Below are 45039 nucleotides of genomic sequence, written 5' to 3'. Positions count from 1 at the left end.
GCATAGCGAGCAGCCTCATACCGCCGAGAGCAATTAGGCCTTCACCGCGGTCGCTGAAGCTTGATTCGTGTGTGAACTTGTTGGTCACCCGGCAGCACCACTGCTGCCGGTCATAAATTCTGGGCCAGGGCCGCCGTTTTTTGTCCCTTCATGGGCCGTCTGAAAGAGACAGATTCGCCAGCCCAGCGACTGTGTTGGAAGTCAAGTCCGGGCTCGCTGAAGGCGAGCGATTCGCCAGCCCAGGGTCAGCCGCGGCGAGCGCCAGCGAGACGGCGGCGCCACCCTGGGTTTCGGAAGGCAAAGGTGCAAACGCTGAAAGCGTGGGATAACGCCACAGGGTGGCTCAAAACTTCTGACGCGCTGCACTGGTCCAAGCTAGCCAATCGCCGCTACTAGGATGCGCCTCCCGCGCAGCCGGCCAGCTAGGGTCCCGATCTGAGTTCCACGTCGACCAGAATGGGGTCGTGGTCTGAGAGGGGCTCTTTGCGGGAGTGGACTTCGGAGACCACGCGGGGGCGATGGCCGTGATTGGCGGGCTGCAAGCCGCGTCCTGCGAACCAGTCCAGTTTGAGCGAACAATTGCCGCCCACCCGCTGCACGGCCCACTCGATGAACCAGAAGCACCATCCCGGAACCCAGTCGGCCATGTTGGTGTTGACGGCGATATCGTCGATGTCGTAGTGGAGGGTGCATCCGCCCGGCTCGTTGAGGTCTTTGTAGCGGTAGCCGCGCTCTTCCAGTTCGCCGAAGAGGCGGCGTTCGAACCAGCGGTCGGGGTGGGGATAATGGTTTTCCACCACGTTGCGCACCCCCATGAGGACGCGCCGGGCGTAGCCCATGATGGAGTAGGCGGCGCGGGCGGCGTTGAAGGTGGTGGTGTTCCAGTCGCCGCCGATCAGCACCGGCAGGGGCTCCAGCCGGTCCAGGTGGTCGAGCACCAGCTTCATCTGGCGGTGGCGGTGGCGCTGGGAGGAATGGGCGTCCAGGTGCAGCGAGACGGCGTGAAAGTCCCCCTGGGGATGCTCCACTGTAGCCACCGCCGCCTGCTGGTACCCCAGGCGTTTTTCCTTGCCCCGCATCTTGTCCTTGCCGTTGGGAAGGGAAATGGAATGGGCGTTGCGGATGGGATAGCGCGAGAAAAGGGCGTTGCCGTGCAGAGACAGGGTGTTCTCGCCCTCCACGTGGTATTCCAGACCGCTGCCTTTCACAAGACTGATGTAGCAGGGCACAAAGACATAGTTGAGGCCCAGATGGCGGGCCAGCTCTCCCGCTACTTCGCGGTTCTCCGAGCGGGCCATTCCGTGGTCGAGTTCGGTGAGGAAAAAGAGGTCGCTGGCGGAGATCTGAGGATGCTGGCTGAGGACTTCCAGGATGCCCTCGAAGCAGTTGCCGCGCTCGATGTTCCAGGCCGTGGCGCGCACCCGGTCGGTCCGCTCGCAGGCGTCTCCGTCCGAGAAGTCTTCCTGCACTACCGTGTCCATCACCCGGCGCACTTCGTCTTCGATTTCCTTCCACAAGGAAGAGCGCTCCAGGGCCCGGCTGGAGTTGAAACGGCTCAAGCTCTCGAAGTGACGAGTCAGGTCGTGACGCAGCCCCGAGGGCGGCGCCGGCTGGGACAGCTTATCCATGCTCTTACTGTTTAACATACCCGCCAAGGAATAAGCGGGCTGTCTCATGCCGCCAGGCGGGCGCTCAGTTGAAAACGTCGAAAAGCCGGCTGAACTTGATCAGCAGGCTGCGGTCGGGGGATTGACCCCTGAAAGAATCGAAACCCCGTACGTCGTTGTAGACGATGAACAGGCCGGTGTTGGCCGCCTGCAGCCAGGAAAAGCGCAGGTTGGTCGACCACACGTCGGCGACGTTATTGTACTGGATCAGCGACTGCAGATGCAGGCGCGGCGTGAAAGAATAAGAAACGCGCAGGCGTGCCAGGTTGGTGACGAAGTCGCCCTGGGGCAGTTCGATGTCGTTGCGGCTCCAGCTCAGGTCGGTGATGAAGCGCTCTCCCAGACGCATCCGCATTCCCGGCTCGAGGTTGACCCGGTCGCCGCTGAAGAATCCCCCGATCACGGCCCTCATGTCGAAGCTCAACCAGGCTCCCCGGTTGGAATTGGCCACCAGTTGCACTTCGCTGTTGTCGTAAGTCCCCGGCGGGACGATCACGCCATCGCTGATCTCGAAGGGCTCTTTGACTCCTTCGCGGGTGACGTTGACCCCGGTGTGGAATTCGGCCCCGTTCTTCCACTCGAGGTGGTTGTCGATGTGGAGGAATCCGGTCTCCTGAAAGCCTTCGAAATCCCAGAACCCTTCCCAGGAAACATGCGGACGCACTTCGTGCAGTCCCCATTTGTTTCCCTTGACCCGGTGGGTGTGAAAGACCAGGAAGGAAGGGCTGCGGAATCCTCCCCGGCGCAGGAATCCCACCTCGGGATTGAAATTTTCGGCCACCTCGTTGTAGTCGAAGCTCAAACGCCAGGCCTGAGACTCGTAGCTGGTGCCCAGGTGGAAGGCGTGGTCGTCTCCCGTCAGGTCGGGATCGAAGGTCTTGGCGAAGAAACCCGACACCGAGCCGTACTCGCCGATGCCCCATCTCCCGTCGAATCCCAGCGTGCGGTTGTAGTCGTCGGCGGGCGCCAGATCGCCCGTCCCCTGTCGGTTGACGAAGATGGCGCCGAGCGAGGAGCGGTTGGGCAGTTCGCGGCTGATGCGGGCCACCGTGAAGTTGTTGGCCTGGGTCAGCCCGCCCACCTCTTCGGTCTGCATGTTGAGGAAGCCGATATTGGTGCCGCGCACCTTTCCGGTCAGGCGCGCGCCGCCCACGATGGGTACTTCCCGGCCCTGGGCCAAGCCGATGCGGCGGCTGAAGAAAAGCTCGGTGTTGCCGGGATCGCCCACCGCGAAGAGTCCGGCGTTTTCCAGGAAAAAGGGACGCTTTTCAGGAAAGAAAAGGCTGAAGCGGTTGAGATTGATCTGCTGCTCGTCGACCTCCACCTGGGCGAAGTCGGTGTTGTAGGTGAGGTCGAGGGTCAGGGCGGGAGTGATGGAGTACTTGGCGTCGGCTCCGGCGTCGCCCAGCCGCAGCGTTTCCTGATCTCCCGTCTTGCGCATCTCTCCCAGCACGTAGGGGATGACCTTCAGGTTGCGCTGGCTGGGAATGCGCAGATCGGTCAACGCTCCCGCGTCGGAAAGCCGGAAGAGATCGTGCTGGCGGGAAAGCGGCGACCAATAGGCGGTTTCGTTGCGGCGCCGGATGTTGCGCTGAAAATTGAGTCCCCAGCTCTGGTCCTGCAGAGAGGGATAGCGCAGGGTGGTGAAGGGGATGGCGAATTCGGCGCTCCAGCCCTCGGGTCCCATCTTGGTGCGCACCACCCAGGCTCCGTCCCAGTTGAGGTTGAAGCCGCCCCCCGAGGCGCTGCCTCCGCTGCCTTCCCGGCTGACCTGGCCGTCGTATTCGATGCCGGCAGGATTGGTCCCGAAGACGAATCCATTCTGCCCGTCCCGGTAGGTATCGAAGATGATCTGAAAGCTGTCGGTCTCCCTCAGCGAGGCGTCACGCCGGCTGTCGGAGACCACGATGGTGGCGGGGTCGTCGTCGAAGCACATAACGCCCACGAAGAGGGTCTGGTCGGTGTAAGCCACCTTGACCATGGTCCGCTGCGAGGAGGGCGCGCCCTCCTCGGGCGTGGTCTGGAAGAACTCGCTGGCGGCCGGCTCGATGGCTTGCCAGAATTCCTCCGCCAATACCTCGCCGTCCAATTGAGGTCGGTCGTCCACCCGCACGGCTTCCAGCGCCGGCCGGGGACGCAACATGGGATCCTCGCCGGCCATCAAGCCCGCAGAGAGGGACACAATTACCGATAAAAAAGCCGATGCGAAACAGAAGCCGCTCATCCCCACACTTGTCTTCCTTACGTCCTGAACGAGTCCAGCCGAACCCCTATTCTGGTCCAAAAGCGCCTCCGCGTCCAGCCTTAGAAGCAATGCATTATGTCTATGGCATGGAAAAGATTGATCTCTCTCCGTCCTGTGAAATCAGACGCCCTTCATTGGGGTTTCTTTGTGAAACGGCCAGCCGGCTTTCCCCGGTTTTGCCTTCACCGGTGATCCTTGGCCTGGTGGGAGGCGCATCCTTGCGGCGATCCCCACCAGAGCGACCGGAAGCCTGCTGAGAAGACTCCGTTATGGAACGGTCAGCCGGCTTCTCCGGCCAGCCCTCTTGCGGCATCGCCTCCATCGCCGCAGGGATGCGCCTCCCACCAGGCGTGTCTCCTATCGGTTCCTTGGGGCAAGCTCTCTGGGAGGAGGGTGGCCCTTTCCCGGGGTCCGGGACTTGCTTCGGCCTTTTGCCTGCCGGGGCCAATCGGCTATTATCGGCCTCATGCGATTGGGACTGACTTTCGGATACCAGCACCGCGATCCCGGTCAACTCATCGAGATGGCCAAAGGAGCCGAGATGCTCGGCTATGACTCCATCTGGACCAGCGAAGCCTACGGCTATGACGCCGTCACGCCGCTGACCTGGATGGCGGCCCACACCAAGCGCATCAAGGTGGGGACGGCCATCATGCAGATGCCGGCCCGCACCCCGGCCAACACGGCCATGACGGCCATGACGCTGGACTTTCTCAGCGGCGGACGCTTTCTGCTGGGACTGGGAGTGTCGGGTCCTCAGGTGGTGGAGGGGTGGCACGGCGTCCCCTTCGGCAAGCCGCTGGGCCGCAGCCGCGAGTACGTCTCCATCGTGCGCAAGATGCTGGCCCGCGAGGAGCCGGTCACCCACCAGGGCGAGCACTATCAGATCCCTGTCCAGAAGGGCACCGGACTGGGCAAGCCGCTGCGCCTGATCAACGAGCCGCTGCGCCCTCGCATCCCCATCTACCTGGCCGCCCTGGGACCCAAGAACACGGCCCTGACGGCCGAGATCGCCGACGGCTGGCTGCCCATCTTCTTTTCCCCCAAGCGCATGGATTACTTCGGCCCCCTGCTGGAGGAGGGCCTGTCGCGAGCCGAGGGCAAGAGCCTGGACGACTTGGACGTCGCGCCCACCGTCCACGTGGTGGCGGGAGACGACGTCGACGCCTGCCGGCTGCAAGTGAAAAAGAACCTGGCCCTCTACGCGGGAGGCATGGGCGCCAAGGGCAAAAACTTCTACAACGACCTGATCAGCCGCTACGGCTACGAGGAGGAGGCAGCCGCCATCCAGGATCTCTATCTGGACGGCAAGAAGAGCGAGGCCGCCATGGCCGTCCCCGACGAGCTGGTGGATGAAGTGGCCCTGTGCGGTCCCGCCGAGCGCCTGGCCGATCTGCTGGCGATGTGGAAGGACTCTCCCGTCGGAACCCTCATCGTAGCCCCCAACGACATCCAATCAGCCCAGGTCATGGCTTCCCTGGCTCGTTCCTGACGGGACGGATTTGCTCGGTGGCGGGCAGGTAGGTTTGGGCGGTTTCGATGAAGCGCCGGCATTCGCGTTCGGCCCAGGACTCGTCCTCTTCCAGCTCGCGGGCCATCATGCGCGCCACCTGAGGTGCGCAGGCGATGGCGGCGTTGGCGTCGAGCAGCAGGGACCGCGTGCGCCGCGAGAGCACGTCCTCTACCCGGCAGGCCATCTCTTCACGCACGGCCCACAGCACCTCGGCGCGGCAATAAGGAAGGTTCTCGTGCAGAGAACGCCCCAACGACTCGTCGGCCGCGATGAGTTCCTCCAGGTATTGGGCGTCCGATCCGTAGCTGGCAAAACGTCCGCCGCTGCCGGGATCCTCCCGGTGTCCGTGCAGGCGCAGATGCTTGGTGGCCGAAGGGACGGCCGGCAATCCTCCCGCTTGGGCGGCGCGGTCGATGGTGTCTTGAGCCATCTTGCGGTAGGTGGTCCACTTGCCTCCCGTGACGGTGACCAGTCCCGAGTCTGATACCAGCAGCGTGTGGTCGCGGGAAAGCGACTTGGTGGCCTCCTGGCTGTCGCCCTTGACCAGCGGACGCAGGCCCGTGAACATGCTCAGGATGTCTTCGCGCTGAGGGTCCCTGGTCAGGTACTGGGCGGCGTGGGCCAGCATATACTCGACCTCTTCCTGCAAGGGCCAGGGATCGAGGGGTTTCTCCTGGGTGGAAATGTCGGTCGTCCCCACCAGGGTGCGCCCCCTCCAGGGAATGACGAAGAGTACTCGTCCGTCCCGAGTCTTGGGAATCAGCAGGGCGGCCTCGGAAGGAAGAAAAGAGCGGTCCAGCACCAGGTGAGAGCCGCGGCTGGCCGCCACGATCTCTTCAGCCTGGGGATTGTCGGACCGGCGGATGGCGTCGCAGAAGACCCCAGTGGCGTTGACCACCACCTTGCCACTCAGTTCCATGCTCCCGCCGCCCAGCCGGTCTTCAGCCGCCACTCCGCTGATTTTGCTGCCGCTCTTGAGCAGGCCGGTCACGGGGGCGTAGTTGAGCAGCGTGGCTCCCTGGTCGGCGGCGGTGCGGGCCAATGCCACGGCCACACGGGCATCGTCGAACTGTCCGTCGTAGTAGAGCACCCCTCCCCTCAGTCCTTTAGGCTCGAGAGTGGGCAGCAGGCGCAGCGTTTCGCTCTTTCCCAGCAACCGTGACGAACCCAGGTTGCGGCGGGCCGCCAGCCAGTCATAGATCTTCAGTCCCAGGCCGTAGTAGAAGCCTTCGTAAAAGCGATAGCGCGGGATGACCAGAGCCAGGCGGCGCACCAGATGGGAAGCGTTAGCCATCAGCCGTCCGCGCTCGCGCAGGGCGTCCCGGACCAGCGACACGTCGCCTTGCGCCAGATAGCGCACGCCCCCGTGAATGAGCTTGGTGCTGCGGCTCGAGGTGCCCTTGCAGAAATCGTCCTGCTCCAGCAGCAGCGTCCTGTAGCCGCGCGAGGCCGACTCCACCGCCGCCCCCAACCCGGTTGCGCCCCCGCCGACGATGATCACGTCCCAGGGTTCGGAGGCCGACCCGATCCGCCTCAGCATGTTGCTTCGTTTCATCGATTTACAACCTTACCATTGTCCTCCTTCGCTGACCCTGCGGAAGCACCAGGCGAATCCTCGAAGGGCCGGGCGGCATCCATTAAAGTCGACGGTCAACAATTGACCGGTCAACCAATGAATCCAAAACATGGAGAGATACGAAAATGGACCTGAAGGAAAAAGTGGAAGACCTCAACAGCATGATTCTGCAGGGGCAGATCCTGGAAGCCTTTGAAAAGCACTACCATCCCGAGGTGGTGATGATCGACAACCAGGGCTCCTATTCAGGCAAAGAAACCAACCGCAAACGCGAGCAGGAGTGGCTGAGCGGAGTAACGGCCTTCAACAACGCCGAGGTCAAGGCGGTGGCGGTGGGCGACGGAGTCACCATGGTGGAGTGGCATTTCGACTACCAGCACAAGGAGTTGGGCCACGCCAAGTATGATCAGGTGGCCGTCCAGCGCTGGAAGGACGGACAGATCATTCACGAGCGCTTCTTCGTCTTTTAAAAGACAGAAGTTAGACAAGACTTCTCAACTTTTGTATCTTTTCTGCTCAGAGCCGCGTCCTTGCTGGCTGAGAGAGGAGAGAGCAATTGTGAGAATCGCGGTGATCGGCGGTGGCGTTTCGGGCTTGACTGCCGCTTACATCCTGTCGCGCCGGCACGAAGTTACCCTCTTCGAGGCCGGCGACTACATCGGCGGCCACACCCACACCCACCGCATCGAGGACCCCGACGGGCAGCCCCTTCATATCGACAGCGGATTCATCGTCTTCAACGACCGCGCCTACCCCAACTTCAGGCGGCTGCTCGACCGCCTGGAGGTGGAATGCCAGCCCAGCGACATGAGCTTCAGCATGCGCTGCGAAGAGAGCGGATTGGAGTACCAGGGCTCCTCGCTCAACGGACTCTTCGCCCAGCGGCGCAACCTGCTGCGTCCCGACTTCCTGCGCATGGTGGCTGACATCGTGCGCTTCTACCGCCAGGGGAAGCGCATGCTCTCGGGCAACGGCAACGGCGGCCTTCACGCCAACGGCAACGGCTCCGTCCAGCGCAAGGGAGCGTCCGCGGCGGATATGACCACGGTAGGCGAGTTCCTGCGCAACCACCGCTATTCCAGCAGCTTCGTGCGCCATCACCTGCTTCCCGTCTCGGCCGCCATCTGGTCGGCCGATCCGCGCAGGGTGCGCGACATGCCTATCGAGTTCATGCTGCGCTTCTTCCACAACCACGGAATGCTCGACCTGTCCGGGCGTCCGCAATGGCGGGTGATCAAGGGGGGCTCGCAGCGTTATGTCGAAAAGATGATCAGGCCCTTCAGCCGAGGCATACGACTCAACTCTCCGGTGGTGGGGGTCCGCCGCCTTGCCCGCGGAGTGGAGGTGAAGACGCCCGATCAGGAGTGGGAGTATTTCGATCAGGTGGTGATCGGAGCCCACAGCGATCAGGCCTTGGCCATGCTGCGGGACGCCGACCGCGCCGAGCGTGAGATCCTGGGCTCGATCGCCTACCAGCCCAATCAGGCCGTCCTTCACACCGATCGAGCTCTGCTGCCCCGCCGCCGCCGGGCCTGGGCCAGTTGGAACTACCACCTGATGCCCCGTCAGGAGCAATCCGTGGCCCTCACCTACCACATGAACCGCTTGCAGACTCTGGCAGCCAAGCGTCAGTATTGTGTCACGCTCAACCGAGGAGATATCGACTCTGCCCGCATCCTTCGGCGCCTGGTCTACCAACATCCTGTCTACACGCCGCAGGCCCTGCGGGCCCAAAGCCGCCACGCCGACATCAGCGGACGCCGCCGCACTCATTACTGCGGGGCTTATTGGGGTTACGGCTTTCACGAAGACGGAGTCAACAGTGCGCTGCGGGTGTGCCGGGCCTTCGGGATGGAGCTGTGAAGATGAAGAGCTGCCTTTATTGGGGACGCGTCCGCCATCGGCGCTTTGCGCCGGTCGGTCACCGCTTCGCCTACCCGCTCTTCATGGTCTACCTCGATCTGGAAGAGTTGCCCTCGGTCTTTCGGGGACGCTGGCTGTGGACGGCCGACCCGCGCCGCCGTCTTCCGGCAGCGGCCCGTTTCCGCCGCCGCGACCACTTGCAGGGCAAGTCTCAGGACCTTTCCCTGGCCGTGCGCCGATTGGTGGAGGAGAAGACGGGCCGCAGGCCTCAAGGTCCGGTGCGGCTGCTCACCCACTTGCGCTACTTCGGATACTGCTTCAATCCGGTCAGCTTCTTCTTCTGCTTCAACCGCGACGAGAGCCTCCACAGCATCGTGGCCGAGATCGACAACACTCCCTGGGGAGAGCGTCACCATTACGTGCTCTGCGACGGTCTCAACTGCCTCGATCAAGGGCGGGATTGGAGGCTCTACGGCCTATCCAAGGAGTTCCATGTCTCGCCCTTCATGGACATGGATCTGGACTATCGCTGGCGATTCTCCCTACCCGGCCAGGACCTGCTGGTGCACATGGAGAACTACCGTCGGGGAAGCCGATTTTTCGACGCTACTCTGCGTCTGCGGCGGCGTCCCATCACCACCCTCGGCCTGGCGCTCTCTCTCCTGCGCTTCCCCCTGATGACGGGACGCGTGATGGGTGCCATCTACTGGCAGGCCCTGCGCCTGTGGCTGAAGAGAGCGCCCTTTTTCACTCACCCCGAAAAACGGAACCCTATCGAGTCATGAGTCAGATTGCAGCCGATTGGAAAACCGCCTCGCGTCCAGCCAGCCGGCCTTCGGGTCTGCAGCGCCTGGCCCGCCGCATCCTGATCTCGCGCCTGAGCCAGTTGCGCCACGGCCGTGTGGTGCTGAGCGACGCCCAGGGCCAATGGACCTTCGGAGCCGAAAAGGCCCGGCTTTGCGCCCGGGTTGAGGTCGTCGACCCGGCCTTCTATCCCTCTTTGCTGGGAGGCTCGGTGGGGGCGGGAGAGTCTTACATGAGAGGAGAGTGGAAGGCCGACGACCTGACCCGGCTGATGCGCATCATGCTTCTCAACCGGGGCTTTCAGGCCTCGCTGGAAAGCGGCTGGGCTGGCGTGCTCGCGCCCCTGCGTGCGCCCTTCCATTGGCTGCACAAGAACACCCGGAGGGGAAGCCGCCGCAATATCGCCGCCCACTACGACCTGGGCAACGAGTTCTTCAAACTCTTCCTGAGTTCGGACATGATGTACTCCTGCGCCCTCTACCAGGGGGCTGAGGAGGACTCGCTGGAGGAGGCCTCGCGGCGCAAGCTGGAGACCATCTGCCGCAAGCTTGAGCTCCAGCGCGGCGATCACCTCCTCGAGATCGGGACGGGCTGGGGCGGCATGGCCGTTTACGCCGCCTCCCGCTACGGGTGCAGGGTCACCACTACCACCATCTCGCGCCGCCAGTACCAGGCCGCCCTGGAGCGGGTGAAAGAGGCCGGGCTGCAAGACCGCGTCCGTGTCTTGCTGGAGGACTACCGCAATCTTGGCGGACGTTTCGACAAGCTGGTCTCCATCGAAATGATCGAGGCCGTGGGTCATCACTACTTCGACACCTACTTCCGCAAGTGCTCCCAGCTTCTCAAACCGCAGGGAATGATGCTGCTGCAGGCCATCACCATCTCCGACGCATTCTTCGAGCAGGCCCGGCGCAACGTCGACTTCATCAAGCGCTACATCTTTCCCGGATCATGCCTTCCATCGGTCGCTTCCATCTGCCGGTCTCTGGCCAGGATGACCGATCTGAAGCTGTTTCATCTCGACGACATCACCCCCCATTACGCCCGCACCCTGCGCGACTGGAGGGAGCGCTTTTCCGACAACCTGGAGGCGGTGCGGAAGCTGGGATTCTCGGAGGATTTCATCCGCATGTGGGAGTTCTATCTTTGCTACTGCGAGGGAGGGTTCGCCGAGCGCTATATCGGAGACGTGCAGATGCTGCTGGCCAAGCCCCATTGCCGCCGCAGGCCTCTCCTCGACAACGCTCTCCCGGGAACGTAAGTAGGGTGAATCGGCATGGGCACAATCGCCAATTTCATCGGTTTCCAGGCGGGCTGGTTCGCCTGCGTGCTGGGAGCGGCCTACGGCTACCTGTGGCTGGGGCCGCTGGCGGTGGCGGGACTGGCTGTCTTCAACCTGAAGGGCCTGCCACCCGCTTGCCGAAAGCGGGAACTACGCTTGCTGGCGTCGGTCTCGCTGCTGGGACTGGTTCTGGACAGCCTGCTGGCATTGTCCGGTGTCTTCACCTTTCTCGACCGGCAGTTTCCGCCCTGGCTGTCGCGGCCCTGGATGGTGGCATTGTGGGCCAATTTCGCACTGACCCTGCGCGCCTCCATGCAGTGGCTGCAGGAACGTTATGTGTTGGGAGGACTGTTGGGTATGGTGTCAGGACCGCTGGCTTACTGGGCGGGAGCCCGCTTGGGGGCAGTCGAACTGCATGGGGTCTACAGCCTGCTCATGTTGGCCGCGGCCTGGTCTGCCACTGTACCCTTCTTGCTCTGGTTGAGCGCCGTGCCGCAGTCGAGGCCGGGGGAGGAGAAGTGAGATGTTGAGTTGGACGCTGATGCTTCAGGGCTGGGGCGTAATCGCTCTGGCGATGCTGGCTCTGTGGATCTGGCAGCGCCGCAGCGGTGACGCCGGAATCGTCGACGTGGGATGGACCTTTGCCTTGGGCTTCCTGGCCGTTTTCTATGCCAGCTTGGGCTCGGGAGATCCCCAGCGCCGCCTCTTGCTGGGGCTGCTGGTGGGAGCGTGGTCGCTGCGCCTGGGACTCTACCTGCTTTTCGACCGCGTTCTTTCAGGCCAGGAAGACGGCCGCTACCAGCAGATCCGCGAGAATTGGGGCGACAAAGTTCAGCCCTTCTTCCTGGTCTTCTTTCAGGCTCAGGGAGCGCTGGCCGTCTTGTTGGCGCTTCCCTTCGCCGTGGTTGCCGTAAACCCCGATCCGCTCTCCCTGTGGGACGGTTTGGCGGTTGTGGTGATGGCGGCTTCCATCGGCGGCGAGACGCTGGCGGACCGCCAGTTGGCCCGCTGGAGACGCGATCCCTCCACGCGCGGACGCACCTGCCGCCAAGGGCTGTGGCGCTACTCCCGCCATCCCAACTACTTCTTCGAATGGCTGCACTGGTGGGCCTACCCGCTGATGGCGGCCGGTCAAGCCTACTTTTGGGTGACCTTGCTTTCTCCCTTGCTGATGCTCTTCTTCATCCTCAAGGTAACCGGCATTCCGCCCACCGAAGAGCGCGCCCTCAAGAGCCGGGGAGAGGATTACCGCCGCTACCAGCGCACCACCAGCGCCTTTGTCCCCTGGTTCCCCAAGGAAGAGGCGGCGCAAGACACCGGAAAGGAACCGTCGTGAGTCTTCTTGCCACCGCCATCGACTGGGCCGAACGGGGACGCATCCCCGACCCCCTCATCCGAGCCGGCATCCGCAGGCTGCTCAAAGCCCGCACTTCTCAGATTCCGCGCGACTGCGCCCGGCGACGACAGGCGCTGGAAGAATTCATTGAGGCCAACGAAGAGAGGCAAATCGCCCTCCACACCGACAAGGCCAATGAGCAGCACTACGAGGTGCCGGCCCACTTCTATCGCCTGGTGCTGGGAGAGCACCTCAAGTACAGCGGATGCTATTGGCCCGCCCCGGACTCGAGCCTGAACGAAGCCGAGGCCGCCATGCTGGAGATGACCTGCCGCAGGGCCGGGCTGGCCGACGGACAGGACATCCTGGAGCTGGGTTGCGGCTGGGGTTCGCTGTCGCTGTGGATGGCCGCCCGCTTCCCCGGCTCCTCGGTGACGGCGGTCTCCAACAGCGCCACTCAGAAAAGCTATATCGAAGAACAGGCTGGGCAAAGGGCGATATCCAACCTCGAGGTCGTCACCGCCGACGTCAACGACTTTTCGCCTTCAGGACGCTTCGACCGCGTGGTCTCGGTGGAGATGTTCGAGCACCTGCACAACCACCGGCGCCTCATGAGGCGCATCGCCGGCTGGCTGAAGCCGCAAGGACAGCTCTTCGTCCACATCTTCTGCCATCGCAACTTCGCCTATCCTTACCTGACCGAGGGCGAAGGCAACTGGATGGGACGTCACTTCTTCACCGGTGGAATCATGCCTTCAGACGACCTGCTGCTCTACTACCAGGACGATCTGCATCTGCTGCGCCACTGGAGAGTGGCGGGGACCCACTACGGACGCACGGCTCGGGCCTGGCTGCGTAACCTCGACCGCTCCCGCGGGCAGGTGCTGCAACTCTTTGAACAGACCTACGGAGAAGAAGAAGCCTGGCGGCGCCTGCAGCGGTGGAGGATCTTTTTTATGTCCTGCGAAGAGCTTTTCAACTATCGAAAGGGTCAGGAATGGTGGGTATCCCACTATCTTTTCGCCAGAAAACCTTCAAACGGCGCCCCCGGACTGTAAAATTTACAGTCTGATCGGATCTCGATCCAGTAGCTTCTTCAGCCTCTAAACACTAGGCTCGGCCACCAGTTTTGTATCAGATGGCTTACATCTCCTTGTATTTCGTGGCTTTTTGACAATTGGGAGGCTTCCTGCCCGACTTCTGGCATGGGCTTTGCTGAACAGCAGGGTGCGAAGGAAGGTAGGGACGGATGGTAGTTCTGAACAGGGCGTTAAAGGGGCATCTCTCATTTGGGCCTGGGGCGGCCGGCTCTTGCTGGAATGAGCGGGTCAGCCGTCACCTGCCCCAGGTGCGCTTGATCGCCCGCTCCGTGGCCGTCCGCTACCGTCCCGACCTTGAACCGGACGAACTCGTCAGCGCCGGCTTCCTGGGCCTGGTCGACGCCCTGGAAAAGTTCGACCAGAGCAAGGGGATCCAGTTCAAGACCTACGCCGAGTTCCGCATACGGGGCGCCATTCTCGACCGATTGCGCAAGTTGGATCCGCTTCCCAAGTGGCTGCGCCAGAAGGGCAAGGAGATCGAACGAACCCGCCGTCGCCTGGAGCAGCTCCGGGGCCGGACCGTGAGGCAGGAGGAAGTTGCGGGCGAGATGGGGATGGATGTGTCCGAGTTGCAGGGCCTGGTGCAAAGGCTGGCGGCGCGCAACGTGTCCCTTTGTGATGAGGACTCCCAGTCCGACGACGACAGCGTCAGCGAGAGTCAACTGGTCAGCAGCCGGCCCACGCCTTTTCACGAGTGCTATGCAGGTCAGGTGAGGGAGATCCTCGAGCGCGAGATCTCAAAGCTTCCGGAGCGGGAGCAATTGGTTCTTTCTTTGCGCTATCACGACGAGTTGTCGATGAGAGAGATCGGCGATATTTTGGGGCTCCACCAGTCGCGCATCTCGCAGCTTCACAACAAGGCTCTGCGCAAGATGCGTGAACTTTTGCCCAAATCCTTGAGTTCGGCGACTTTTCCCGCGGCGACGGCCTAGAATGATTTTTCTGGAAAGGGGTATCCCGCACGACGGGAGGGTAGGGGTAGAGAGACTTGCCGGGGCACTGCTCGGATGCCCCGGCGGGTCTTTCCTCAAGCCAGCGCCGCCACGGCCTTAGGGGCGCTATCCTTAGGACTGATTCTGTAGCGCGCCTCCACGACGGTTCCTTCTTCGTCGATGACGAACTGGCTGCGCAGGATTCCCATGAACTTGCGCCCGTACATCGACTTCTCGGCCCACACTCCATAGGCTTGGGCAATGGAATGGTCGTCATCGACCAGCAGCCTGAAGGGAAGGTCGTACTTGTCCCTGAATTTGGCGTGAGAGGATTGCGAGTCGGGACTGACCCCCAGCACCACTGCGTTTTTCTCTTCGATTTCAGGGTAGGCATCGCGCAGTGCGCAGGCCTGTTTGGTGCATCCCGAGGTGTTGTCGCGCGGATAGAAGTAAAGCACCACGCGTTTTCCCCGCAGGTCGGACAGGCTCAGTTCCCGGCCCTCATCGGTGGTGGCCTTGAAGTCAGGGGCCTTGTCGCCTTCTTTGAGTCTCTTCTCGCTCATATTTCTCCTAGTCGCGGCTCTGGGTTTCCTCCGAGAAGACGCGGCGGGGGGCGTTCTTCACGTAGTGGTCGAACCAGTCGATCATCTCGGCTACGGCATGCAGCACCGATTCGCGGGCCCGGTAGCCATGCGATTCGTTGGGCAGCATGACCAGCCGTGCCGTGCCTCCCAGTCCGTTGAGGGCGTGGTAGAGACGCTCGGACTGGATGGGGAAGGTGCCCGAGTTGTTGTCGGCCTGGCCGTGGATGAGCAGGATGGGCTCGTCCAGCTTGTGGGCGTGCATGAAGGGAGACATCGAGAAGTAGACCTCGGGAGCTTCCCAGAAGGTGCGCCGCTCGTTCTGGAATCCGAAAGGCGTCAAGGTGCGGTTGTAGGCGCCCGAGCGGGCGATTCCGGCCCGGAAGAGGTCGGAATGAGCCAGCAGGTTGGCGGTCATGAAGGCGCCGTAGCTGTGTCCGCCGATTCCGATGCGGTCAGGATCGGCCACGCCCATCTCGACCAGCTTGTCGATGGCCGCTTCGGCATTCATCACCAACTGCTCGACGAAGGTGTCGTTGCCCTCTTCGCCCACCACGGGCATGGCCGGGCCGTCCAGCACGGCATAGCCCTGGGTCAGGAAAAAGAGGTGGCTGGGCCCGCGGAAGTTGGTGAAACGGTTGGTCGATCCCCGCACTTGACCGGCGATGTCGGGGTCGTTGTATTCACGCGGGTAGGCCCACATCACGACCGGCAGGCGGGTGCCTTGCTGGTATCCGGCGGGCAGGTAGAGGGTGCCCGAGAGTTCGATTCCGTCGGCCCGGGCGTAGGTGACGAGCTGTTTCTTGACCTGGCGCAATTGGGGGGCGGGATCGGTGAAGGCGGTGATGGCGTGGCTGCGTCCGCTCTCGAGGTTGCGCAGCAGGTAGTTGGGCGGATCGGTAGGCGTTTCCAGCCGGGTGATGATGCGCGTCCCCTGCGGGTCGAGCACTTCTGAAACCGTCTCGTAGGTTCCCGGCCCCGACTGAAAGAGGCGCTGCTTTTCCTGGCTGCGGACGTTGTAGCGGTCGAGGAAGGGACGGTCGCCCTGAGGCGAAGCGCCTCGCCCCGACAGCAGTATCCAGTCGCCCTGCTGAATGATGAGCGAGTGGCCGCTTTCGGTGGGTGCCGATACTGGATCTCCGGGATCGGCGTAGGCGTCGTAGAGTCCCCTTTCGTCCAGCTTGGTCAGGTTCCACCGGCCGTCCTGGCCGGGTTCCGCCAGCCAGGAACGGATGAACTGCTTGCGCCGGTTCATCTCGGTCACCAGCGCCGCTCCCGTTTGCGTCCAGTCCCAGCCGCGGGTGCGTTCCTCAGTCCGCAGCATCTCGCGGGGCTGATCCTGGAAGGGCGCGTCCAGCAGCATGAGCTTGTCGCGGTGCTCGGCTTCGCTGCGGGGGTTGCCTCCGTCCAGCGCCTCCCTCCAGGAGAGGGTGGCGGGCTGCGCTTCCGCCCAGCTTATGTTGCGGGGCCCGGTGGGGACGCCTCCGATGGGGACTTGATCGTGAAGGGGGAGGCGGGCCACTTCATGAACCAGTCGGCCGTCCCGGTCCCACACCTCGAAGGAGCGGGGAAAATAGTAGTGGGGCACGGAACGCGAGAAGGGAGGGGTGATGCGCTCCACCAGCAGAAAACGTCCGTCGGGAGAGATGCGAACTGAGTCGTAGAGAGCGGCTTCCCCCAGCGGCCGGCGCCTCCCGTCGGAGACGTCCACCCAGTAGAGTCGCGAGCTCACGTAGTGGGCGAAGAGTTCTTCGTCGTGGCGGTCTTCCAGCAAGTCCTGATAGGTGCGCACCTGGCTCTTGCCCTCGTCCGATTCCAGCACAACCGGGCCGGAAGGAACCTGGGGCGGCAGCGGCGGCGCACCCCTGTCCTCGGGCACGAAGCGGCACAGCAAGGAGGCCGAATCGGTGGCCCAGGTGCAGGGAAACCCCATGATGGCGTTGAGATGGGCATGGCCCAGGCGGCGGGCTTGCACCGGCGGTATGGTGGGATCTTCTTCATCCTCTTCCTGCGCCTCATCCTCGTCTCCATCGCCTTGCTCGTCTCCCCTTCTCTGACGGGCCTCGTCGCTGGGCACTTCCTGGGGGACCTCGGCGGCCCACAGTTCAATGCCTTGGCTGGTGGTGCGGGTGAAGGCGATGCGGCTGCCGTCGGGAGACCAGGAGGCGAATCCCAGGCGTCCCTGCTTGCTGTCCAGCAGAATGGGGACGCGCCCGCCCTGGGAGATGTGCTTGAAGGTCAAGCGGGTGATGAGGGGACTGCGGGCGATGATCGATCCGTTGGTGGAGGGATCGAAGCGCATTCCCGCCAGGCGCAGGATAGGACGCGACACCTCTTCGATGGAGGGCATGCTGGCGCGGTGCAGCAGCAACACCCAGCGGTGGTCAGGCGAGACGCTGACATAAGGCGTGGGCGGATGATCCAGAATGTCGACCACTTCGGCTGGCGGCATCCGGTAGTTTTCGGGGTCCTGAGCCAGTGCGGTCCCCACCGTCACACAAGCCAAAAGAACGATCAATAGCCAACTGCGCTTAGGCATCTTTTCCTCCAGGAATATCCCGCCATGGGTTTTCTCTATCGGTCCCTCAGTATACGCAAGCCGTTTTCCCCGCGCCAAGCGCCGGCCAGGCACCGGGAGCCTGCCCCCGGCAGGACCCGTTGTCCTGGTATCGAGGCCGCAGCCAGGGGCCGCTTCTGGTACAAAGAAGGCATGCTCAATCGAATGTTTTGGTTGTTGCTGGCGGCAGCGTGGATGAGTTCTCAACTCGACGCACAGACCTGGACCATCTCCCGGGTCAATGAGGGGTTTGTGCAGATGGACGGGCGCCTCGACGAATGGCAGGGCGTTGAACCGCTGCTCCTGACGCCGGGGGCTTCCGGCGTCCGAAGCGAGGGAAGTTTCGCGGAAAACGATCTCAGGGTCGAGGTGCGCGCCGTGTGGGACAAGCAGGGGCTCTACATGGCGGTGCAGTGGCAGGACGATCAATGGGACGTGCTCGACATACCCCGCCAGGAGGCGGTTTGGATCTCTCCCCAGGGACGCCGCCGCATCCGCATGGTCTTTTACGACAACCTCAACCTTGAGCTGAGCCGCAAGAATTACAATTACTACGCCTGGATTTCGCCTCGGGCCGAGGGCCGCGGACCCTTCTCATGGGCTCGCCGCATCGGCAAGGAACGGCTGGAAATGGCATCCAGCCCTCCCTTGATCTCGGTGGTGGCCGAAGAGGAAAAGGTCACGATGGAGTGGCTCTTCCGCTGGAAGGAACTGGGGCTCAAAGGCAAGAGCTACAAAGATCTGAGTTTTCGCATTCAGGTGGCTGACGGCGATCTTCCCGGAGCTCTGCCCGAGGCCAAGCTGGACGCCGTTAAGACGCTGACCCGGGCCGGACGCCTCGATTTCGTCAAGTAGGCGTCCCCGAGGAGAATCGCATGGCCCAATCCCTCTACGTGGTGGCCACCCCCCTGGGCAACCTCGAAGACTTGTCGCCGCGGGCCCGGCGCGTCCTGCAAGAGACGGATTGGATCGCCTGCGAAGACACCCGCCGCAGCGGCCGCCTCCTCGAGCATCTGGGAGTGGACCGTCAGGGGCGTCCGCTCATCAGCTACCACGAACACAACGAGGAGGAGCGCACGCCTCAACTGCTGCGGCGCTTGCAGGACGGGCAGAGCGGCGCCCTGGTTTCGGACGCCGGCACGCCTCTGCTTTCCGATCCGGGCTACCGCCTGGTGAGGGCTTGCCGTCAGGCCGGGATCGAAGTGGTTCCCATTCCCGGCCCCTCGGCGGCGGTGGCCGCCCTCTCGGTCAGCGGACTCCCCTGCGACCGTTTTCTTTTCGCCGGATTCCCTCCCCCCAAGGCTACCGCACAGCGACGCTTCTTCGAGGAACTGGCGGCTCAAGAGGTGCTGCTCATCTTCTATCTCTCTCCTCACAAGCTGGCCTCCACCTTGAAACGCATGAGAGAGGTACTGGGCGAGCGCCGAGCTTTCCTGGCGCGGGAACTGACCAAGCTGCACGAGACCCACTACCTGGGGACCCTCGGCGACATCATCGGATCGTTGCAGGCCGAGACTCCACGGGGCGAATACACGCTGCTGGTGGAAGGGGCTAGCGGCGCTGGGGAGTCGGAGCCGCATCTGGACGCCGAAGCTTACGTGGAAGGACTGCAGCGGTTGCGGGGGCTTTCCCGCGCCGACGCCGTTCGCCAGGCGGCTCAGGAATTGGGAATCCCGAGGGGCCGCCTCTATCGCAAGGTTCACCGCCGAAAAAAAAACGTCCCAAGTGATGTCTAGGCCGAACCGCCCGCTTGCTGCCGCGGAGATCCCTCGCTTTCGGGGCACCCTAAGACGTCCCGATTTCATGATCTCCCGGTCGAAAGCGCTGCATCGACTTGGCTTCGGGGGCTCCCGAAGGAACCGTCCGAAGTTCAGGCCGACCGCCGCTTCCGTATCAGCGGGGGTTCTCCTGACTCTCTGGAGCGAACTCCAGAAGCTGTTAGCGGAATCGGTCCCGCTGATAGAGGCGTCGCCTGCGGGCACTTCGTCCCTGGCGAGGCCTTAATTCCGAGCCGCAGGATAATAACTCGGTTGTAGCTTCGCTAGGTCGCGGAGATCAAAAGCGGCGAACCGCTTTTATGCGATCTTCCACTTCTCGCTTCGGGCTTCTGCCTTGGAACCAACCAATGCAATCCCAACCCGCTGCGAGTCGATGCCCGAGGCTGGCGGCTAACCCGTCCACCTCTTGGGACGGCCCACAATTTAATCTTGAAGAGGTCGTGAAGCAAGAATGAATTTTCAGGCCTTCGGCTTGCACAGGGAATGTGCAGATCGGGCGGGCTGGGTTTCGTTTCGCGGCGATGCGGCTTTACATTTCTACGGTCACAGCTTATTCACAGGATGTCGAGAGGGCTTGTGGAAATCTTTTTCACCACCCTTCCCATCAGTGTCGATGCAAAAAACAGTTTGGGCGTTTTGGTCGGTCTTAAGGCTCGGTTTGAGGCCTCCTGGCCCACTCGTAGTATGATGAGTGGCGCCATGTTCATCCTGCGGGAAGAGACCTTGGGATCGGCCTTCGGATGGCTTTTCGTCAGCCTGGCGGTCTTTCTCTGTTTGATCTGCCCGCCCTTTAGCTGGCTGATGGCTCCGCAATACCTGGGAGGCCCCCGCCGCGAGCACATCACCCGCGTAGAGTACGACCACGAGTACTTTGGAGCGATCTAGTCCCCAGGCCGCACAGGGGCTGAACCAGCGGGGATCGGGCCAGGCGCCCTCCTCGACAATGGAGTTGACATGACGATGCCTTGGGCCTTGCCTTCTACTCTACGACCCTCTTCCTTCCGCCTTCGGCTCTTGGGCCGCCTGGGGGCGGTTTTGCTGATCCTGACGGTCCTGGCGCCGCCTCTGGCCGCCCAGTTGCAGCCGCTTCCCGAGGATGAGGGTGTCAACGGCCTGGGCCTGGCCTTGCGCAAGTTGAGCGTGACCGGGTCGGTGCTTTACGTGACGGCTCATCCCGACGACGAGAACAATGCCGTCCTGGTGCGGTTGGGACGCGGGGAGGGCCTGCGGACCGGGCTCTTGACCCTGACGCGGGGGGACGGCGGCCAAAACGAGATCGGCGACGAGTTGTTTCAGGCCATCGGCGTCCTGCGCAGCGAAGAGCTGTTGGCGGTGCATCGTTTCGACGGGGCCCGCCAGTTCTTCAGCCGGGCCATCGACTTCGGCTACTCCTTCAGCGTGGAAGAGACGTTCGAGAAATGGGGCAAGGAAGAAATCCTGAGCGACATCGTACGCACCATCCGCACCTTCCGCCCCACCGTCATTCTGACCCTCAATCCGGGAGGCGAAGGCGGCGGCCAGCACCACCAGGCGTCGGCCCGGCTGGCCCTGGAGGCCTTTCAGGCGGCTGGCGATCCCGCCCGTTTTCCAGAGCAGATCTCGCAGGAAGGGCTGCGCCCCTGGCAGCCGCTGCGCTTGTTTCAGTCCAGTTTCAGGCGCCGCCTTGAGGACTTCAAAAACGGTCCGCCGCCTGTCTACACCATCGAAACCGGCCGCTATGACCGTCTGTTGGGCGAGACCTGGGTGGAGTTCGGCATCCGTGCGCGCACCCGCCACCGCTGCCAGGGTATGAACATGCTGACGCGTCCCGGCCCCTTTGCCTCTCATTACCTGCTGGCAGCTACGGCCGAGGGTCACCAGGCCGAGCCCGAGGGCGAGGATTTCTTTGAGGGAATCGAGACGGGGCTGGATGTCGTTACCGCTTATCAGCCCTCTTTAGTTGAGGCCGTGGACGGCTTGCAGGAGGCCATCGACGAGGCCGGGCAGGCCTACGCCGCTTCCGACTTCGAAAAGGTGTCGGCGGCTTTGATGAAGGCTCTTGATCGAGTCCGTCAGGCCAGCCGGGCCGCCGATCAGGAGGAGGCCCGCTTTCTCTTGCGTGAAGAGGAGCAAGATCTGCTGGAGGCGGCGGCCAAGAGCCACTTCCTCCACTTCGACGCCCTTGCCGACGTCACCCGTGACGGGACCGTGGTGCCAGGCGAGACGCTGGAAGTCGACGTTCAGTTCTATGACCGCTCGGGGTTGTTGGAGGATTTTCAGCTCAGCCTCTCGGCTCCCGCGGGGTGGCGGGTGGAGCGCATCGATGATCGCGAGGGAGCGGTCGCCTACCAGGTGACGGCGGCCGAAGACGCCGAGTTGTCCCAGCCCTACTGGTACGAGTTGGAGAGCGGCGTCGAGCGCTATGGCCTCAAGCGGGGATTCAAGGGCATGGCGCCTTTTGCTCCGCCGCCATTGCTGGCCCGCCTGCAATACCGCTCCCACGGCGTAGAGGCCTGGCTGGAGCGGCCGGTCCACTACCGCTGGTACGGCGCCGAGGCGGGGCAGGAACGCCGCATGGAGGTGAAGGTGGTTCCCGCCCTCTCCCTCTCCTTGGGCCCCAGCATCAGCATCACTCCGCTGGGATCGGGGCAGGTGCAGGAAATCGAGGCCACGCTGCAGAACAACAAGACCGGCTCCAACCAGGCCACCCTGCGTCTGAGGGCGCCCCAGGGCTGGACGGTGGAGCCTGGTTCGCATTCCTTGAGCTTCACCTTCGAGAACGAACGGCGCACGGCTTCCTTCAGCGTCCGCCCGCCCGCTTCGGCCCCCCAGGGGCGTTACCTTGTGAGCGCGCAGGCCGAGAGCGGAGGCAAGACTTTCAGCCAGGGATATCAGGTGATTGCCTATCCTCATGTGCAGACCCGCCATCTCTATCATCCTGCTCAGGCCGAGGTGCAGGTGCTGGACGTCAGCCTTCCCCAGGAGCTCGAGGTGGGATACGTGATGGGCGTGGGCGACGAGGTGGCCGAGGCCACCCGTCAACTGGGGGCCCGCGTGACCTTCCTCGAGGCCCAGGACCTGGCCGCCGGCGATTTGGACCGCTTCGACGTCATCGTCACCGGCGTGCGCGCCTATCTCAACCGCGACGACCTGGTGGCCAACAACCACCGCTTGCTGGAATACGTCCGCCGGGGGGGACACCTGGTGGTGCAGTGGAACAAGTACGAGTTCATGCGGGCCCAGTTCACGCCCTATCCCGTCAAGATCGACCGTCCCACCGACCGCATTTCGGTCGAGGAAGCGCCGGTCAGGGTGCTGCTTCCTCAACATCCGCTGCTCAATCGTCCCAACGTGATCACTGCGGCCGATTGGGAAGGGTGGGTGCAGGAGCGCGCCACCTACATGCTGGGCCAGTGGGAGGAGCCCTTTACCCCGCTCATCGAGATGGAAGATCCGGTGCCCTACAATGCCGGGGTGAAGCGGGGCGGATTATTGCTGGCTCCTTACGGCGACGGCACCTACCTGCACGTGGGCCTGGCCTTCTTTCGCCAGTTGCCGGCCGGCGTCCCTGGAGCCTACCGGCTGTGGGCCAACATCCTCTCGCTGGGTCGAGCCGCACGGCCCCAGGCTGGGGACTAGAGGGCCTGCCGCCCAACTCCCGAGGGCTAACGCCCAACTCACAAGCGGGGTCCGCGAAAAGCGTCCGCCGGCTTGAGCCGAAATCCACAAAAGTCTATATTTGCCCTATGAGCCGAGAGTTGCGATCCCACGAAGGTTGGTTTGTCCTCCATCTTTTCTACAGCATCGACCGCATGATGTGGAGCGAGTTGCTGGAGGAGTCCGAGAAAGAGGCGGCCGTAAGCCGATTTGAAGAGGTGCTGGAGGAGTTCCGCCGCTCCTCCGACTGCCAGGCCCACGCCTATTCGGTTTGGGGACACAAGGCCGATGTGGGCGTGATGCTGGTCGATCCCGACCTGCAGCACCTCAACCGGGTCGAGAATCAGCTCCTGTCGGCTCTGCCGCCGGGCATGCTGCTTCCCGTCTATTCCTTCACCTCCATGAGCGAAATCTCCGAGTACGTGTCCAGCGACAAGGACTACGGCAAGCACCTGCGCGAGAAGGAGGGGCTGGAGCCGGATTCGCCCGAGTACAAGGAGAAGATGGAGGCTTATAAGGCCCGCATGAAGGCCTACACCGACGAGCGTCTTTATCCCCGGCTTCCTCCTCACCGGGTGATGAGCTTCTATCCCATGAACAAGCGCCGCGAGCCTGAGCAGAACTGGTACTCGCTGGACTTCGACCGCCGCAAGCAACTGATGGGCGGCCACATGGTGACGGGACGCAAGTATGCCGGCAAGGTCAAGCAGTTGGTGACCGGCTCGGTGGGCCTGGACGAGTGGGAATGGGGCGTCACGCTCTTTGCCGACGATCCCGTCTATTTCAAGCAGATCGTCTACGAGATGCGCTACGACGAAGTCAGCGCCGTCTACGCCGAATTCGGCGACTTCATCGTGGGGCTGGAAATGAGCGTCCCCGAGCTCTTCAGCCATCTGGGGCTGATCAAAGCCGCCGAAGCCGTCTCGACGCCTTAGCTTAGCCGAAGCTTAGCCGGGCTGCCGGCTAAGCTAACCCTCCGTAGCTTCAGCGAGGGTCACGCCTCTTCCCCATTCCCTGGGTGCTGATTCAGCACCCGAAAATCAGCCCCCGTGGGCTCCTGAAACACCCTCAGCCCGAACTCGGGAATCACGGCCAGAATGTGATCGAAGATGTCGGCCTGGATGTTCTCGTAGTTGGCCCAGGCTTGGTCGTTGCTGAAGCAGTAGATCTCGACGGGCAGTCCCTGGGCGGTGGGCGCCAGGTGGCGCACCAGCATGGTCATGCCTTCATGCACGTAGGGATTGCGCTTGAGGAATTCGCCCAGATAGGCGCGGAAAGTGCCCAGGTTGGTCATGCGGCGTCCGTTGACCTTGATCGAGGTGTCGATGCCGTATTTCTCGTTGTGCTTCTTCAGTTCTTCGCTCTTGCTTGCCAGGTATTCTCTCAAGGCGTCGATTTTCTTCAGCCGTTCCACCATTTCGTCATCGCAAAAGGTCACCGAGTTCATGTCGATGTTGATGGAGCGCTTGATGCGCCGGCCTCCTGATTCCTGCATTCCCCGCCAGTTGGTGAAGGCGTCCGAGATGAGGGCGTAGGTGGGAATGGTGGTGTAGGTCTTGTCCCAGTTCTGCACCTTGACGGTGTGAATGGTGATGTCGACCACGTCTCCGTCGGCGTCGTACTTGGGCATGGAGATCCAGTCGCCCTTGCGCACCATGTCGTTGTTGGTGAGCCAGATGCTGGCCACGAATCCCAGGATGGTGTCGCGGAAGACCAGCAGGAGCACCGCGGTGAGTCCGCCGAGGAGGCTGAAGAGCCCCAGAACGGGCTGGTTGAAGAGGGTGGCCATCACCAGGATGGCCGCCACCAGGAAGAGGCCGATCTTGATGGCCTGGAGGTAGCCCTTGATGGGACGTTTGCGGGCCATGTCCTGGCGGCTGTAGACGTCGTTGACGGCATCCAGAAAGCGCGCCGCCACGAAGAAGCCGACCAGCATCATGTAGGCCAGGACTACTCTCTCGACCACTCTGAGCAGCCCTTCCGACTCGGGAAACAGGCTATGGAAGCCCCAGTAGAGGACCGCGGCCGGCGCCAGGTGGGAGAGGACGACGAAAACCTTGCGGTCCACCAGCACGTCATCCCAGTCGGTACTGGTGCGCAGGATAAGCCGATGAACGGCCACCAGGATGATGCCCTTGGCTATGCGGTCGGCGATGAAGGCCACCAGCAGAATGGCTGCCGTGGCCGTGCCGATTGCGATGTATTCAGCCGACCGAGCATCGACTCCTTGCTCCATGATCCACTGCACTAAGCTCTCAACCATGCCGCGCAGTGTATCGAAGCGTCCCTTCTTCGCCAAGGCTACGGAGGGCAGGCCCTCCTTCGCCAAGGTGTTTCGGGGGCTGGTGCTACGCGTCAAGGGTGTTGAGCCAGGGCGTTTTTTTGTCCCACCCATAGAAGCGTGGATAGGCGGGTTTCGACGAGCAGGCAGCGTGTCGAAAGTCAAGTGTTTTTCTTTGGAAACCTCCGAGCTGGCGACGGAAGACGTCTGAAGAGCGAATGGCGAAGATCAAGATCCCCGAAGGGGAGGAATTCGCCTAGCCCAGGGTAAAGCCCGCTGCGAGCGGAGCGCGGCAAGGGCGTCACCCTGGGTCTGCTTGGCAAGAGGCCCGAACGCTGAAAGCGTGGAATAACGCGACAGGATGGCTAAAACTTTTGACGCACTATGCTACCAGGATGCAATGGAAGGCCGGCACAGTTCGATGATGTCGGATAGGGTGCCGTTGGCGGTGGCCTGGAGGCCGTTGCCGCGGCCTTGCAGCAAGAGGGGAGAGTCGGGGTAGTGGCGGGTGTGGAACTCGATCAGGTTGTCGTTTCCCCGCAGTCGCGCCAGAGGACTGTCGAGCGGCACCGCGCTGAGTCCGGCGCGGACTTCGCCGGGGGTTACGGAGAGCATGTAGCGAAGCGTGTGGCCGTTTTTTAGCGCCTCCTGGGAGCGGCGGGCGTAGTCGCTGTCCAGAGGCTGCAGAGCGTCGAGGAACTCGTCTATCGAGAGGGTGTCGAGGTGGGCCGGGTAGAGGCTTTCCACCTGGACGTCTTCCAGGTCGAGGGCGAGTCCCATGCCGCGGGCCAGGATGAGGGCTTTGCGGGCCACGTCGCGTCCGCCCAGGTCGTCGCGCGGATCGGGCTCGGTGGCGCCCTGGCGATGAGCTTCCTGAACCAGGCGGCTGAAAGGACGGCCTTGTTGCAGGCCCGTCATCAGGCGTCCCAGGGTACCGCTGGTGGCGCCTTGGATGCGCTCGATGCGGTCGTTGCCGGCTCTCAGCCGGTTGAGGGTGGCGATGACGGGGACGCCTGATGCCACCGTCGATTCCCAGCGGCTGCGTCCGCCGGGGGGAGTGAGGCGGCGGTAGAGATCGAGCGGACCGGTGAGGGGCTTTTTGTTGGCCAGAACCACGCCGGCGCCTCTTTCCAAAGCTTCAGCCAGCGCCGGACCGGTGTCCTCGCCGGCGGTGCAGTCGACGGCGATCAGGTCGGGGGCGGCCAGCCCCCGCAGCAGCTCCAGCGGATCATCCTTTCTGCCGCCCTTCAAGTCGGCCAGAGACCGGCCCTGCCGCTTTGATTCGATGGCCTTCTCGAGCGCCGCGTCCGAGGGTGCGGCGAGCGTGCCGCTGGAATCGCAGATCGCCGCCATTTCGAGGCGCAAGCCGAGGTGCTGCAGGTGAAAGGAGCGGCTCTCCAGGACCTGCTCCATGAGGGTCCGTCCCACTCCGCCGAGTCCCAGCAACTGCAGACGCATGGTCTTCATGGCAAACCTGCGCCGCTCACTGGTTCCCGCTGCTGCCGATGGGGCTGCCGGGGGGCGGGGAGAGGGCGTCGGGCTGGGAGGCGGCCGGCGCCGGACGGTCCAGGAAGCGCTGGATGCGCTGGGAGGCATAGTCGAAGTGGGCTGCCCGGCGTCCGGAGGCGCTCAGGGCCAACTCCTCCAGCCCCGACTTCCACTCCTTCAGCTTGGCCGTGGCGGCCGCCGTCACCGAGGGCGCCGCCCGGCTGTGGGAGGCCAGTTGGATGGCGTGGTCGACGGCGGCCTGCTCGACCTCCTGCTTGATCAGCGCCTGCCAGGGATCGGAAGGCGTCTGGGCTTGCCAGGTGGCGGCGAAGACGGCGTCCAGGACTTCCCCCAGGTCGGGATGTTGGGGGTCGATGGCGTGTGAGGACTCGAGACGCGCGGCGCGCTGATGCTGCAGCAGTCCTGAGAGGGTCATGTCGGCGGCGATGCGTGCGGCGCCCACGGGGTCGAAGAGCCGTCCGCTGCGGCCGTCGAATCGTTCGCGGGCGTCGAAGTACCCCAGCGGAAGCGGCGGCAGATGCTGCAGCAGCGAGGGATCGATGGCCAGATGCGAGGGTTGCAGCGTTTCCAGCAGGGCCTGCAGGGCCTTTCTCTGCCTGTCGGGCGGCACCCAACTGAGTCCCGGCTGCCCGTCTCCCTTGAGAGCGTAGGTGTAGTAGGCGCCTCCCAGCACCTTGGCGGTGGCCTCGACCTGATAGCGGTGGTAGAGGTAAACCGGCACCAGGGTGTCCTGAAGCAGGGCCAGCGGTTCTCCCTCGGCCAGGTTGCCGGGTCCGAAGGCGTCGAGGGCGATGCGGCGGACGCGCATTATGTGATCGAGCTCCTCCACCGGGTCGCTGCCGTTGTCCCAGAGGTTGGCCAGCGGGTGGGCGGCTGAAGGCGGACGGGCGTCGGCGTCGCTGATGAAGAGATAACGGTTTCCTACGGCTTCTTGAATGATGGCCTCCAGCTCGGCCTCTTCATCGGCCTCCTCGGGGAAGTGGCTGTAGGCATAACGGACGGCCACCTTGTCCCACTCGCCGATGCCTACTGCGTAGGCCTGGGAAAAGTCGAGCGAGCCGTCGTCGCGCACATTGATCAAAGGGGCGGGATAGTCCATCACCGAGGCCCGTCCGGCATAGGTGCTGGCGGCGAAGTTGTGGGCGAATCCGAGGGTGTGACCCACCTCGTGGGCCGAAAGCTGGCGGATGCGGGCCAGGGCCACGTCCACCGGCTCTGCATCTTCGTCCAGTTGGGCCAAAAACTCGAGGGAGGGGAAGAGGCCCGCCCGGCAGTGCGGATCGAGCGTGCTGGCCGAGGCCGTCTCGGGACGCAGGCCCTCCATGATGAGGCGGTCCTGCCGTACCCGCAGCGAACCCAGCGTCACGTGGCCCTTGAGAATCTCGCCCGTGCGCGGATCGCTGACCGAACTCCCGTAGGACCATCCGCGGGTGGAGCGGTGGACCCATTGGATGACGTTGTAGCGGACGTCCATGGGATCGGCGTCCTCGGGCAGGATCTTCACCTGGAAGGCGTTACGGTAGCCGGCCGCCTGGAAGGCCTGGTTCCACCAACTGGCGCCCTCCACCAGGGCCTGACGGATGGCCGGAGGAGCACCGGGATCGACGTAGTAGACGATCGGCTCGACAGGTTCTGAACTCACGGACCCCGGGTTCTTCTTGTGCAGGCGGTGACGCAAGGCCCAGCGCTTTTCCAGCGGTGCGTCCAGGGGTGCCGCGTAGTCGGCCAGGGTGGTGGAAATGGTTGCCGCCCGCGGATCGTGGCGGCGGGGCCGGTAGCCGTCGTCGGGCAGGCGGATGAAAGAGTAGTGCTGGTGCAGCGAAACCGCCTCGGGAGTGGGCGTGACTTCAGACACCAGGCGTCCCGGGTCGCCGTCGGTCGAGAAGGTCAGCAAGACGTCGAACTCGCTGTTGTCGGGAAAGTTCTTGGTGCGGGCCCGGTTGAGGGCGCTGCGCGACTCGTCGAGGCGGTAGTTGCCCTGGCGCGATTGGCGCAGGCGTCCTGTCACGTCGTGGGCGTCGCGCAGCAGGAAGGGCGTCAGGTCGACCAGCAGGCGGCCGTCGCTTTCCGCCGCCGCCGTGGCGCCCCACAGCACCGAGGTGGCGAAGGATTGCTCCACGGCCCTCTGCTCGGCCTGGTTCTGGGTCACGGCCCGGTAGCGCAAGTTAGGCTGGATCAGCAGTATCTTGGGTCCCATGCGCTGAAAGCGAACGACTTTTTCGCCTCCCAGTTGACCGCGGTCCAATCCCACCGGATTCGACCCCAGCCCGGAACTCAGCGACTCGACATAGAGGAACTCGCTCCCCATCTGCTGGGGACCGATTTCCATCCACGCCTTGCCCTGGTCTTCGTCCCAGTAGACGGTGAAGAATCCCTCCATCTTCTCCATCCCCTCGGTCTTAGAGGCGATGGAGGGCTTGGAGGCCGAGTCTTGAGCCTGCAGCGCGGGCGCCTGAACTGCCCACGCCATCAACCACAAGCTGCTCAACCATGCTGAATAGACGATCCGGTAGGCCATCGTTTCTTTCCTCCTGTCTTTCGGAGGTTGAGTATAGACGCTGAGTCCTGCCGACGAAAATGCAGCGCTGCCGATTCGCTTTCCGGGAGCAGTGAACTTTTCTTTGCAGCCTCACGTAATGCTTGCTGACAGAGACCGGCGCGGCGGCGAAGTAGGGGCGAGGGCGGTTGCAGAAAGCCGATGGCCCCCACCAACCGTTTGCCCTCATGAGCCGTCTAACGTCTCCGGAACCCTGTCTATGAGGAGGAGAAATCCATTATGAGCGAGCGACCCCTATTGTTTCTGAGCAGCGTCACCAAGGTGTTTTACACCGACGAAGTTGAAACCCACGCCCTCTCGGGCATCCACCTTGAAATCAAGCAAGGCGAGTTCGTGGCCGTGACCGGCCCTTCGGGATGTGGGAAGTCCACCTTGCTGTCCATTCTGGGACTTCTGGATTCGCCCACCGAAGGAGAGTACTGGCTCAACCAGACCGAAGTTCAAGACCTGAGCCTCTCCGACCGGGCCCGCATCCGCAACCGCGAAGTCGGGTTTATTTTTCAGAACTTCAACCTGATCGGGGACCTGACGGTTTATGAAAACGTCGAACTCCCCCTGACCTACAGGCGCATGCCTTCATCAGAGCGCAAGGTCGCGGTGGAGACGGCTCTGCAGCGGGTGGGAATGGCTCATCGCCAAAAGCACTATCCCTCCCAGCTCTCGGGCGGACAGCAGCAGCGCGTGGCCGTGGCTCGCGCTCTCGTGGGACGGCCCTCCATCCTGCTGGCTGACGAGCCCACTGGAAACCTCGATTCCAGAAACGGCGCCGCCGTGATGGAACTGCTGGGCGAGCTGCACGAAGAGGGCGCCACCATCTGCATGGTGACCCACGATCCCCGTTACGCCGACTACGCACAGCGGAACATTCACCTCTTCGACGGCAAAGTGGCCGAAGAGGCCGAGCAGGTCGCTTAGCGGCCGCCTTTCAAGAAGCAGGTTGTCGGCCGGCGGGTGGGAGGCCGTTCGGAGAAAGAGAAGGGGAGAGATGGAAAAGTTGCTGCAAGACGTTCGTTTCGCTTTTAGGGTGCTGGCCAAGCGTCCCGGATTCACAGCCGTCGCCGTGTTGTGTTTGGCTTTGGGCATCGGCGCCAACAGCGCCATCTTCAGCCTCATCAACACCTTCTTTTTCAGGCCCCTGCCGGTTGAAGAGCCGCACCGCCTGGTGAAGATGTACACCAGCCTCTCCAAGGACTTCCCCTACGCTTCCTATTCCTATCCCGACTACCGCGACTACAATGCCGAAAGCGAGATCTTCAAGGGCGTGGCGGCTCATCGCACGCTTCCTCTCAGCGTAACGCTGCAAGGTGAGCCCGAGTTGCGTGTGGGCGAGCTGGTCTCGGGCAATTACTTTCAGGTCTTGGGAGTGCGTCCTCACAAAGGACGCTTTTACCTGCCTGAGGAGACCGTCACCCCCGGCACCCATCCGGTGGCGGTGATGGGCTACAGCATCTGGATGCAGAGGTTCGCCGGCGATGAGTCGGTGCTGGGGCAAAGCCTCATCATCAACGGCTCGCCCTACACGGTTGTGGGGATAGCGCCCAAGGGTTTCAAAGGGCTGTTCCTGGGCCTCGACCCCGATTTCTACATTCCGCTGATGATGATCGAGCAGGCTATGCCCGGAGGCAGCGGCTTGGAGGCGCGCGGATCGCGCTTCTTGCAGGTCACCGCCCGTCTCCAGGACGGGATCAGCTTTTCCCAAGCCCAGGCGGCCGCCGCCGTAGTAGGACAGCGGCTGGCTCAGGAGTATCCCAACTCAAACCAAAACGCCACCCCCCTGCTGCTCCCTCAGAGCGAAGCCAACCTGCCTCCTCAGTTTCGCGGAGCCGCCAAGGCCTTCTCGGCCCTCTTGCTGGGAGTGGTGGCAGTGGTGCTGCTGATCGCCTGCGCCAACGTGGCCAATCTGCTCATGGCCCGGGCCGCTGCCCGCCGCCGCGAGATCAGCGTGCGTCTGGCCATGGGTGCGGGACGCATGCGGCTGGTCCGCCAATTGCTCACCGAGAGCATGCTGTTGGCCGTGGGCGGCGGAGCAGCGGGCATCGGCTTGGCCTGGATCTCGGGACGGTTGCTCTCTTCGGTGCAGCCGCCCTTGCAGATTCCCGTGTCCTTCCAGTTTCCCCTCGACTGGAGGGTGGTGGCCTTCACCGTGGCCGCGGCCGCTGTGACCGGATTCGTCTTCGGACTCTTCCCGGCCCTGCAGGCCTCCCGTCCCGACATGGTGCCCGCCCTCAAGGGCGAGGAACTTGGGGCCCGCGGACGGCGCTGGAGCCTGGGCAAGGTGCTGGTGGCCGGCCAGGTGGCCTTGTCTCTGGTGCTGATGGTTTCGGCCGGGCTCTTTTTACGCTCCTTGAGCCATGCCGAGCAAATGTCGCCGGGATTCCGCACGCAAGGCATCCTGCTGGGTTCGCTCGATCCCAGCATGAACGGCTACAGTCAAGACGAGACGCGCAATTTCTACTCCACCCTCCTGCCCCGTCTTCGCGCCTTGCCCGAGGTCGCTCAGGCGGCGCTGGTCAACCGTCCTTCTTTCTCGGGCTTCGGAGGACAGCAATGGGGCGTTTCCGTGCCCGGTTATGAGCCTTCGCCGGACGAAAGCATGTCCATCGACTACAACGTCGTCACACCGGGCTACTTCGAGACTCTGGACATCGCACTGGTGCAGGGGCGCGATTTCGATTCCCGTGATCAAGCCGACTCCACACCCGTCATCATCATCGACGAAGCCTTCGCCGAGCGCTACCTGGGGGGACGCGATCCCATCGGGGCCGTGGTCAACACGGTGGGCGCCGAGCGCCGCATCATCGGCGTGGCCCGCAACGTCAAGCTGTCGAGTCTGGGCGAAGCCCCCAAGCCCCTTATGTACTTGGCCCAAAGCCAGTTCATGCAGAACGACATGACCGCCGTGCTGCGGGCCCGAGCCGGATCGGGGGCCGACCTGGCTCCCCGCCTGCGCGACCAGGTGCGCCGGATCGACCCCAACCTGCCTGTTTTTCAAGTGCGGGTGATGGAGGAACAGGTGGCCGTAGCCCTCTTCCCGGCCCGAGCAGGTGCCTGGCTGCTGGGGCTCTTCGCCGCTCTGGCCCTGAGCCTTTCCGCCATGGGACTCTACGGCGTGATGGCCTTCTGGGTCAGCCGCCGCCGCAAGGAATTCGGCATCCGCCTGGCCCTGGGCGCGGACCGCGGCGACTTGATTCGGTTGGTGCTGGGGCAGGGACTGCTGTTGGCCTTGGCCGGACTGGCGCTGGGGGCGCTGGCTTCGCTGGGCGCGGGCAGCCTCCTCTCGGGATTCCTCTTCGGGGTGGACTCTTTCGACTTCCCCACCTTTGCCGCGGTCAGCCTCATCCTGACCCTCACCGCAGCCTTGGCCTGCGCCTTTCCGGCCCTGAGAGCCATGCGGGTGAATCCCCTTCAAGCCCTTAAGTAAAGCTCCCGTCCGGCGCTTCATTTGAACATTTGCCCGACCCATGTCGTAAGCATTGGATGTGGGAGCGGTTTTCGAAGCGGGGTGCGGGACGAGCGCGTCTCTTGAAGAGGCGGGAGCATAAAAACTTGTACGAACCGTTAATCTTTCCCCTGCGGCTTCCGTTTTAAAGAGTGGAGAGCAGAGCAACGGAACTTCCGTTGTTTCGGATAGATCTAAAGGGCTGGAGAATACTTATGAGCACCCGGAAAAAAGTTTATGGACTTCTGCTGCTGGTAGTGGCCGTCGTCGCCTTGGGCGCGGGCGCAATGTACTTTTTGGCAGAAGTCGATGCCTCGGCGGCCGACCAGCAGCAAGCCGAGGCCGAGAAAGCCAAGGCTGAACAAGTCACTCCCGTGCAACTGGCTACGGTGAAGACCGATGCTATTTCTTCCTTTCTCAGCGCCACCGCCAACCTGAGGCCTTTGCGCGAGGTGGAAGTCGTCAACCGCGGTGACGGGTTGGTGAAGAGAGTATTGGTGCAGGAAGGCGCTTATGTGCGCGAGGGCGACCTGCTGGTCAAGCTCGACGACACCCAGCATCAAATCCGGCTTGAGACGGCCCAGAAGCAATTGGCCCAGGCCCGCCTTCAGATGGAAAAAGCGGCCATCCGCGAGGCCAAGGCCAAGACTCAGATCGAGAATTCTCAGGAAGAGTACGAGCGCTACAAGGCCCTCTACGACGAGCAACTGGTGAGCGAGCGCGAGGTCGCTCAGTTGCAATACAGAATCGAAGAGCTGGAGCATGATATCCGCATCTCGACCACCGACATCAGGGAATTCGAGAGTCGGGTGGCGGAGCTGCAATCCGAGATCAATCAAGCCAAGCTCGAGATCGAGCGCACCGAAGTCAGGGCCCCTTTCAGCGGACGGGTCATCGAGCGCATGGTCGAGCCCGGACAGACGAAGAGCGCCTTGCAGCCGCTCTTCAGGCTGGCTGACCTGACGCCGCTCTACGCCGACGTCTTCTTGTCGGAGCGGGAGGCCATGCAGGTCGAGCCCAGCCAGCCCGCTAGCGTGGTGCTGGGCGCCCGCGAGGAGGTCAAGGTGCAGGGGCGCGTCAACCGCATCGCGCCCATCGTCGACCAGTCCACTGGCACGGTCAAGGTGACTGTGGAGGTGCCGGCCGCTTCTGATCTCTTCAAGCCCGGAGCCTTCGTCCGCATCGACATCAAGACCGACACCCGCCAGCAGGCTCTGCTGATTCCCAAACGCGCCGTTTTGGAAGAGGACGGGCAAGAGTACATCTTCCTGGTGGAAGGCGACCTGGCACGCCGTCAAAACGTCGAAACCGGTTACAGCTCAAATGGCTGGGTGCAGATCGTGAGCGGCGTGAGCGAGGGACAGAAGGTGGTTACGGCTGGCCAGGGCGCCCTTAAGGAAGGCTCCAAGGTCAAGGTGATCGAGGGCTGACTTCGCCGCCTTTCTCTCCCCTTAAAAGCATCAATCGTGCGGATCAGGCGTCCTCAGGCGCTTTCCGCCCCCTTCTGTTCGAGCCGAGAACATGAAAGCAATCCAGAATTCCATAAAGCGCCCGGTCACCGTTTCTATGTTCGTGGTGGCGGTGATCCTTTTCGGGATGGTTTCCCTGGACCGGTTGGCGCTGAACCTGTTGCCCGACATTTCCTACCCTTCCCTGACCATCCAGACCGATTATCCTGATGCTGCTCCGGAAGAGGTGGAATCGCTGATCACCCGGCCCGTCGAAGAGGCGGTAGGCGTTGTGCCGGGGCTGACCCGAATCAGCTCCACCTCGCGTTCGGGACAGTCCGAAGTCATCCTCGAGTTCACGTGGGATACGCGCATGGACCTGGCGGCCCTGGACGTACGCGAGAAGCTCGACTTCGTAACGTTGCCCCGAGACGCCGAGAAATCCGTTATCCTCCGCTTCGACCCCTCTTTCGATCCCATTCAGCGCGTCCGCCTTTACGGCGACCTCAGCCTCAGCCGTCTGCGCTACGCCGCCGAGAAGGAGCTGCAGAAAGACCTCGAGTCCACCGAGGGAGTGGCGGCGGTCAAGGTGATCGGCGGACTGGAAGAGCAGATCCGCATCGAGATCGACGAAGGCCGGCTGGCCGAACTGGGAATTCCCATCACCGAGGTCACCGCCGTCCTGGCTCAGGAGAACCTCAATCAGGCCACCGGCAGCCTCTACGACCGCGACGCCAATTACCTGGTGCGCATGCTCAACCAGTTCCGCTCGGTGGAGGAGATCCGCAACATCATCGTGCGCAGCACCAGCGGCCGCCGCGTCTTGCTGAGCGACGTGGCCCGGGTTTGGAGAGGTACCAAGGAGCGCGACGTCATCGCCCGCCTCAACGGCAAGGAAAGCGTGGAACTGGCCATCTACAAGGAGGGAGACGCCAATACCGTCACCGTGGCGCGGGCGGTGGAACGCAAGCTCAAAGCCCTCCAAGAAGGCGGACTCTTCCCCAAGGGCGTTGACTACGAGGTGGTCTTCAACCAGGCCGACTTCATCGAAAGCGCCGTCGACAATGTTCTTTCGGCGGCCATCCTGGGCGGGCTGCTGGCTACTCTGGTGCTCTTTCTCTTCTTGCGCGACCTGCGCAGCACCATCACCATCGGCTTCTCCATTCCCATTTCCATCATGGCCACCTTCGCCTTGATGTATCAGACCGACATCACTCTCAACATCATGTCCCTGGGAGGGGTCGCCCTGGGCGTGGGGATGCTGGTCGACAACTCCATCGTGGTGCTGGAAGCCGTCGACCGCTACCGCAAGTCGGGCATGCGCCTTGCCGAAGCCGTCTACCGCGGAACCAGCGAGGTGGGCAAGGCGGTGATCGCCTCCACCCTGACCACAGTGGCGGTGTTTCTCCCCCTGGTGTTCGTGGAGGGAATCGCCGGACAGCTCTTCAGAGATCAGGCCCTGACCATCACCTATTCGCTGCTGGCCTCTCTGCTGGTGGCCTTGACGGTGATTCCCATGTTTCTAGCCTTGCGCCTCAAGAGCCCCCAGGATCTGGAATCGCGGCCTTCCGAAGCCGGATCAGAGCCGGCCAAGCGTCCCGGATGGCTGCGCCGAGTGCTGTATTTCCTCATCGTCACGGTCAGCGGAGTCCTGCTGGCCGACGCGCGCCGCGTCATCAGGGCTGTGGGGCGTTTGCTGCGGCGCCTTCTGGACCCCCTTCTCAACCTCTTCCACCGCGGATTCGAGGGGCTGTCTCAGCGCTACCCGAGGCTGCTCACCTTTTCGCTCAACAACAAGGGACTGGTCTTGACCTGCACCCTGGCCTTGCTCCTGGTGGCCGCCGTCCTCTCGCTGCAACTGGGAGCCGAGTTGATTCCTCCCCTGACCCAGGGCGAGTTCTCTTTTCAGGTGGAGTTGCCCAAGGGGAGTCCCTTGCATCAGACCGACCGGGTGCTGAAGGGCCTGGAGGAGAAGGTCGCCGAGTATCCCGAAGTGGAGGTGGTCTACTCCAGCGTGGGCGGCAGCAACGAGAATCAGTTCGCCCAGCAGACCGAGGAAGAGAACATGGGTCAGCTTTACGTGGCCCTCAAAGACCGTCGCGACAAGCAGGTGGAGCGTTCGGTGATCGAGCGCATCCGCCAGGAACTGGGAGGCTACGCCGAAGTGGCCTACACTTTTCGCAGGCCCACGCTCTTCAGCTTCAAGACCCCCATCGAGGTCGAGGTCTACGGATACGATCTGGATTCGTTGCGCCGGTCGGCCAACCTGATCGCCGGCGAGATGCAAAACATCTCGGGACTGTCTGACATCGCCACCAGCACCGAACTGGGCAATCCCGAGGTGCACATCCGCTTCGACCGCGAGAAGCTGGCCCGTCTGGGGCTGGATGAAGGCCAGGTGGTCAGCATCTTGCGCAACAAGATCCGAGGGGACGTGGCCACCCGCTACCGGGAAGAAGACAAGCAGATCGACATTCTGGTGCAGGTCGAGGAGGGCTCCCGCCAAACAGTGGCCGATTTGCGCGATCTGACGGTCAACGTCTCGGCGCGTCCTGCCAACGTTGCGGGAGGCATGAGCTCGACGGCCACGCCTGATCGTGGAGAGACGGGAATGATCCCCATCCGGCTGGGTTCGGTGGCCGAGATCGATATCAGCCGCGGACCCTCCGAGATCCGCCGCATCCGCAATCAGCGGGCCGCCGTCATCGCCGCCAACCTGACCGGACGCGACCTGAGCAGCGTCTCCAACGAGATCACCGAACGCATCGATCAGGTGCGCGGCCAACTCCCTACCAACGTCACGGTGGCGCTGGGCGGACAGAACGAAGAATTGCAGGCCTCTTACAACAGCCTCCTCTTCGCGCTCGGACTGGCCATATTCCTGGTCTACCTGGTGATGGCTTCCCAGTTCGAGTCGCTGGTGCACCCCTTCATCATCATGTTCTCGGTGCCGCTGGGCCTGATCGGAGTGGTGCTGGCCTTGTGGGCCACGGGCATCAACCTGTCGGTGATGGTCTTTCTGGGCGTCATCATACTGGCCGGAATCGTGGTCAACAACGCCATCGTCCTCATCGACTACACCAACCAGCTTCGGGCCGAGGGGCTCAACAAACGGGAAGCTCTGCTGCAGGCTGGACAAGTGCGCCTGCGCCCCATCGTGATGACCACCATGACGACCGTGCTGGGTCTGTTTCCCATGGCGCTGGGATGGGGCGAGGGAGCGGAAGTGAGAGGGCCGATGGCCATCACCGTGATGGGCGGCCTGCTCTTTTCCACGCTGCTTACGCTGATTTTCATTCCCGTCATCTATGAACTTATAGACCGCAAGGTCTATCAGGCGGACGCGGCGGCGGCTCCTTCCGACGACGCCGGCGAGGCCGGTCTGAGCCCCGACGGTCTGCAGCCCGCCCGTTGAAGCGGGCCGGCTCTGAAGGCTATGGAAGAGAAATGAGCATGTCGAAGTTCTCCAGCAAAGACGAAAACAAGGAAGGCCGGACGGGCACCTGGATCTCCAGTTTCTCGATCCGCTTTCCGGTTACGGTGTGCATGCTGCTCATCTCCTTTTTGGTGCTGGGCGCGGTCTCGGTGAGCAAGATCCCGCTGGTTCTGCTGCCTTCCATCAACGCGCCCTTCATCGTGGTGGTGGCGCCTTATCCCAACGCCACGCCCGAACAGGTGCAGGAAGAGATCACGCGTCCTCTGGAAGAGGTTCTCGCGACCATCCCCAACGTCCGGCGCATCACCTCGCGTTCCAGCGCCGACAACGCGCAAATCGCCTTGGAGTTCACCCTGGGGCAGGACATCGACGTGATGCGGGCCGAGGTTCGGGAAAAGGTCGATCAGATCAGGGGCGAGCTGCCTGAAGACCTGCGCGACGTATTCGTTCAGAACTTCAACACCGACGACATTCCCATCATCGAGGGACGCATCGCTTCGGGCCGTGATCTGCGCGGTCAGTACGAACTGCTGGACGTCAAGATCAAGCGGCCCCTGGAACGCATTCCAGGAGTCGGCGACGTCAGCATCGACGGGGTGGCGCGCCAGCGTATCGACATCGACTTGCGCCTGGACGACGTCAAGAAGTACGGCGTCGACATCGGAGCGCTCTTCGACAAGCTCGACGGCACCAATTTCAACGTTTCTCTGGGGCGCATCGAAGATGCCGGCGTCCGCTACGGGGTCATCACCGACGGCAGCGTCGGTTCTCTGGAGGAATTGCGCCGCTTTCCCGTCAACGAGCGCGGACTGCTGCTGGAAGACATCGCCGAAATCGACTTGATCAACCCCGAGTCGGCCTACGGGCGTCACCTCAACGGCGAATTCGCCATCGGTCTGGCCATCCGCAAGGCCTCCGACGCCAATACGGTGGAAACGGTGGCCCGCATCCAGGAAGCCATCAAAGAGATCAACGAAGATCCGGCCCTGCAGGGTATCGAGGTGCTGGTGTGGCATGACGCCGGGGCCGAGATCACCGAATCCCTGCACGGACTGCTCAACGCCGGGACGGTGGGAGCGGTGCTGGCCATTATCGTGCTCTTTCTCTTTCTGCGCAAGCTGGGCGCCACCCTGGCCATCGGCCTCAGCATCCCCTTCTCGATCCTCTCCGCCGTGGGCTTCCTCTATCTCTTGGGCAACAGCCTCAACGTGCTCTCCATGATGGGTTTGATGCTCTCGACCGGGATGCTGGTCGACAACGCCGTGGTGGTGCTGGAATCCATCTACAGCAACCTGGAAAAGGGCATGCACCGCGTCCAGGCCTCGATTACGGGTACTCAGGGGGTGGTGCGTGCGGTGGTGGCCTCGACCCTGACGTCCATCATCATCTTCGTGCCTCTGGTCTTCGGACGCGAGACCATTTTCACCCTTTTCCTGAGCCATGCCGGCATCGCCATCATGATCACCCTCTTGTGCTCGCTCTTCGTCTCGCTGACCTTGATCCCCATGGGACTGGCGCGCTTCTTCCGCCTGCGCCTCAGCTCAGAGGCGGAATCGGCGCGCAAGGGTGCTGGAAAGACCTGGGTCGACAAGATCCGCGACCGCTACGCCAAGCTGCTGGATTGGACGCTGCGTCATCCGGTCTGGACCGTGAGCGCCATCATTGTCATTCTGCTGGCCACCTTCTATCCCGCCTCCCAGCTCAGGGACACCAGCATCGACGCCCAGGACATGCGGGACTTGATGGTGGAGTACGAGTTCAGCGAGAACTACCACTACCAGAAGATCGAGAGCGATTACGTGGAGCCGGTGGAACGCTTCCTGCTGGGCAACCGCGACAAGTTCGGCATCGAGAACGTTTACAGCTTCTACACCAACAATGCCGCCAACACCCGGATCTACTTCGACGAAGACAAGGTGGCTCAGGACGAGGTGGCCGACATCCGCAAGTCCATCTCGGAGGGCTTGCCGGTGATTCCGGGTGCCGACATCAGGCTGGGACAGCAAGAGGGAGCCGAGAACCGCCAGTTCTTGAGCGTCAGCGTCTACGGCGAGAATCCGCGGCGGCTGCGCGAGTTGGTGATGGAGGCCAAGCGCGGGCTGTCGCAAAAGGACGAATTCGCCGAGATCTACACCGGCGTCGACGAGGCCGAGCAGGAAGTGCAATTGGTGCTGGACCGGGTCAAGGCCCGCGAGTTCGGGATCTTTCCCGAGTCGGTGGCCGGCATCCTCAGCATTGTGATCCGGGGGCAGCAGCTTCGCAGCTTCCGCTCGGAACAGGGCGAGGTCGAGGTTTGGGTGAGTCTGCAGCCCACCGACCGCGAAGACCTTGACGATCTGCTCTCGATCGTGGTGGGCGGCGGGCCTGATGGTGAAGAGATCCGCCTGGCTCAGATCGCCGATCTCCAGATCGTCAAGACACCGGGTTCGATCCGCCGCGAAAACCGCCGCACCTTCACCAGCATGTTCATCAACTACACGGGAGGCGACACCGAGGAGGGCAAGTCGTCTATCCGCGAGACGTTTGAGTCCATCAGCTTCCCCGAGGGCTACTCCTGGAGCTTCGGATTCCAGACCATCGAGCAGGAGAATCAGGAAGCTGAGTTCTTCTTCAACCTTTTATTGGCCGTCTTTATGGTCTACCTGGTGATGGCTTCCCTCTTCGAGTCCTTCACTCACCCCCTCGCCATCATGATCTCGCTGTTGCTGGCATGGCCTGGAGTGGTGTGGTTCTTCTACCTGACGGGCACACCTTTCAACCTGATGGCCTTCCTTGGGTCATTGATCCTGATCGGCATCGTGGTCAACAACGGCATTGTTCTCATCGACCACGTCAACAACCGCCGCCGGGAGGGGCTGGCCCGCCGCGAGGCTATCATCGAGGGATGCTGCGAGCGCTTCCGCCCCATCCTCATGACCGCCGCCACCACCATCGTGGGAATGATTCCCCTGGCCCTGGGCACCACGGGCGTCTTCGGCCTCCGCTACTTCCCCATGGCCCGCACCGTGATCGGCGGCCTGGCCGCCTCAACCGTCCTGACCCTGATAGCCCTGCCCACGGTCTACCGCCTGCTCGACATATTGGCCCTGTGGCTTCGCGAGGCCTGGTTCAAGAGCCGAACCAAGCCCGCCCCCACCTCAACCACCGACCCTGCCCCAGCCACATAACACCCCATATCCAAGCCTGCAAGCCACAAGGAACTCAACCTCCAAGCGTCCGCGGGATTTTGCGGGTCCTGCTTTGGGATCAGGTGGCGCCGTGCCTGTAAGTTGTTTTTTTACAGTGGTTTATGGGCACAGACTGATCAGCGAGTGTAGATAGGTTCCCGCGCAGAATTTGCAGATTTCCCACCCGTTGACCGGACGCAAACCCGCTATTTCCGGACTTTCTGCCTCGGTGTTTTCTGATCTAAAAGCAGAAAACACCTGTCAGATAGGGTTCCGAGTGGGCGGGCGGGCGTACATATTGGTTACACTCGTCACGCCTTAGTTGCGATGCGGCAACCTGATCATTAGCGACTGATCCCCTTCGTCGACGTGTAGTGTCTTTATTGCCTCGGTTCCGAGGGAGGTGCCGACTGTGATCGAGAACTCTCCGCTGCCGACGCCCCGGAAGACAAACGAGCCATCCGCTGCAGAAACCGTTTCCCGGTCCAGGGCCCGGGCGAATGCGCGCGACTTTGGCAGCGGAATTGTCCTCGATTTTGAACTCAGGATGACCCGCAGTCCGGCGAGAGCGCGCTCCTGGGAATCCAACACTCGGCCCGACACGACCGCCCCTTCCGCTAGCGTGATCTCGATTGGCGCGGGAGCAATCGCCCGCGGTGCTTGCGCCCAACGCTTGACGAGTGTGATGACTGGCAGGAACCGTTCATGGAAGACCTCGACGGCAAAAGGATAGTCGGCGGAGGCAAGCGTGGAAAAAGAACCGTCTTCGTTGGTCAGCACTCCGCCGTAGGGAAGGCCGAAGGTCGCCCAGTTCAGTTGCTGGTCGTCGTAGACGATCCCCACTTCGGCGCTGTTTACAGGCACGCCATCCTGTGTACGGACGACGCCTTCAACAACGATGGGCGGCTTGAGTCTCATTGTCATCGTCGCTGGTTTGGCAGAGCGAACGATCCTGCGCGCTGCGAACGCATAACCCTCACTCTGAGCTAGCACCAGCATTCCCTTCGTGCGCACGGCCACCTCTATCTTCTCGGCTTCGAAAAAGCACCAGGGAACTCGGGTGCCACAGGTGCGCACGAGCGGTAGGAAAGCGGTCTGCGACGGGTCAGGCATTGGTGCCGCGGGGCCGCGAATCTCGATGAGCGACACTTTCGCATACCTCACCGGCACCTGAGTCTCAGCATCCACGACCTGAACGCTGATCGAGCCTGACACCTGAGCGAAAGCCGAGATCCCGAAGGCAAGTTGGACTAGGATTATGGTGACCCTAAAGCCCCAAGAACGGCTCGTGGTTTTCATTGGATCGACTCCGCATCATGCCTAGCAAAATGTCAGTCAGTTGCATAGACCGTAAAGATCCAGAAATCTTCCATTTCGGACATATATGGCCGCTTGTGCCGAGATGCCGCTGGAATTATCAGTGGCGCTCTTCCAGGGCGAAATCGAACTCTCGCAGCATTCTTCCGTAGCACACATCGCAGGGGCGCTCTGCGTTCCGAATTCCAATCGTCCAACCTGCGTATCTGGAGACGCCGGGTCGAGCTCGAACAGATCCATGAAATGATTCTCCACAGCAACCGCGCACAACTCCATTGACTTGCACCCGCCGTCGATTCCATTCGGGCAAGGTACGTCGAAGTCCAGGATGGCGACATTCGGGGACACACCCGCATGGATGTCCCAGCCACTAGGAGTACCTTCGTCCGAGAACTGCTGCGTGCAAGCCGCCGAATTGTAAAAGGGTCCTTTCGGTGCGTCGCAGCCTGTCGGAAACTTGGTAGTGTCTGAAGTGCAGCTATTCCACTGAAAAAAACCGCCGGAGAGTTTCCAGCCGTCAAACTGACGAGAATTGCGTTTCTCGCCGAGCGTCGACTCAACTCCCCAATTGCCGAACGGGGCACTGTGAATGCCGCCACACTCGGCGCTGAGATGATGGCCAGTGATGCGCCGGTCTTGATTGACCAACTGGACTTCGAAACGGCACACACCGCGCATACGGCTTTGCCCAAGTAACTGGTCCGACGCCATGAGAAGGGGGATAACTGCCAGACAGAAACTAGTAATGCAATTACTTTTCATCAATCCCAAAATCCGCTTTCTGCCATGTTCGAATATCTGTCCGCCGACCTATCTATCCGCGTAATCTGCCAAGTCTCTATAGTTGAAATGTTCTCCTCATGCAACCTTGATCTTATCATGATACTGCAATTGGATGGGTGTAAACCAGAGTCAAGTAGTGCAAATTTTAGATTGAGAAGTTTACCTGCAGAGTTAAGCACCCCTGCAGGATGACAATTGCAATGTCGCGGGGCGACCCTTGACTAGGCAGGGAATGCAGCGTCAATAAGTCAGCCTGTCGCGACCACACTCGCCCACACCTGAGGCCCTCTAAATCGTACCTTCGGGTTTCGCAAACGCCTGTGCCCGGACGTCTCATGCGAGCTGTCCCGACAAATTTGTCGTCGCCGAACGTATTTGGGCGAACCCAACCAAGATCCGTGGTACTGGCCTTCAGGAGCGGGGTGTGAAGGCGCGAAGGATGGCGTCAAGGACGCAGTCGAGATGGGTGCCAACGTCTTTTCTGTGTCATCTCCGCCGTCACGGTTGTCACCTGAAGCGCGAAGGGGTCTCGCATTCGTTGTGGACGAATCCCCAGACCGGTGAAGTCGAGGCTGTACCGCGACACCCCGAAATACCTAACCGGCTTGCCCCCCCCATAAGATCTGCCGCGGGCTTTCAGTTCCTGAACTCGGTAAATGAGTAATCCAGGCTTACGCATCCGTCGCATATCGTGATCTAACTTTGCGAGCGAACTGAAATCACTGCCTGTCCGACTGTAGATAGAATTGTAGCTGGTGAGTGCACCCAGGAACCACAGAGTTCGACAGACTTCAACACAGCGCCTCCCAAGTGGTTGAAAACAAAAGGCTTAATTCTCGCATATTTAGGCGAATTCCTACCTTCTGCTTTGGGATCAGGTGACGCCGTTCCTGTAAGTTGTTTGTTTACAATTGTTTATAAGCACAGGCGGAACCGAGCGTAGATAGGTTCCTGCGCAGAATTTGCGGATTCCCCACCCGTTGAATGGGCGCAAGCCCCCTATTCCTGGGCTTTCTGCCACAAGGTTTCTGACCTAAAAGCAGGACACACCCGCCTAGAGGATGGCGGCTGCGAATCGAGAACATGATCGAGTCGGCAGAAGCAATCCTGGGGTTTACCGACGGTTTGAACTTCGAGGATTTTCAGGCTGACAGGAAGACGGTAGATGCGGTTGTTCGAAACCTTCAAGTGATCGGAGAGGCCGCCCGCTACATGCCGTCCGAGGTACGATCCAAAAACAGCGATCTTCCGTGGATCGAGATGAGTGCGATGCGGAATATCCTCACCCATGAGTATTTCGGCGTCGATCTCTCCATCATCTGGCAGACCATTCGCACCGACCTCCCGACCCTGCTGCCTCGGCTTCGCTCGATGCTGTCCGGTAACTAATCAGGAATACTCCCTCTGGATGCACATCTACAGTGCGTTCCCAGGGCCGTGGAAAACCCAGTGTTCAAAGGGGTTTGACCGAGGTTACCTCCTAACTTGTAGTACAGATCCGCCTTGGAAACCAAGGTCCGTCGTAGTGACTCTCGAAGCAAGTCAGGAGCGGGAGGTGAGGGCGCGGAGGATGGCGTCCAGGACGCGGTCGAGGTGAGTGCCGACGTCTTCGGCGAGGAAACGCAGGACGAGGTAGCCCTCCTCTTGGAGCAGCATGTCCTTTTTGCGGTCACGGCGATAGGCCTCCACGTTGTCGAGGTGCTGGGCCCCGTCGAGTTCGACGGCCAAGCGGGCCTCTTGGCAGAGCAGGTCCACCTCCATTTGCCCCCTGCTGTCGAAGGGAATGGGTAAGTTGGCGTTGAGACGGAAGCGTCCTGATGTCTCTGGAAGGGATTCCAGGCGGCGGTAGAGGAAGGCTTCGGTGGCGCTGCGGGCGCGGGCGATTCCATCTCTCTTGGCTGAAACGGGCCTGGTCGCTTGGGCGAAGAGATCCGCTAACGGGGCGTCCACGCCGTCGCGAATCAGCCGCTGAACGCTGGCTGCGTATTGAGACTTCCATTGCGGATCGATGGGCAGGGGGACTTCCGTCGGCCAGCCGGCCACCGCGCTTCCCGGAAGCAGGATGCGGTAGCCGACCGCCTCGTATCCGCCGCAGCGGCGGTCGAACATCCGGCTAAGCATGGGGACATTGAGGTCGGCATAATCATACACTCGTACTTCGCGCTTGCCGTGGTGGAGGCGGTGGAGACGACCGACGTACTGGGCGATGGTCCCGCGCCAAGAAACCGGGAG

Annotated in this window: 32 protein-coding genes; 21 read left to right on the top strand and 11 right to left on the bottom strand. The window is 62.3% G+C overall.

Going from position 1 to position 45039, the window contains the following annotated elements; genetic code table 11:
• Positions 1-422: 422 nt before the first annotated feature.
• Together VLU25_16925 and VLU25_16920 are read right to left on the bottom strand one after the other, a co-directional pair.
• On the bottom strand, positions 423-1628 hold the full coding sequence (locus tag VLU25_16925; protein HSR69617.1) for an endonuclease/exonuclease/phosphatase family protein: 1206 nt from the start codon (positions 1626-1628) through the stop codon (positions 423-425).
• Positions 1629-1692: 64 nt separating this feature from the next.
• The gene (locus VLU25_16920; protein ID HSR69616.1) at positions 1693-3810 is read right to left on the bottom strand and encodes a DUF5916 domain-containing protein; all 2118 of its coding nucleotides are present in this window, start codon (positions 3808-3810) and stop codon (positions 1693-1695) included.
• Between the two features lie 568 nt (positions 3811-4378).
• Here VLU25_16920 and VLU25_16915 point away from each other — a divergent pair.
• Complete coding sequence (locus VLU25_16915) at positions 4379-5404, top strand: LLM class F420-dependent oxidoreductase (protein ID HSR69615.1); 1026 nt, start codon at positions 4379-4381, stop codon at positions 5402-5404.
• On the opposite strand, the gene VLU25_16910 is transcribed toward VLU25_16915, so the two are convergent.
• Positions 5379-6980: an FAD-dependent oxidoreductase gene (locus VLU25_16910; protein HSR69614.1), complete on the bottom strand. Its 1602-nt coding sequence runs from the start codon at positions 6978-6980 to the stop codon at positions 5379-5381. The genes VLU25_16915 and VLU25_16910 overlap by 26 nt on opposite strands.
• A 146-nt stretch (positions 6981-7126) precedes the next feature.
• Here VLU25_16910 and VLU25_16905 point away from each other — a divergent pair, with 146 nt between their 5' ends.
• The 8 genes from VLU25_16905 (at position 7127) to VLU25_16870 (ending at position 14318) form a co-directional block, all read left to right on the top strand.
• Positions 7127-7471 (top strand): nuclear transport factor 2 family protein, encoded by a 345-nt coding sequence (locus VLU25_16905; GenBank protein HSR69613.1) that lies wholly within the window; start codon positions 7127-7129, stop codon positions 7469-7471.
• 88 nt (positions 7472-7559) lie between these two features.
• Positions 7560-8864 carry an FAD-dependent oxidoreductase gene (locus VLU25_16900; protein HSR69612.1) on the top strand — a complete coding sequence of 435 codons (1305 nt, stop codon included), beginning with the start codon at positions 7560-7562 and terminating at the stop codon, positions 8862-8864.
• 2 nt (positions 8865-8866) lie between these two features.
• The gene (locus tag VLU25_16895; protein HSR69611.1) at positions 8867-9649 is read left to right on the top strand and encodes a DUF1365 domain-containing protein; all 783 of its coding nucleotides are present in this window, start codon (positions 8867-8869) and stop codon (positions 9647-9649) included.
• Positions 9646-10929, top strand: a complete 1284-nt coding sequence (locus VLU25_16890) for a cyclopropane-fatty-acyl-phospholipid synthase family protein (protein ID HSR69610.1) — start codon at positions 9646-9648, stop codon at positions 10927-10929. Before VLU25_16895 ends, VLU25_16890 begins: the two co-directional genes overlap by 4 nt.
• A 15-nt stretch (positions 10930-10944) precedes the next feature.
• Complete coding sequence (locus VLU25_16885) at positions 10945-11472, top strand: DUF2878 domain-containing protein (protein HSR69609.1); 528 nt, start codon at positions 10945-10947, stop codon at positions 11470-11472.
• 1 nt (position 11473) lies between these two features.
• Positions 11474-12286 (top strand): DUF1295 domain-containing protein, encoded by an 813-nt coding sequence (locus VLU25_16880; protein ID HSR69608.1) that lies wholly within the window; start codon positions 11474-11476, stop codon positions 12284-12286.
• Entirely contained in the window at positions 12283-13344 is a 1062-nt protein-coding gene (locus VLU25_16875) for a cyclopropane-fatty-acyl-phospholipid synthase family protein (GenBank protein HSR69607.1), read from the top strand. Before VLU25_16880 ends, VLU25_16875 begins: the two co-directional genes overlap by 4 nt.
• Before the next feature lie 191 nt (positions 13345-13535).
• Positions 13536-14318, top strand: a complete 783-nt coding sequence (locus VLU25_16870; protein HSR69606.1) for a FliA/WhiG family RNA polymerase sigma factor — start codon at positions 13536-13538, stop codon at positions 14316-14318.
• 95 nt (positions 14319-14413) lie between these two features.
• On the opposite strand, the gene bcp is transcribed toward VLU25_16870, so the two are convergent.
• Positions 14414-14881, bottom strand: coding sequence for a thioredoxin-dependent thiol peroxidase (bcp, locus tag VLU25_16865; GenBank protein HSR69605.1), 468 nt, complete (start codon positions 14879-14881; stop codon positions 14414-14416).
• Positions 14882-14888: 7 nt separating this feature from the next.
• A complete protein-coding gene (locus VLU25_16860) occupies positions 14889-17438 on the bottom strand; it encodes a prolyl oligopeptidase family serine peptidase (GenBank protein HSR69604.1) in 2550 nt (849 codons plus the stop codon).
• Between the two features lie 171 nt (positions 17439-17609).
• On the opposite strand from VLU25_16860, the gene VLU25_16855 reads away from it, so the two are divergent.
• The 5 genes from VLU25_16855 (at position 17610) to hemQ (ending at position 23805) form a co-directional block, all read left to right on the top strand.
• Complete coding sequence (locus tag VLU25_16855; GenBank protein ID HSR69603.1) at positions 17610-18311, top strand: hypothetical protein; 702 nt, start codon at positions 17610-17612, stop codon at positions 18309-18311.
• 20 nt (positions 18312-18331) lie between these two features.
• Positions 18332-19192, top strand: coding sequence for a 16S rRNA (cytidine(1402)-2'-O)-methyltransferase (gene rsmI, locus VLU25_16850; GenBank protein HSR69602.1), 861 nt, complete (start codon positions 18332-18334; stop codon positions 19190-19192).
• A 741-nt stretch (positions 19193-19933) separates the two neighbouring features.
• Positions 19934-20119 carry a hypothetical protein gene (locus tag VLU25_16845; protein ID HSR69601.1) on the top strand — a complete coding sequence of 62 codons (186 nt, stop codon included), beginning with the start codon at positions 19934-19936 and terminating at the stop codon, positions 20117-20119.
• Positions 20120-20188: 69 nt separating this feature from the next.
• Complete coding sequence (locus VLU25_16840; GenBank protein ID HSR69600.1) at positions 20189-22852, top strand: PIG-L family deacetylase; 2664 nt, start codon at positions 20189-20191, stop codon at positions 22850-22852.
• A 119-nt stretch (positions 22853-22971) separates the two neighbouring features.
• Complete coding sequence (gene hemQ / locus VLU25_16835) at positions 22972-23805, top strand: hydrogen peroxide-dependent heme synthase (protein ID HSR69599.1); 834 nt, start codon at positions 22972-22974, stop codon at positions 23803-23805.
• Positions 23806-23864: 59 nt separating this feature from the next.
• Here the strand turns inward: hemQ and VLU25_16830 are convergent, their stop codons facing one another.
• The 3 genes from VLU25_16830 to VLU25_16820 form a co-directional block, all read right to left on the bottom strand.
• Positions 23865-25133 carry a mechanosensitive ion channel domain-containing protein gene (locus VLU25_16830; protein HSR69598.1) on the bottom strand — a complete coding sequence of 423 codons (1269 nt, stop codon included), beginning with the start codon at positions 25131-25133 and terminating at the stop codon, positions 23865-23867.
• A gap of 405 nt (positions 25134-25538) precedes the next feature.
• Positions 25539-26618: a homoserine dehydrogenase gene (locus tag VLU25_16825; GenBank protein ID HSR69597.1), complete on the bottom strand. Its 1080-nt coding sequence runs from the start codon at positions 26616-26618 to the stop codon at positions 25539-25541.
• Positions 26619-26634: 16 nt separating this feature from the next.
• Positions 26635-29130 carry a zinc-dependent metalloprotease gene (locus VLU25_16820; GenBank protein HSR69596.1) on the bottom strand — a complete coding sequence of 832 codons (2496 nt, stop codon included), beginning with the start codon at positions 29128-29130 and terminating at the stop codon, positions 26635-26637.
• Between the two features lie 306 nt (positions 29131-29436).
• Here VLU25_16820 and VLU25_16815 point away from each other — a divergent pair, with 306 nt between their 5' ends.
• The 5 genes from VLU25_16815 (at position 29437) to VLU25_16795 (ending at position 40707) form a co-directional block, all read left to right on the top strand.
• Positions 29437-30132 carry an ABC transporter ATP-binding protein gene (locus VLU25_16815; GenBank protein ID HSR69595.1) on the top strand — a complete coding sequence of 232 codons (696 nt, stop codon included), beginning with the start codon at positions 29437-29439 and terminating at the stop codon, positions 30130-30132.
• 70 nt (positions 30133-30202) lie between these two features.
• Entirely contained in the window at positions 30203-32638 is a 2436-nt protein-coding gene (locus VLU25_16810; protein HSR69594.1) for an ABC transporter permease, read from the top strand.
• 233 nt (positions 32639-32871) lie between these two features.
• The gene (locus VLU25_16805) at positions 32872-34086 is read left to right on the top strand and encodes an efflux RND transporter periplasmic adaptor subunit (GenBank protein ID HSR69593.1); all 1215 of its coding nucleotides are present in this window, start codon (positions 32872-32874) and stop codon (positions 34084-34086) included.
• A gap of 91 nt (positions 34087-34177) precedes the next feature.
• Positions 34178-37519, top strand: a complete 3342-nt coding sequence (locus tag VLU25_16800; protein HSR69592.1) for an efflux RND transporter permease subunit — start codon at positions 34178-34180, stop codon at positions 37517-37519.
• A gap of 38 nt (positions 37520-37557) precedes the next feature.
• Positions 37558-40707 carry an efflux RND transporter permease subunit gene (locus VLU25_16795; protein HSR69591.1) on the top strand — a complete coding sequence of 1050 codons (3150 nt, stop codon included), beginning with the start codon at positions 37558-37560 and terminating at the stop codon, positions 40705-40707.
• A gap of 318 nt (positions 40708-41025) precedes the next feature.
• Here VLU25_16795 and VLU25_16790 read toward each other — a convergent pair whose 3' ends face one another.
• Both VLU25_16790 and VLU25_16785 read right to left on the bottom strand, forming a co-directional pair.
• Positions 41026-42006: a carboxypeptidase-like regulatory domain-containing protein gene (locus VLU25_16790; GenBank protein ID HSR69590.1), complete on the bottom strand. Its 981-nt coding sequence runs from the start codon at positions 42004-42006 to the stop codon at positions 41026-41028.
• A gap of 36 nt (positions 42007-42042) precedes the next feature.
• Positions 42043-42786, bottom strand: a complete 744-nt coding sequence (locus tag VLU25_16785) for a hypothetical protein (protein ID HSR69589.1) — start codon at positions 42784-42786, stop codon at positions 42043-42045.
• A 460-nt stretch (positions 42787-43246) separates the two neighbouring features.
• On the opposite strand from VLU25_16785, the gene VLU25_16780 reads away from it, so the two are divergent.
• Complete coding sequence (locus VLU25_16780; GenBank protein ID HSR69588.1) at positions 43247-43471, top strand: type II toxin-antitoxin system HicA family toxin; 225 nt, start codon at positions 43247-43249, stop codon at positions 43469-43471.
• A 419-nt stretch (positions 43472-43890) separates the two neighbouring features.
• On the top strand, positions 43891-44196 hold the full coding sequence (locus VLU25_16775) for a DUF86 domain-containing protein (protein ID HSR69587.1): 306 nt from the start codon (positions 43891-43893) through the stop codon (positions 44194-44196).
• A 153-nt stretch (positions 44197-44349) separates the two neighbouring features.
• Here the strand turns inward: VLU25_16775 and VLU25_16770 are convergent.
• Positions 44350-45039 (bottom strand): DUF559 domain-containing protein (locus VLU25_16770; protein HSR69586.1); only part of this gene is annotated, 690 nt, incomplete at its 5' end.

Source organism: Acidobacteriota bacterium, assembly GCA_035471785.1.
GTDB lineage: Bacteria > Acidobacteriota > UBA6911 > RPQK01 > DATIPO01 > JANQFM01.
The sequence above is the reverse complement of the archived record's forward strand: the minus strand, read 5'-3'. Positions and strand labels throughout refer to the sequence as shown.

What these genes read in the sequence shown, in the direction of transcription:
- VLU25_16810 (HSR69594.1), top strand. Translation starts at nt 30,203, where the DNA reads ATGGAAAAGTTGCTGCAAGACGTTCGTTTCGCTTTTAGGGTGCTGGCC.
- VLU25_16885 (HSR69609.1), top strand. Translation starts at nt 10,945, where the DNA reads ATGGGCACAATCGCCAATTTCATCGGTTTCCAGGCGGGCTGGTTCGCC.
- VLU25_16880 (HSR69608.1), top strand. Translation starts at nt 11,474, where the DNA reads ATGTTGAGTTGGACGCTGATGCTTCAGGGCTGGGGCGTAATCGCTCTG.
- VLU25_16820 (HSR69596.1), bottom strand. Translation starts at nt 29,130, where the DNA reads ATGGCGTGGGCAGTTCAGGCGCCCGCGCTGCAGGCTCAAGACTCGGCC.
- VLU25_16915 (HSR69615.1), top strand. Translation starts at nt 4,379, where the DNA reads ATGCGATTGGGACTGACTTTCGGATACCAGCACCGCGATCCCGGTCAA.
- VLU25_16795 (HSR69591.1), top strand. Translation starts at nt 37,558, where the DNA reads ATGTCGAAGTTCTCCAGCAAAGACGAAAACAAGGAAGGCCGGACGGGC.
- VLU25_16805 (HSR69593.1), top strand. Translation starts at nt 32,872, where the DNA reads ATGAGCACCCGGAAAAAAGTTTATGGACTTCTGCTGCTGGTAGTGGCC.
- VLU25_16895 (HSR69611.1), top strand. Translation starts at nt 8,867, where the DNA reads ATGAAGAGCTGCCTTTATTGGGGACGCGTCCGCCATCGGCGCTTTGCG.
- VLU25_16780 (HSR69588.1), top strand. Translation starts at nt 43,247, where the DNA reads ATGGCGTCAAGGACGCAGTCGAGATGGGTGCCAACGTCTTTTCTGTGT.
- VLU25_16920 (HSR69616.1), bottom strand. Translation starts at nt 3,810, where the DNA reads ATGTTGCGTCCCCGGCCGGCGCTGGAAGCCGTGCGGGTGGACGACCGA.
- VLU25_16815 (HSR69595.1), top strand. Translation starts at nt 29,437, where the DNA reads ATGAGCGAGCGACCCCTATTGTTTCTGAGCAGCGTCACCAAGGTGTTT.
- VLU25_16800 (HSR69592.1), top strand. Translation starts at nt 34,178, where the DNA reads ATGAAAGCAATCCAGAATTCCATAAAGCGCCCGGTCACCGTTTCTATG.
- VLU25_16775 (HSR69587.1), top strand. Translation starts at nt 43,891, where the DNA reads ATGATCGAGTCGGCAGAAGCAATCCTGGGGTTTACCGACGGTTTGAAC.
- VLU25_16910 (HSR69614.1), bottom strand. Translation starts at nt 6,980, where the DNA reads ATGAAACGAAGCAACATGCTGAGGCGGATCGGGTCGGCCTCCGAACCC.
- VLU25_16870 (HSR69606.1), top strand. Translation starts at nt 13,536, where the DNA reads ATGGTAGTTCTGAACAGGGCGTTAAAGGGGCATCTCTCATTTGGGCCT.
- bcp (HSR69605.1), bottom strand. Translation starts at nt 14,881, where the DNA reads ATGAGCGAGAAGAGACTCAAAGAAGGCGACAAGGCCCCTGACTTCAAG.
- VLU25_16840 (HSR69600.1), top strand. Translation starts at nt 20,189, where the DNA reads ATGACGATGCCTTGGGCCTTGCCTTCTACTCTACGACCCTCTTCCTTC.
- VLU25_16845 (HSR69601.1), top strand. Translation starts at nt 19,934, where the DNA reads ATGTTCATCCTGCGGGAAGAGACCTTGGGATCGGCCTTCGGATGGCTT.
- VLU25_16890 (HSR69610.1), top strand. Translation starts at nt 9,646, where the DNA reads ATGAGTCAGATTGCAGCCGATTGGAAAACCGCCTCGCGTCCAGCCAGC.
- VLU25_16855 (HSR69603.1), top strand. Translation starts at nt 17,610, where the DNA reads ATGCTCAATCGAATGTTTTGGTTGTTGCTGGCGGCAGCGTGGATGAGT.
- VLU25_16830 (HSR69598.1), bottom strand. Translation starts at nt 25,133, where the DNA reads ATGGTTGAGAGCTTAGTGCAGTGGATCATGGAGCAAGGAGTCGATGCT.
- VLU25_16825 (HSR69597.1), bottom strand. Translation starts at nt 26,618, where the DNA reads ATGAAGACCATGCGTCTGCAGTTGCTGGGACTCGGCGGAGTGGGACGG.
- VLU25_16925 (HSR69617.1), bottom strand. Translation starts at nt 1,628, where the DNA reads ATGGATAAGCTGTCCCAGCCGGCGCCGCCCTCGGGGCTGCGTCACGAC.
- rsmI (HSR69602.1), top strand. Translation starts at nt 18,332, where the DNA reads ATGGCCCAATCCCTCTACGTGGTGGCCACCCCCCTGGGCAACCTCGAA.
- VLU25_16785 (HSR69589.1), bottom strand. Translation starts at nt 42,786, where the DNA reads ATGAAAAGTAATTGCATTACTAGTTTCTGTCTGGCAGTTATCCCCCTT.
- VLU25_16860 (HSR69604.1), bottom strand. Translation starts at nt 17,438, where the DNA reads ATGCCTAAGCGCAGTTGGCTATTGATCGTTCTTTTGGCTTGTGTGACG.
- VLU25_16905 (HSR69613.1), top strand. Translation starts at nt 7,127, where the DNA reads ATGGACCTGAAGGAAAAAGTGGAAGACCTCAACAGCATGATTCTGCAG.
- VLU25_16790 (HSR69590.1), bottom strand. Translation starts at nt 42,006, where the DNA reads ATGAAAACCACGAGCCGTTCTTGGGGCTTTAGGGTCACCATAATCCTA.